Genomic DNA, 55,724 nt, shown 5'->3' with positions numbered 1-55,724 from the left:
CCTGCCCCTCGAACACGATCTTGATGCCGACGGGCGGACGGCCCCCGAAGGCGCGCAGCATGCCCAGGTGGGCGATGACGTTGGACTTGTCGTCGGCGATCCCGCGCGCCCGCAGGCCGCCCTCGACGGGGGTCGGTTCGAAGGGCGGCGACTTCCACAGGCCCTCGTCGCCGGGCGGCTGGACGTCGTAGTGCGAGTAGAGCAGGACGGTCGGGGCGTCAGGGGCCGGCGGCGGGATCTCCGCGAAGATCACCGGGGCGGTGTCCGGCAGGTCGATGCGTTCGATGTGCTCGACGCCGATGTCCCGCAGGAGCCCGACGAGCAGGTCATGGGCCTCCTGCACCGGTTCCGGCGGGAACCCCGGGAAGGCGACCGACGGAATCGCGGTGAGCCGTTCCAGGTCGGCGACCAGATCGTCCATCAGTCCGTCGACCCGGTCCCGCAGGTCGTCCCCGTCGTGCGTGTCCTTGGTGGCCATGGCGTGAAGCACCCCTCGCTGTCGCATCTCGCTGTTGCATCGCTGTTGCGGTAATTGGCCGGAATTATCCGGTGTGCGAGGGATGCGACGGCGAGGGCTCGCCGATGGCCGGGGCGGCGGGAGCGGCGGCAGAGGCTGGTTCCAGTCGGTCGGCGGGGGGCGGGTGTTGACGGAGTGGCAGCGGACATTCCAGGGACTCGCATACCCCCCACCCGTATGCTACGGTACGGGCCGCAGGTACCCCCCTAGGGTATGTGAATCGGAGAGGGGAAGGTCATGTCAACCGTCAATCCCAAGCGCTGGTGGGCACTCGCGGTGCTCGCCACGGCGCAGTTCATGGTGATCATGGACACGTCGATCATCGGGGTCGCGCTCCCCGAGATGCAGAAGGACCTGGGCTTCTCCCAGGGCGAGTTGCAGTGGGTGTTCAACGCCTATGTGATCGTGTTCGGCGGTCTGCTGCTGCTCGGCGGGCGGCTGTCGGACCTGATCGGCGCCCGGAAGATCTTCTCCACCGGCTGGGTGATCATGATCGCTGGCTCGGTGCTCGCGGCGGCGGCCTCCACCGCCTGGGTCGAGATCCTGGGCCGTGGCGTCCAGGGCGTCGGCGGAGCGCTGATCACACCGTCCGCCATGACGCTGCTGATGATGCTCTTCGGGCACAACCCCAAGGAACTCGGCAAGGCCATGGCCTTCTACGGTGCCGCCGCCCCGGCGGGCGGCACGGCCGGAGTGTTCCTCGGCGGGGTGTTCACCGAGTGGGTGAGCTGGCCCTGGGTCTTCATCATCTACATCCCCATCGGCCTCATCACCCTCGCCGCCACCAAGGTGCTGCCCGCGGTCGAGAGCCGTCGCGGCTCGGTGGACATCACGGGTGCCGTCGCCGTCACCGCCGGTCTCGCACTGGCCGTCTTCGCCGTCGTACGGGCCCCCGAGGCGGGCTGGGGTTCGACCGCGACCATCCTCCAACTCGTCGGCGCCGTCGCCCTGCTGGCCCTCTTCCTCGTCATCCAGAAGTCCGTGCGCGAGCCGCTGATGCCGTTCAGCGTGTGGCGGGTGCCGAGGCTCGGCTCGGCCAACCTGGCGATGATGCTGCTCGGTGCCGCGTGGATCCCGATGTGGTACTTCCTCAACCTGTACCTCCAGCAGGTGCTCGGCTACGGGGCGTTCGCGAGCGGCGCCGCCCTGCTGCCCATGACCGTGCTGCTGATGATCTTCATGACGATGATCACCGCACGGCTGATGATGAAGTTCGGCGCCAAGCCGCTGATCGCCGGCGGTCTGCTGGTGCTGGCCCTCGGACTGGTCTGGCTGTCCACGGTCGAGCCGACCGGCAGCTTCCTGATCGACGTTTTGCCCGCCTCGCTGGTCGCCGCGCTCGGCATGTCCCTGGCGTACATCCCCACGATGATGACCGCGATGGCCGGTGCCCCGCCGGAGCAGGCCGGTCTGGCCTCCGGCATCGTCAACACCACGTACCAGGTCGGCTCCGCGCTCGGCCTGGCCGCCCTGACCGCGCTCGCCACCTCGCAGGGTGCGGGCAAGCTGGGTGACCTCCCCGCCCTGACCGAAGGGTTCAGCTCCGCGTTCATCGGGGCGGCCGTGATCGCCGCCGCCGGTGGCCTGATCACCCTGCTCGTGATGCGCGGGGAGAAGAAGTCCGCCGCCGCGGCACCGGAGAAGCCCGCCACTGCCGCGCAGGGCGAGCAGGTGGGCGTCTAGTACGTGCGGTGCGTGGCCGCCTCAGTGGTCCGAATCGCTGCCCGTCCGGGGGTGCCCGATGTCTCTTCAGCAGACATCGGGCGCCCCCGTTTCCGTTCCCGGTGCCCGAATCCGCATCCGCATCCGACCGAGGAGAAGCAAGTGGACATCACGACCCGTGCCGTGCACGTGGTGAACGAGCCGACGGACGGCGGCAGCCGGCCCCTGAGCGTGCCCCTCGTACAGTCGTCGGCCTTCGCCTTCGACTCCTCGGAGGCGCTCGCGCGGGCGATGGCCGACCCGGACGGCGCCGCCGTCCACAAGGGCGTCGAAGTCCGGGGGAGCGCACCCTCGGCAAGGCTCATCAGCCGGTGACTGCTTCGTGCGGGAAGCAACAGCCGGGCGAAAGTCAGCCCTGCCGAACCGAGAAGGTGGCGGCGAGCACGCCCCACGGCACGGCCGCCAGCCCGGACTGCTGGTGCGGACGGCTCGTCCGCACCAGCAGTCCGGGCAGGGCCACCTGACGGTCCCCCGTCTCGCCGAGCGCGTCCCGCGTCAGCCGGGCGGTGTATGCCTCCCGCGTGCTCTGCGGCTCGTACACCCAGGCGCGGGAAACCTTTTCGCGGCGCAGCCAGCCCTTGCGGCAAAGGATCTCCGCGACCGTCATCGCCGTCGTGTACGCCACGGGTCCGGCCAGGTTGATTTCGTCCACCACTGCACGGACCGTGGCAGGCCGTTCCCAGCCCCGCGGGGGATTTTCGAACAACTCAGGCATACCCCCTCCCCCTATTTTGCGCAAGCAGTCGAAAGCTCTTGACTGGATACCCCCCAGGGGTATTGTGGAGCACATGGTCGCTGCTTCGCACGCAGCTCACATCTCCAGAGGAGCGTCATGAACACGGGACTGAAGATCACTGCTTTCGCCACGGCCGTCGCCGCGACGTTCGGCGCGGCGTACGGCGTGGGCAAGGGCGTCGGCCCCCTGGGCAACGACGAGAAGCCGGCCGCCCACGCGGAACACGACACGGCGGGCGGGCCGGGCGGGGCGAAGGAACCCGCAGGCTCGGGCTCGGGGGACAAGAGCGCGGCCGCGCCCGTGGCGGGCGGACTGCAGATCTCCGAGGGCGGTTACACCCTCGCCCTGGACACGCCCCGGGTGAACGCCGGGGGCGGCGCGAAGCTGAGCTTCTCCATCAAGGACGCGCAGGGCCGCAAGGTCACCGCCTTCGAGCCCCAGCACGAGAAGGAACTGCACTTCATCGTCGCCTCACGGGACCTGACCGTCTTCCGCCACCTGCACCCCACCCGGGCCGCCGACGGCACCTGGAGCACCACCACCGACCTGCCCGCCGCAGGCGGCTACCGCGCCTTCGCCGACTTCAAGCCCGCGAAGAAGGGCGCGGACGCGCTGACCCTCGGAGGGGACCTCGCGGTCGCGGGCAACTCCAACCCCGCCGCTCTCCCCTCCACCTCCCGTACCGCAGAGGTCGACGGATACCAGGTCACCCTCGACGGCGGGCTGAACCCCGGCAAGAGCGGCGAGCTCCTGCTCAAGGTCGCCAAGGGCGGAAAGCCGGTCACCGACCTCCAGCCCTACCTCGGCGCGTACGGACACCTGGTGGCCCTGCGCTCCGGCGACCTCGCCTACCTGCACGTGCACCCCAACGGCGAGCCCGGCGACGGAAGGACGAAGCCAGGCCCGGGGATCTCCTTCACCGCCACGGCACCGAGCGCGGGATCGTACCGCCTGTTCCTGGACTTCCAGCACAACGGCAAGGTCCGCACTGCGGCCTTCACGGTCGAGGCGGGCAAGGGTACGGGTACCGATGCCGGAACCACTGCCCCCGCCGGCCAGTCCGAGGAGGAAGCCCCCGGCCACAAGCACTGACCCGCTGTACCCAGGAGAAACGCCTGCGCGCCGGACCCGATGGGGTGCGGCGCGCAGGCGTTTCTGCTCCGTCCGGCCATTCCGGGAGGTGCCCGGAGCGTCGCGCGGTGACACTGGCGCCATGAGCGAGCAGGGCGCTGGCACCACCGCGCGGGACAAGGAGGCGGAGCGGACCGGCCGGAGCGAGCGGGCGCAGGACCGCAAGGGCGGGCCCGGGCACCTGGTGCTGCTGGCCGTCGTCTTCACCGTCCCGGTGCTCAAGCTGGCCTGGACACTGGGCGGCAGCGGCGGGGCGAAGGACGCCCTGGTCGCGATGGAGCCCGGCAACTGGCCCGACGTACTCATCGGCATGCTGCTCAGCGACCCCCTGCTCGCCGCGGTGCTCGCCGTCACGGCCTCCCGCACCTCCTACGCATACTTCGCGGCCCGAGGGGGCACGCCCTCGCGCACCGACGTCCCGCTCGGGCACGTGGCGGTGACGGCGACCGTCCTTCCGGTCACCTTTGGGCTGATCCTCGGGGCCTTCCACGGCTGGTGGTGGGGGACCGCGGTGGCCGTCGGCTCCTTCGCGCTGCGCCTCGGCGTGATCGCCGAGTACCGCACCGGCCGCCGCTCGCGCCGCGACGGGAGACGCACCCACACCACCGCCACCACCTGGCGCCAGCGCACCGCGGACGCCGCACGGTTCGTCTCGCTCGTCCTCGCCGGGCTCGTCCTGCCGGTGCTCGCGGTGGCCGACGCCCTGGACGGCAGGGCGTGGACCACCGTCGTCGAGTGCGACGTGAACACCGGCGGAGGCGCCGGCCGCGACCGGCTGGTGGAGCTGGGCCGCAAGGGGAACGGCGTGGTCGGCTGGGACATCGAGCGAGGTCAGGTCGTCAACGGGACGAACTGCGGCGTGCTGGAGGACAACGTCGTCCGCGCACCGTGGTGGAGATCCTGAGGCCGACCGCCCGCCCCCTGCCCCTCGGCGGCTAGGCGCTCGCCAGTGTCAGCTTCGCCGCGAATCCCAGGAACAGCACTCCCGCTCCCGTGGTGGCCCCCGCCGACAGCCGCTTCCTGCGGCGGAACGCGGCCGAGAGCCGGGTGCCGCTGAAGATCAGCGCGGTCAGGTAGAGGAAGCTCGCCAGCTGGGCCAGCGCGCCCAGCAGGACGAAGGAGAGCGCGGGGTACGCGTAGGCGGGATCGACGAACTGCACGAAGAAGGAGATGAAGAAGAGGATCGCCTTCGGGTTGAGCAGACTGATCACCAGCGCGCGACGGTACGGACGCTCCTGCGCGACCGGAGCGGCGGCGGACTCCGGGCCCTCCGCGGAGGCCTTCTCGTGCCGCGCCCGCCACATCGACCACGCGGCCCGCAGCATGCCGATCGCGAGCCAGGTCAGATAGCCCGCGCCCGCGTACTTCACGATGCCGAAGAGGAACGCGTTGGCCTGCAGCAGCGAGGCCACACCGGCCGCGGACAGCACCATCAGCACGGTGTCGCCGCACCAGACACCGGCAGCCGCCGTATACCCGGAGCGGACACCGCGGCGGGCCGCGACGGACAGTACGTACAACGAATTCGGTCCCGGCAGCAGCACTATCAGGACGAGACCCATCAGGTAGGTCGGCAGATCTGTGACACCCAGCATGGCCGGAGTGTCACACGTACGGGGGGTTTCGCGCTCCCCTGTTTCGGGATACGGAACGAGTCAGCCGCGCCGGGCCAGCAGATAGGTGCGGCGGGTCTCGGCCTCATGGGCGTAGTGGGTGCGCTCCATCCGCATCTCCAGACCGAATCCGGAGGCCTCCAGCAGCTTCGCGACATGCGCGGGGTCATGGAAGTGGAAGTCGACGTCCACCTCGTGCCCCCACCACTCGGTCAGGTGCCTGGTCTCCTCGCCGACATGGAAGGCGACGAGGAACAGCCCGCCGGGACGGAGCGTCCGCGCCACCTCGTCGAAGGCGCGGCCCAGCTCGTCCGCCGGGAGGTGGATGATCGAGTACAGGGCGACGGCGGAGCCGAACTCGCCGTCCCCGGCGGGCAGTTCGAGGAGGTCACCGCGCCGGAATTCGACCCCGGGGAAGTGGCTCCTGCCCGCCTCCACCATGCCCGCCGACAGATCGACGCCGACCGTGCGCGCCCCGCCCTCCGCCAGATGGGCGGCCACATGACCCGGGCCGCAGCCCAGATCCGCGATCACCGCGCCGGGCTCCGTCTGCTCCAGCAGGGCGGCGAGCAGGGCCCGGTCCAGCGGCTTCCCCGCGAGCTCGTCCCGCAGCCGCCGCAGGTACTCCCCGGCGACCGTGTCGTAACTGCGTCGTACGGAACGGTGCCGCGCGTTGTCCCCCATGGGGTCAGGATGCCACGACCCCTCCGGCGCCTGCCCGGGCACCCGTACGGTCCACCAGGACGCGCGCCCACCCGCCCCGCCGGGCTGCAATGGACGGGTGACCGCGCCCCCGGACGACTGCCTCGCGCGCAACGAGTGGATCTGCGGCGCCTACCTGTCCAGCCGCCGGGAGATCCTCTGGGACGCGGTGCTCCAGCACCTCCAGCTCACGGTCGTCTCCGTGCTGCTCGGACTGCTCATCGCGCTCCCGCTGGCCATCGCGGCCCGCCGCTGGCGCTGGGCGTCCGCACCCGTGCTCGGTCTGACGACGGTGCTCTACACGATCCCCTCGCTCGCGATGTTCTCGCTGCTGCTGCCGGTGTACGGGCTGTCCGCCTCGCTCGTGATCGCGGGCCTGGTCCTGTACTCGCTGACCCTGCTCGTACGGAACCTCCTCGCCGGGCTGCGCGCCGTGCCCGAGGAGACCAGGCGGGCCGCCCGGGGCATGGGCTACGGCCCCGTACGCCTGCTGCTCGGCGTCGAGCTGCCGCTCGCACTGCCCGCCGCCATGGCCGGACTCCGTATCGCCACCGTCTCGGCCGTCTCACTGGTCACCGTCGGCGCCATCGTCGGCCACGGCGGCCTCGGCAACCTCATCTACACGGGCATGAACACCTACTTCAAGGCGCAGGTCCTCACCGCCTCCGTGCTGTGCGTGATCATCGCCATCGCCGCCGACCTCCTGCTGCTGGGCGTACAGCGGCTGCTCACCCCCTGGACGCGCGTATGAACACCCTCTCCGCGGCCTGGGACTGGCTCACCGACGCCGCGCACTGGAACGGCGACGGAGGCATCTGGGACCGCCTCGGCGAACACCTCTTCCTCACCGTCGTCTGCCTGCTGCTGAGCTGTCTGGTCGCCCTGCCCGTTGCCCTCGTGCTCGGCCACCTCGGCAGGGGCGGGGCGCTCGCGGTCAACATCTCCAACGTCGGCCGGGCCGTCCCCACCTTCGCCGTCCTGGTCCTGCTGCTGCTCACCCCGCTGGGCACGAGGGGGGAGTGGCCGACGATCATCGCGCTGGTGCTCTTCGCGGTGCCACCGCTGCTGACCAACGCGTACGTCGGGATGCGCGGTGTCGACCAGGACACCGTCCGGGCCGCCAAGGGAATGGGCATGACGGGACAACAGGTGATGTTTCACGTGGAACTTCCGCTCGCCCTGCCGATGATCATGACCGGTGTGCGGATCGCCGCCGTACAGCTGGTGGCGACGGCGACGCTGGCCGCGCTGGCCGGCGGCGGCGGACTCGGCCGGATCATCACCGCGGGCTTCAACCTCGCCAGTACGCCGCAAGTGGTCGCGGGGGCCGTGCTCGTCGCCGTGTTCGCACTCCTGGTGGAGGGGCTGTTCGAAGCGGCCCAGAGATTCGCTCCCGAATGGGCGAGGGGGCGGGCCGGATGACGCGCAGGACGCCACGGAGGACGTCGCGGCGGACGATGCGACGGATGACGCGGCGCAGGTACGTGGCCGGGGTGCTGCTCCTCTTCGTCACGGGCTGCACCACCGGGCCCTCCCTGGAGAACCAGGGCGAGATCACCGCCGAGCCCGGCGACAGCCACGACCTGACCATCGGCTCGGCCGGATTCACCGAGAGCGACCTCCTCGCCCAGATGTACGCGCTGCTCCTGGAGAAGGCCGGATACCGCACGACCCTGCTGTCCGTCACCAACCGGGAGCTGTACGAACCGGCCCTGGAGAGCGGGCAGATCGATGTCGTCCCGGAGTACGCGGCCACCTTCGCGGACTGGCTGAACGCCAAGAAGAACGGCGCGGACGCCACCCCCGTCGGCTCGCCCGATCTCGACGCCACCATGAAGGCGCTGCGGAAACTGGCGGCCCCGCGCGGGCTCACCGTCCTCGACCCCGGCCGGGCCGTCGACCAGAACGCCTTCGCCGTGGCGGCTTCGTACGCCCGCGAGCACCGGCTCAAGACCCTCACCGACCTGGGCAGGTCCGGGCTGCCCGTGCGGCTGGCGGCGGGCGACGAGTGCGTCCAGCGCCCGTACTGCGAGCCCGGGCTGAAGAAGACGTACGGCATCGACATCACGGCCGTGGACCCCAAGGGCGTAGGCACCACCCCCGCCAAACAGGCCGTGCAGAGCGGCCAGGACCAGATGGTGCTCACCACGACCACCGACGCCACCCTCGACGCCTTCGGCCTGGTCCTCCTCGCCGACGACAAGAAGCTGCAGAACGCCGACTACATCGTCCCCGTGGTGAACCGGGCGCGGGCGGGCTCGCCCGGAGTGACCAAGGCGCTGGGCAAGCTCAACACCGTACTGACGACCGAGGACCTGGCTTCCCTGAACCAGCAGGTGGACAGCTGGCGGCGGCTGCCGCAGGACGTGGCGCGGGCCTACCTGGAGTCCAAGCGGCTCATCTGAATGAGCCGTTCCGCGTCGTCCAGGGCCAGCCGGGCGGCCAGGATGCGGTCGCGGACCCCGAAGGCGTCCAGCGGATCGGCGGCCTCCCGCGCGGGCGGCTCGACGGCCGGCGGCGGGCCGGACTCCTTCGCGGGCCCGTCCGAATCACGGGCCTGCTCCAGGGAGTTGATGACCACCCCGATCAGCAGGTTCACCAGCAGGAACGAGCTGAGGAGCACATACGAGCCGTAATAGGCAAGCGACCACGGCGAGATGAGCAGCCCGGCGTGCACCGCGTCCCCCAGCCCGTCCAGGGACATCAGGATGAACAGGGTGACCACCGCCCGCCCGAGCGACCCGTAGTGCTGCGGGTCGGCGGCGGCGAACGCGAGCCAGCCCACCATCGCGTACACGTACAGCAGCAGCGTGCCGACCATCACGAAGCTGACGGTGCCCGGCAGGCACTTGCCCAAGGCGGTCACGATGACCCGCAGCTGGGGCAGGAAGCGCGCGGTGCGCAGCACCCTGAAGAGCCGCAGCAGCCGCAGGAGGGTGGTGTTGTCCCCGGTGACGGGCAGGAAGGCGAGGAGGACCACAGCGGCGTCGAAGACGTTCCACGGACTGCGGAAGAAGTCCCGGGGCCGGTCGGCGTGCGCGGCCAGCCGCAGCAGGCTCTCGCAGGTGAACAGGGCCAGGAAGCACTTCTCCATGACGACCAGCTGCCCGTGCCAGCGCGCCGCGAGACCCGAGTACGTCTCCACGCCGAGCAGGACGGCGTTGCCGAGGATGGCGGCCATCACCAGGACCGAGAACCAGCGTGCTTCCACCAGCCGACCGGCCCACGCCGCGAGCGTCTTGCGCCGGTCCGTGCGTACGGCGGGGGAGAAGCGAATACTGCGATGCGTGTGGTTCATGAAGTCGAATTCACCCGGCGTGAGGTAGCGGAACGTGAGTTTCGGAAGGTGCCGTAACAGAACGTGAGGCGGCGGCAGTCGAATGCTGTCCGCACCTCTGTCCGTGCGCCCCACGCCTCACACCTGTCGCAGCAGTTCTCACCGCTGGGGCGGACAAGTCGCGCGCCTGTGCGGAAACCCGCCCCCCTTTGAGGCTCCCTACGCCTCCGCCACCGAGTCGAACTCGACCTCGTCGCGCTGGACGCCCTGCATGTCCGCGTCCACCGACCGCCGCAGTGCCTCGTGCAGCTTCGCCGGAGTCAGTACGCCGACCAGGCGCGCCCCGTCCAGCACCGCGACCCACCCGGCGTCCCACTGGAGCATCTCGCTGAACGCGTGCTTCAGCGGTGAGCCGACCGGGACCCAGGCATCCATCCGGCGCGCCAGATCGCCCACGCTGCCGGTCGGGCCCGCGAGGGCCAGGTCCTCGGTGGACACCCAGCCGTGCAGTTCGCCCCGCTCGTTGAGGACGACCGCCCAGCGGGCGCCCTCCGCGCGCAGCCGGGCCGCGGCCGAGGCCACCGGCTCGTCGAGGCGGGCGCGCGGCGGCTCCTCCAGGTCGTCCGGCTCGATCGTGGTGACCGACAGCCGCTTCAGTCCCCGGTCGGCGCCCACGAACTGCGCCACATAGGGGGTGGCCGGGGCGCCGAGGACGGCTGCCGGGGTGTCGAACTGCTCGATGCGGCCCTGCCCGTACACCGCGATCCGGTCACCGAGCCGTACCGCTTCCTCGATGTCGTGGGTGACGAGGAGCACCGTCTTGCGGACGGTGGCCTGAAGGCTCAGGAACTCGTCCTGGAGGCGTTCGCGGACCACCGGGTCGACGGCGCCGAAGGGTTCGTCCATGAGCAGGACGGGCGGGTCAGCGGCGAGGGCGCGGGCGACGCCGACGCGCTGGCGCTGGCCGCCGGAGAGCTGCTCGGGGTAGCGGGAGCCGTAGACCTTGGGGTCGAGGCCGACCAGGTCGAGGAGTTCGGCGGCACGCGCACGTGCCCGGTCCTTCTTCCAGCCGGTCAGGAAGGGCACCGTGGCCGTGTTGTCGAGGATCGTGCGGTGCGGGAAGAGGCCGACCTGCTGGATGACGTACCCGATGCGGCGGCGCAGCTTCACCGGGTCGATCCCGGAGATGTCCTCGCCCTCCATCAGGATCCGGCCCGAGGTCGGCTCGATCAGCCGGTTGACCATCATCATCGTGGTCGTCTTGCCGCAGCCGGACGGTCCCACCAGGGTGACCAGCTCACCCTCCGCGACCTCGAAGGACAGGCCGTCGACGGCCGTGGTGCCGTCCGGGTAGACCTTGCTGACCTGCTCGAACCGGATCATGTACTCACGCTAGGAGCGCCGGGGGTGCCGCGCACACGGGCCGGGACTGTCCGGGTGGGCACGGCGTGTGCTGAACTGGGCGACAACGATCGCAACAGGAGCAAGCAGGAGCAAGCGTGACCAGTTATCGCCAGCCCGGCACCGTTCTCACCGACCACCGCTTCACCGTGCCCCTCGACCACTCGAACCCCTCCGGCGAGCAGATCGAGCTGTACGCGCGCGAGGTGGTGGCCGCCGAACGGGCGGGCAGCGACCTGCCCTGGCTGCTCTACCTGGAGGGCGGCCCCGGCTTCGGCGCCCGCCGCTTCGTGGGACGCCAGGCCTGGCTGGAGCGGGCGCTGAGGGAGTTCCGGGTCCTGCTCCTCGACCAGCGCGGCACCGGCCTCTCCACCCCCGCCAACCGGCAGACCCTCCCGCTGCGCGGCGGGCCCGCCGAACAGGCCGACTACCTCGCCCACTTCCGCGCCGACTCCATCGTCCGCGACTGCGAGGCGATCCGCCCGCAGCTGACCGGCGGCGCCCCCTGGACCGTGCTCGGCCAGAGCTTCGGCGGATTCTGCGCGACCCACTACCTCTCCACCGCCCCCGAGGGACTGGAGACCGTCCTGATCACCGGCGGTCTGCCCTCGCTGCACGCGGACTCGGCGGAGGTCTACCGGGCCGCGTACCCCCGGGTCGAGCGCAAGGTGGCCGCCCACTACGCGCGCTACCCCGACGACGTCGAGCGGGCCCGCGACATCGCCGCCTTCCTGGCGGACCACAAGACCGTCACGCCGGGCGGCTACACCCTCACCCCCGAGGCCTTCCAGTCCCTCGGCATCGCCCTGGGCGGCAGCGAAGGCACCCACACGCTGCACTACCTCATGGAGAACGCCTTCGTCCCCACCCCGCAGGGCCCCGCCCTCTCGGACGCCTTCCTGGAAGCGGCGCAGTCCGCGCTCTCCTTCGCCGGCCACCCCCTCTACGCCCTGCTGCACGAGTCCCTCTACGGGCAGGGTGCCGAGCCCACCGCGTGGGGTGCCGAGCGGGTCCGCGCCGAGTTCCCCCGCTTCGACGCCCGCACCGCACTCGCCGGGAGCGGTCCGCTGCTGTTCACCGGGGAGACCATCCACCCCTGGCACTTCGACTGCGACCCCGCCCTGCGCCCGCTTCGCGAGACCGCCGAACTCCTCGCCGCCCGCACCGACTGGCCGCACCTCTACGACACCGCACGCCTGGCCGCCAACGAGGTCCCGGTGGCCGCCGCCGTCTACCACGACGACATGTACGTGGACACCGCCCACTCCCTGGAGACCGCACGTGCGATCCGGGGCCTGCGCACGTGGGTCACCGACGAATACGAGCACGACGGACTGCGGGCCGGCGGGCCCAGGGTCCTCGACCGGCTGCTCGCCCTGGCACGCGGCGAGCTCTGACGCGGATCCGGGTACGCTCCGGCTCCGCTCTGCGGACGCCTCTTGGCGGAGGGCCGAACTCCGGTCCGCCGCCAAGGGGTTGATGTCAGTGGTTGCACCTATCCTGCCCGTATGACCACAGCCATGCCCTTCCACCAACTGCAGCCCATGCCCGAAGACTGGCGGCGTGCCCTGGCCGTCGTCGCCCACCCCGACGACCTGGAGTACGGCTGCGCGGCGGCCGTCGCCGCCTGGACCGACCGGGGACACGAGGTGGCGTACGTCCTCGCCAGCCGGGGCGAAGCAGGCATCGACACCCTGGAGCCCGCCAAGTGCGGACCGCTGCGCGAGCAGGAGCAGCGGGCCAGTGCCGCCGTCGTCGGGGTCTCCTCGGTCGAGTTCCTCGACCACCGGGACGGGGTGATCGAGTACGGGCTCGATCTGCGCCGGGACATCGCCGCCGCCATCCGCAGGCACCGCCCCGAGCTGGTCATCACCCTCAACCACCGCGACACCTGGGGCACCCACGTCTGGAACACCCCCGACCACCTCGCCGTCGGCCGCGCCACCCTGGACGCGGCCTCCGACGCGGGCAACCGCTGGATCTTCCCCGAGCTGACCGAGCAGGGCCTCCAGCCCTGGGACGGGGTGCGCTGGGTCGCCGTCGCGGGCACCACCTCACCCACCCACGCCGTCGACGCCCGGCCGGGGCTGGAGCGCTCGGTGCGCTCCCTGCTCGAACACCGGGCGTACATCGAGGCGTTGACCGACGAGGACCCCGAGCAGTACTGCCGCAGCTTCCTGACCGCGAACGTCACGGCGGCGGCCGAGCGCTTCGGCGGCATCCCGGCGGTGCCCTTCGAGGTCTTCAACCGCTGAGCCCTGCGGAGGCGGAGGCGGAGTCGGGAGACGGGGGCGAGGTGGCTCAGGCGTCCAGGCGCAGCAGGGCGAGCGCCCGCGCCGAGACGTCGGTGTACTCCTCGTCCCCGCCCGACACCACCCAGTGCTCCAGCGCGACCGTCAACGTCTCGATCAGCACCGCCGCGAGCAGCACCGTCTCCAGCGAGTCCGCGTCCTTGCGGGTACGGGCGGCCAGCACGGGCAGCATCCGCTCCCGCAGCTCGTGCCCGGCCGCCCGCCACCGGGTCCGTAGGGCAGGCACCTCGCTCATCACCCGGATCAGCCGCCGCATCTGCTCCGCCCCGGCCCGCCGGGGACCCGCCGTCGCCGAGACGAACGCGGCCTGCACCGCGACCGCCAACGGCTCGTCGGCCGGGCGGTGCGCCAGGTGCTCCGCCAGCTCGCCCACCGCCGCCACCATGACGGGGGTGAGAGCGTCCTCCTTGGCCTGGCAGTAGCGGTAGAACGTGCGCAGCGAGATGCCCGCGGCCCCGGCGATGTCCTCGACCGTCGTTCCCGCGTACCCCCGGGCCGAGAAGAGGGCGGTCGCCGCCTCCGCGATCTCGTACCGGGTGGCCTCCTTGCGCCGCTCGGTCAGTGAGGGCCGCAGCGGCCGTGCCCCGGCTCCGGCCGCGACCCCCGCCACGTGCTCTGCCGTGCGTTCCGTCGCACCGTTCTCCGTCACGTACTCGCTCCCGGTGTTCCTCGTCACGGGGACCAATCTGTCACATCTGAGCACCTTGGCACGTCGTGCCACCTAGGCATAGGCTGGCATCATTCCATCGTCGGAGTTCCAGGGAGCCCCTCATGTCCCGTACCTACCTCGTCACCGGGTCGGCGTCCGGCATCGGCAAGGCCACCGCCGAGCGCCTCCGCAGCCAGGGCCACACCGTCATCGGCGCCGACCTCAAGGACGCGGACATCGAGGCCGACCTCTCCACCGCCGAAGGGCGCGCGGCCCTCGTCGCCCGTACGACCGAACTCTCCGGCGGGCGCCTCGACGCCGTCATCGCCTGCGCCGGCACGGCCGCCTTCGACCCGCTGACCATCAAGGTCAACCACTTCGGCGCGGTCGCCACGCTGGAGGGCCTGCGCCCGCTGCTCGCCGCCGCCGACGCCCCGCGTGCCGTCGTCGTCTCCTCGGTGGCCTCCGTGCACCCGGTCGACGACGCGATGGTCGAGGCCGCGCTGGCCGGGGACGAGGACGCGGCGGTGGCCGCCGCCCAGGCCGCCGTGGACCGGGGCGAGGGGTACGCGATCTACGGCTCCTCCAAGCAGTCCATAGCCCGCTGGCTGCGCCGTACCGCCGTCACCGAGGACTGGGCGGCGGCGGACATCACGCTCAACGCCATCGCCCCCGGCACCATCGTCACGCCGATGACCCAGCCGATGCTCGACGACCCCGGGACGCGCGCGCACGTCGACAACGTCGTCCCGATGCCGCTGAACGGCCACGCGGCCCCCGAGCAGGTCGCCCCGCTCCTGGACTGGCTCACCGGCGTCGAGAACACCCATGTCACCGGCCAGGTCGTCTTCATCGACGGCGGCGCGGACGCGGTCCTGCGCGGCGACAAGTCCTGGTGACGACCGAACCCGGGGACGACCGCACCCCATGACGAACGTCCGCATCACATCGAAGAAGCGAGGAGTACCCGCATGACCAAGCACCAACTGCGCCGCACCGCCACCGTCACCGCCGCCCCCGCCGAGGTCTGGGACCTCATCGGCGGTTTCGCGACCCTCGGCGCATGGCACCCGCACCTCCCGCCCTCCACCATCGAGGACGGCGCCGACCCCGAAACGCCGGGCGCGGTACGGGCGTTCGCCATCGACGGCAAGGTGGTCGCCCGCGAACGCCTGCTCGGCAAGGAAGCGACGGCGTACACCTACACCGTGCTCGACCCGATGCTGCCGATCACCGACTTCGTCGCCACCCTCGCCGTACGCCCGCACGCGGACGGCGCCGAGGTCGACTGGAAGGCCGACTACGCGGGGGCCGACGAGGTCGTCCCGCAGATCGAAACGCTCTTCGGCGACGGCGTCTACGGCACCGGACTGGCCAACCTCCAGGCGAAGTTCGGCACCGCCTGACCGCACCGCCTGACCGCATCGTCGACCGCACCGCCCGACCGCACAGGGCGCCCCCGCCCGCGCGGCAGCCCCGAAATCAGGACGGGCTGTCGCGCGTCGTCATGTCCGGGGTGGCCCGCGTACTCCGGTACGCCCGCCCCTTCCCGGGCAGGCAAGCGACCGCTTAGTATGCGCAGGCACGGTACTGCCGACGACAGCGCGTGGAGGCCCTTGATGCAGGCATGGCGAGTGCACGAGAACGGCGAGCCCGGCGAGGTGATGCGCCTCGAAGAGGTGGACCGGCCGACTCCCGGCGACGGGCAGGTGCTGCTCAAGGTGCGGGCCGCGAACATCAACTTCCCCGACGCGCTGCTCTGCCGGGGCGAGTACCAGATCCGCCCGCCGCTGCCCTTCACCCCGGGTGTCGAGATCTGCGGCGAGACCGAGGACGGGCGCCGCGTCATCGCCAACCCGGCACTGCCGTACGGAGGCTTCGCCGAGTACGTCGTCGCCGACGCGGCAGCCCTGCTGCCCGCCCCCGACGCGCTCGACGACGCGGAGGCCTCCGCCCTGCACATCGGCTACCAGACGGGGTGGTTCGGCCTGCACCGGCGCGCCCGCCTCCAGGCGGGGGAGACCCTCCTGGTGCACGCGGCGGCGGGCGGCGTCGGCAGCGCCGCCGTCCAGCTCGGCAAGGCCGCCGGAGCCAGGGTCGTCGGAGTCGTCGGCGGCCCCGAGAAGGCCGAAGTGGCGCGGCGGCTCGGCTGTGACGTGGTCGTCGACCGGCACAGCGAGAACGTCATCGGCGCGGTGAAGGAAGCCACCGGCGGACGTGGCGCCGACGTCGTCTACGACCCGGTCGGCGGCGAGGCGTACACCCAGTCCACCAAGTGCATCGCCTTCGAGGGCCGCATCGTCGTGGTCGGCTTCGCCGGCGGCACCATCCCGGCGCCCGCCCTCAACCACGCCCTGGTGAAGAACTACGCCATCCTCGGCCTGCACTGGGGCCTCTACAACACCAAGGACCCGGCCGCCGTCGCCGCCTGCCACACCGAGCTGACCCGGCTCGCCGCCGAGGGCGCCATCAGGCCGCTCGTCAGCGAACGCGTCCCGCTGAAGGACGCCGCCGACGCCGTCCAGCGGGTCGCCGACGGCCGCAGCACCGGCCGGATCGCCGTCGTACCACAAGGAGCCGCCCGATGACCGACGCCGCCGAACTCCGCACCCGTACAAGGGAACTGCTCGCCGCCCACCCCCCGGCCACCACGGACCGCACCGACTTCCTCAAGGCCCGCTTCGACGCGGGACTGGCCTGGGTGCACTACCCCGTCGGCCTCGGCGGACTCGGCGCGCCGCGCGACCTCCAGGCCGTCGTGGACGCCGAACTCGCGGCGGCCGACGCCCCCGACAACGACCCCCGCCGCATCGGCATCGGCCTGGGCATGGCCGCCCCGACGATCCTCAAGTACGGCACGGACGAGCAGAAGCAGCGCCTGCTGCGCCCGCTGTGGGTGGGCGAAGAGGTGTGGTGCCAGCTGTTCAGCGAGCCGGGTGCGGGCTCCGACCTCGCCGCCCTCGGCACCCGTGCCGTACGGGACGGCGACTCGTGGGTGGTCAACGGGCAGAAGGTCTGGACGTCCAGCGCCCACCTCGCCCGCTGGGCCATCCTCGTCACCCGCACCGACCCGGACCGGCCCAAGCACCGGGGCATGACGTACTTCCTGTGCGACATGACCGACCCGGGCGTCGAGGTCAGGCCGCTGCGGCAGATCACCGGCGAGGCCGAGTTCAACGAGGTCTTCCTCACGGACGTCCGCATCCCCGACAGCATGCGCCTCGGCGAGGTGGGGGAGGGCTGGCAGGTCGCGCAGACCACCCTGATGAACGAGCGCGTCTCCATCGGCGGCTCCCGCATCCCCCGCGAGGGCGGCATGATCGGCCCCGTCGCCACGACCTGGCGCGAACGCCCCGAACTGCGCACCCACGCCCTGCACCAACGGCTCCTGGACCTGTGGGTGCAGGCCGAGGTCGCCCGTCTCACCGGCGAACGCCTGCGCCAGCAGATGGTGGCGGGCCAGCCGGGCCCCGAGGGCTCCGGCATGAAGCTCACCTTCGCCCGCCTCAACCAGGAGATCAGCGGCCTGGAGGTCGAACTCCGGGGCGAGGAGGGCCTGTTGTACGACGACTGGACGATGCGCCGCCCCGAACTCGTCGACTTCACCGGGCGCGACGCGGGATACCGCTATCTGCGCTCCAAGGGCAACTCGATCGAGGGCGGCACCAGCGAGGTGCTGCTGAACATCGTCGCCGAGCGCGTCCTCGGACTGCCCTCCGAGCCCCGCACCGACAAGGACGTCGCTTGGAAGGACCTGGCCCGATGACCGACCTGCTGTACTCCGAGGACGAGGAAGACCTCCGGTCGGCCCTGCGCGGGCTGCTCGCCGACCGCAACGACCCCGCCCGGGTCGCCGTACGCGCGGAGGAAGGCACTCCGTACGACGCCGGACTGTGGAAGGCGCTCGCCGCCGACATGGGCGTCGCCGGACTCCTGGTGCCCGAGGAGCTGGGCGGGCAGGGTGCCTCGCACCGTGAAGTGGCCGTGGTGCTGGAGGAGTTGGGGCGGACGGTCGCGCCCGCGCCGTACCTCACCAGCTCCGTCGTGGCGACCCAGATCCTGCTGGCCTGCGACACCGGGACCGCAGAAGTGGCCGGGCTGCTCCGGGACCTGGCGTCCGGGCGGCGGACCGCCGCGCTGGTGGCCCGGTTCGCCGCCGGGCCCGACGGCCTCCGGCTGCCGCCGGGGCTCGACGGGACCGTGCCCGGGGTGGCGGACGCCGCGACCGCCGACGTGCTCCTCGTCCCCACCGCCGAGGGCCTGTACGCCGTCGAACGCGCCGGGGCCGGAGTGGTCGTCGAGGCGCAGATCCCGCTCGACCTCACCCGCCCCCTCGCCACCGTCACCCTCGACGGAGCGACCGGCACCCTGCTCGCCGGGCCCGGCGAAGGGGCGGCGGCCGTACGGCAGGGCCTGCTCGCCGGAGCCGGACTGCTCGCCTCCGAGCAGCTCGGCCTCGCCGAATGGTGCCTGGAGGAGACCGTGCGCTACACAAAGGAGCGCCACCAGTTCAACCGCCCCGTCGGCTCCTTCCAGGCACTCAAGCACCGCATGGCACAGCTGTGGCTCGAAGTCGTCTCGGCCCGTGCCGCCGCCCGCAACGCCGCCGACGCCCTGGCCACCGGCAGCGACGAGGCGCCCCTGGCCGTGGCCCTCGCCCAGGCGTACTGCGCCGGGGTCGCGGTGCGCGCCGCCGAGGAATGCGTACAGCTGCACGGCGGAATCGGAATGACCTGGGAGCACCCGGCGCACCTCTATCTGAAGCGCGCCAAGGCCGACTCGATCGCCCTCGGCACCGCCGGCGCCCACCGCGAGTCGGTCGGGCGGCTGGTGGATCTTCCGCTTCCGCTTCCCGTTTCCCTCCCCGAATGACCGTGTGACCTGCACCGCTCCACTGTGCGCTGTTCCGCCTCCGACGGGGGCGGGGCAGCGCACACCCCTTTACGTGCTGTTTAATTGCAAGCTGCTTGCAATAACGGTTGATCTTTAAGAGGGGTGTGGGGAGCCATGACGGCCCGATCCATACGCACGGCGACACGCACGGTGACCGCCGCCGCACTGGCCGGGGCCCTGGCCATCGGCGCCGCGGCCTGCTCCAAGCCGGGCGGTTCCGCCTCCGGCTCCGGTTCCGGCTCCGGCGCGAAGGACTCCGCCGTCGTCGGCATCGCGTACGAACCGGAGACCCTCAGCCCCCTCCTCGGCTACGGCAAGGACGGCAACTCCAAGATCTTCGACGGGCTGCTCTCCTTCGACGCCGACATGAAGCTCAGGCCCGCCCTCGCCGCCGAGCTGCCCCAGGTGAGCGCCGACGGCCTCACCTACACGTACAAGCTGCGCCAGGGCGTGAAGTTCAGCGACGGCAAGCCCTTCACCGCCAAGGACGTCGTCTTTACGTACGAGACGATCCTCGACAAGAAGACCAACAACGCCTCCAAGACGGAGCTCGACGCCGTCAAGAGCGTCAAGGCCGAGGGCGACAGCAAGGTCGTCTTCACCCTGAAGTACCCGTACGCGCCGTTCGCCGAGCGCACCGTCCTGCCGATCGCCCCCGAGCACATCGCGGGCAAGCAGGACGTGAACACGGGCGCCTTCACCACCCAGCCCATCGGCACCGGACCCTACGTCCTGACCAAGTGGTCCAAGGGCGAGAAGCTCAGCTTCAAGGCGAACCCGGGCTACTGGGGCGGCGCACCCGCCGTCAAGAAGTTCACGATGGCGATCGTGAAGGACGACGACGTACGCGCCACCCGGCTGCGCACCGGCGACCTCGACGGGGCGATCCTGCCGCCCAACCTCGCGAACTCCTTCAAGTCCGACGACGGCAAGAAGACGTACGCGGCCAAGTCCTTCGACTACCGCACCGTCACCCTGCCCACCCACAACAAGGTCGCCGGCGACACCGCCGTCCGCCGCGCCCTCGACGTCGCCGTCGACCGCCAGGCCATGGTCGACAAGATCCTCGAAGGCGCAGGCAAGCCCGCCTACGGCCCGGTCCCGACCGACAGCCCCTGGTTCGCCAAGGGCACCGAGCGCACCCACGACCTGGCCAAGGCCAAGAAGATCCTCGACGACGCCGGCTGGAAGGCGGGCGCCGACGGCATCCGCACCAAGGACGGGGTGCGCGCCGAGTTCCCGCTCTGGTACCTCTCCGGCGACAAGCTCCGCCAGGACCACGCCCTCGCCTACGCCTCCGACGCCAAGAAGGCCGGCATCGACATCAAGACCCAGGCGGGCACGTGGGAGGTCATCGAGCCGCGGATGAAGGCCGACGCGGTCCTCGCGGGCGGCGGCTCGCCCGGCGACCCCGACTTCGACCAGTACCTCCTGCTGAAGTCCTCGCTGGCGGGCGACGGCTTCAACAACATGGCCTGGTACGACAACAAGGCCGTCGACACCGCCCTGGAAGCGGGCCGCCGGAGCGGCAAGGACAGTGAGCGCAAGGCCGCGTACACCACCGTCCAGCAGGAACTGGTGAAGAACCCCGGCTACACCTTCCTCACCCACATCGACCACCTCTACGTGGTCAGCGACAAGTGGGACGGACTCTCCACCCAGACCGAGCCGCACGACCACGGCCTGGCCTCCGGCCCCTGGTGGAACGTCGAGGACTGGAAGCCGAAGAAGTGACCGAGGCAGCCACCGAGGCAGCCACCGGCCGTCAGGCAGCCACCGGCCGCCGCGGCCTCCCCTGGGGGCCGATGGCACGGATGGCGGGGCGGCGGCTCCTGTTCGCCGCCCCCGTCCTCCTCGTGGTGACCTTCGGCGTCTTCGCCGTCGCCGCCGCCTCGCCCTTCGACCCCGTCAAGGCCTACGCGGGCACCGCCGGCCTCTCCTCCTCGCAGGCCAACCTCGACCAGCTGCGCGCCAACCTCGGTGTCGACGACCCCCTCCTCACCCGCTGGTGGCACTGGCTCACCTCGGCCCTGACCGGGGACTTCGGCGACTCCAGCGTGATGCGCCAGCCCGTCGCCGACGTGATCACCGAACGCCTCGGCTGGTCGGTCCTGCTGGCCGCCACCGCCTTCCTCATCGCGATCGTGCTCGGCACCACCCTGGGCGTCCTGGCCGCCCGCCGCCCCGGCGGCTGGCTCGACCGGTGCACCAGCTCCGCCGCGTACACCCTGGAAGCCGCACCCGCCTTCTGGCTCGGCCTGCTCGCCATCTGGTTCTTCGCCCTGAAACTGGGCGTGCTGCCGGCCGGCGGACTCACCGACGCCGACAGCGACGTCGTCACCCTCGGCCAGGTCGCCTCCCACCTGGTGCTCCCCGCCGTCGTCCTCGGCGTGACCCAGCTGCCCTGGTTCTTCCTGTACGTACGACAGGGCGTCGCCGACGCACTGGAGGAGGACCCGGTACGCGGCGCACGCGCGCGTGGCACCGGCGAACGCACCGTCCTGTTCGGGCACGCCCTGCGCTCCGGGATGCTGCCGATGCTCACCCTCATCGGCTCGCGCGTCCCCGAACTCATCACCGGCGCCCTGCTCATCGAGACCGTCTTCAGCTGGCCCGGCATCGCCGCCGCCACCGTGCAGGCGGCCACCGCCGTCGACTTCCCGCTGCTCGCCGCGCTGACCGTGCTCGCCACCGCCGCCGTCCTCGCGGGCAACCTGCTCTCCGACCTCCTGTACGGACTCGCCGACCCGAGGGTGGGCTTCGATGGCTGACCTGACCGCAACCGACCTGACCGCGACCGAGCGCGCGGCCGCCGCCGAGTGGCGCACCCACGGCCGCACCCGCCGCTCCACCCGGACGGTCCGCGTCCGCACCTCCGCCGTGATCGTCACGGCGGTGGCACTCGCCGTCATCCTCGTACCGCCCCTGGCCAACCTCGACGAGCAGGCCGTCGACCTGGCGCTCAAACTCCAGCCACCGTCGCTTGCCCACCCCTTCGGCACCGACGACGTCGGCCGCGACCTGCTGCTGCGCTGCGTCTACGGGCTGCGGGTCTCGCTGCTCGTCGGACTGGTCGCCGCCCTCGTCGCGACCGTCATCGGTACGGCGGTGGGCGCGGCGGCAGCGGCCTTCGGCGGCTGGACCGACCGCGTGGTGATGCGCCTGGTCGACACCTTCTCCTCGGTGCCGCACCTGCTGCTCGGCATCTTCATCGTCGCCATGTTCCGCCCCGGGGTGTGGCCGGTGATCGTGTCGGTGGCGCTCACCCACTGGCTGTCCACGGCGCGCATCGTGCGCTCCGAGGTGCTGTCGCTGCGCTCGCGCCCGTACGTCGACGCGGCCGTCTCCGGAGGTGCCTCGCGGTGGCGGGTCGCCGTACGGCACCTGCTGCCCGGGGTGATGCCGCAGGCGGCGCTGGCCGCCGTGCTGATGGTGCCGCACGCCATGTGGCACGAGTCGGCGCTGTCGTTCCTCGGGCTCGGACTGCCCAGCCACCAGGCGAGCCTCGGCAACCTCATCCAGTCCGCGCGCAGCTCGCTGCTGGCGGGGGACTGGTGGCCGACGCTCTTCCCCGGCCTCTTCCTGATCATCCCCACGCTCGCCATCGCAGGCCTCGCCGGAGCCTGGCGCGAGCGCATCAACCCGCGCCGCCGATCGGAGCTGATGCTGTGAGTCTCCAGGACACCGGAACGGCGCGGGAGAAGGCGGATGCGCCGGGCGCCGATGCCGGGGCCGTGAACCCCGCGCTCCCCGCTCTCCCCGTGCTTTCCGTGCGCGATCTCTCGGTACGTTTCCGGATGCGCGGCGGACGGCACATCGCCGCCGTCACCGGCGCCTCCTTCGACCTGGCGGCGGGGGAGTGCCTGGCCCTCGTCGGCGAGAGCGGCTGCGGCAAGTCCGTACTGGCCTCCGCGCTGCTGGGCCTGCTCCCCGGCAACGCGCAGACCGCCGGACACGCGCTCCTCGGCGACACCGACCTGCTCACCGCCGACGAGAAGACCCTCGCCCGTACGGTGCGGGGGCGCCGCATCGGCCTCGTACCGCAGAGCCCCGCCGCGCACCTCACCCCCGTACGGACCGTCGGCTCGCAGCTCGCCGAGACCCTGCGCGCACTGACCGGGACGCGCAAGCAGGAAATGGCCGGGGCGGTGCGCGCGGCGGCGGAACGGGCCGCGTTCCCGGCCGGCCACCTGGACCGCTATCCGCACGAACTGTCCGGCGGGCTCGCCCAGCGCGCCGCGACCGCCCTAGCCCTCATCGGGGACGCCCCGCTGCTGCTGGCGGACGAGCCCACCACCGGACTCGACCGCGACCTGGTCAACCGTACGGTCGACGAACTGCGCCGCCACATCGAAGCCCCCGGTGACGGGGAAACCCCTGGCGACGGGAAGGCCCCGAGCGACGGGAATGCCTCCGGGCGTGCCCTGCTGATGATCACCCACGACCTGGCGGCGGCCGAGCGCATCTCGGACCGCATCGCCGTCATGTACGCGGGACGCATCGTCGAACTCGCCGACGCCAAGGCCTTCTTCGGCAAACCCGGACCGCGCCACCCGTACGCGCGCGGACTGCTCGACGCGCTGCCGGAGCGCGAGTTCACCCCGATCCCCGGCATGCCCCCGGAGCTGGGCGACCTTCCCGAGGGCTGCGCGTTCGCGCCCCGCTGTCCGTACGCGGCCGAAGCCTGCACCGTACAGCCGGAGTTCGCCGACCGGATCGCCTGCCACTACCCGCCGGACGAGGAGCCCGCCCGTGCTTGAACTCCAAGCGATCACCGCCGGATACCGGCGCGGCGAGCCCGTCCTCAGGGACGCGCACCTCACCGTCGCACCCGGTGAGTCCGTCGGACTGCTCGGCCCCAGCGGCTGCGGCAAGTCGACGCTCGCCAGGGTCGCCGCCCTGCTGCACCGCCCCGACGCGGGCACCGTCACCCTCGACGGCACCCGCGTCCAGGGCTGGCGGCACCGGGCACCGCGTGCCCAACGGACCGCGATCGGGGTCGTGTTCCAGCAGCCGAGACTCTCCGCCGACCCACGGCTGCGCCTGCGCGACCTCATCGCCGAACCACTGCGGGCGAACGGGCGGCGGGACGAAGCGGACGCGCGGGTGGGCGAGTTGAGCGACACCGTCGGCCTGGGCGACGACCTGCTGGGCCGCCGCCCGCACGAGGTGAGCGACGGCCAGCTGCAACGCGCGTGTCTGGCAAGGGCGTTGGTGCTCAGGCCGCGCTGGCTGGTCTGCGACGAGATGACAGCCATGCTGGACGCCTCGACCACGGCGGCGCTGGTCGCGGTCGTCGAGGACTACCGCGAGGCCGAGGGAGCGGGGCTGCTCGCCGTCGGCCACGACAGGGTGCTGCTGGAACGCTGGTGCGACCGTACGGTGCGCTGGGACGAGGTGGCGGGCGACAAGCCCGCCGGGTGACGTACGGGGCTGGCCTCAGGCCTCGTTGGGGTTGGTCGGGCGTCCGTGGGCGGCGTCCAGGCAGCCCCGTATCCAGTGATCGCGGGCGTCGTCCGCCTTCTTCCCGGCGGTGAGCGCCCACTTCTCGCAGCCTCCGGCGATGGCCTCGGCCATCTTCGACCCGTCGCGGTCGGTCTTGCGCAGCTGCGTGGCGTGGATGTACCCGGCGTCATAGCCGACGCTCTCCACCCAGACCGGCTCGTTGTTGAACCTCTCGGCCACGGCCCACGCGGCAGCACCGAGCAGGGCGAGGGCGATCAGGGCCGCGATCACCAGATTCTTCCGGCGCGGGCCACGGACATGAGTGGAGATATCGCCTGTGAGGACCATGTGAACACCCTGCCAGACGCCCCGGACGGGTGATCCACCGGGCCCCCGTTGGTGAAGGGCGGTGGAACCCGGGACGAACTCCTGTGCGGAGGCTGCCGGTTGAGGTCCTCCTCGGCGGATACTCGGCCCAGTCCCCGCACCGTACCGCCGACCCCGGAGGCACCCACATGTCCCACACCACACGACGCGCGGCCGCCGCCACCTTCGCGGGGGTGCTCGTCGGTGCGGCCGGCTGGGCGAGCACCCTCCCGGCCTCCGCCACCGGCCCGGTCCCCGCAGCCGGCGCGGCACACCGCGAGCGCCCGCTGCGACGCGCCCACGCACACAACGACTACGAGCACCCGCGCCCGCTGCTGGACGCCCTGTCGTACGGTTTCACCAGCGTCGAGGCCGACATCCACCTCGTCGACGGACAGCTCCTGGTCGCCCACGACCCGGTGGACCTGGACCCGGCCCGCACCCTGGAGGCCCTCTACCTCGAACCCCTCGCCGCCCTGGTGCGGGCGAACCACGGCAGCGTCCACCGGGGCCACCGCAGGCCCGTACAGCTGCTGGTCGACATCAAGACGCAGGGCGAGGCCACGTACCTCGAACTGCACCGCAGGCTGCGCCCGTTCCGGCGGATGCTCAGTACGTACAGCGAAGGCCGGGTCCGCCTCGGCGCGGTCACCCCGGTGATCTCCGGCGACCGCGCGGCCCGCATCCCGATGGAGGCCCAGCGCACCCGCCACGCCTTCTACGACGGCCGCCTGGAGGACCTCGCGGCCCCCGTCCCCGCACCCGCCTCCTTCATCCCCCTCATCAGCACCAACTGGACGACCGGCTTCAGCTGGCTGGGCACCGGTCCCTTCCCGAAGGCCGAGCGCGACCGTCTGCACCAACTGGTCCGCACCGCCCACGGGCGCGGCCAGCGGGTCCGCTTCTGGGGCACCCCGGACCTGCCGGGCGCCGCCCGCGACGCCCTGTGGCACGAACTCCTCGCCGCCGACGTCGACCACCTCAACACGGACGACCTGGCGGGCCTGGAGAAGTTCCTGAGGAGGTACGACCGCAAGGGGGCGTGAGCCGTGTCAGATCACGCGTGACCTGATCAGGAACCGCACCCCTTCCGGGGCCTCCAGGGAGAAGCCGCTGCCCCGGCCCTCGACCACGTCCACGATCAGCCGGGTGTGCCGCCACACCTCGTACTGGCTGGTCGACATCCAGAACGGCACGGACTGTTTCACCCCCTCCACGTCGAGCGAGGCGAGCAGTACGTCCGAGCCGCCCGTGCGGAATTCGCCGTCCGGGTAGCACATGGGGGCACTGCCGTCGCAGCAGCCGCCCGACTGATGGAACATCAGAGGGCCGTGTGCGTCGCTGAGTTGGCGCAGCAGACCGGCGGCGGCGGGGGTCAGTTCGACGAGCGGGCTCTCGGGGACGGAAGGCATGTGTGCGGCCCCTCTCGGGTGGGCTGTGGCCCTCGGTTGTAGCCCGGCGGGCCGTGGCTCCCAGTCTCCCTCCGGCGGGGCGCTACCGGTAGGTGTCGGCCAGGGCGCGGACCTCGTCGGTGATGCGCTGCCAGGCGGGCTCCGGGAGTTCGTGGCCCACCTGCGGCAGCAGGACCAGCCGGGCGCCGGGGATGCGGGACGCGACGGCCCGCGCCGCACTCGGCTTGATCAGCGGGTCGTCCGCCCCGTGCAGTACGAGGGTGGGGCGGCTGACGGACTCGATCGGCGCCCCGTGCCACTGGGCGCCGATCTGCCGGCTCTGCGCCTCCTGGTCGTGCAGTCCGCCGTCCATGTTGCGTACGGCCGCGGCGCGCGCGGCCCGCTCGTCGAACGGCCTGGCCGGTGAGGTGAGCAACCGGGCCACCGCGACCCCGGCCTCGATGTCCCCCTCGGGAGTGTCCGGGAACTTCAGCCCGGCGAACTTGGCCAGGGTCCGCAGCCGGACGTACCGCAGACTGCGCAGTCCCGCGCAGTCGCCGGGGACGGCGGCCATCGTCGTGAGCGTGCGTACCCGCTCGGGGTGGCGCAGGGCCACCCGCTGTACGACCGCCCCGCCCAGTGAGACGCCGAGCAGGTGCGCCGACTCCCAGCCCAGTGCGTCCAGTACGGCGACGGTGTCGTCGACCATGTCCTCCGCCGTGTACGCCTCGCCGCTCCTGCGGAACAGGGCGGAGATGGGGTTGCGGGTGGCGGTGGGCGGCAGATGGGTGGACTCGCCGCCGTCGCGCTGGTCGTAGCGGGCCACCGCGAAGCCCCGGGCGGCGAGCATCCGGCACCACTCGTCCGGGATCCACCGGCGGTTGGCGCCGAGGCCGGTGGCGAGGAGCAGTGGTTCGCCACCGGCCCCCTCCGTCAACTGGTCGTAGGCGATGCGGATTTGGCCGTTCGTGGCGTGGCGGAGCGGGCCCCACGGGCTCGGGTTCGGGCTGGGTGACTGTGTGGACATGCGGAACCTCCCTGAAACTGCGATCGGTGTTCGCAGTTTTAGGGTAGGGGGTGAGTCACGGAAATGGAAACGAGACAGGTGGAGCGATGCCCGAGGAAACGGTGACCGTCTGGACGCGGCCCGAGCGTGGGGCCCGGGGGCCCGCCGCCGTGCACAGCCGCGCCGAGCTGACCGCCGCCGCCGTCCGGCTCGCGGACGGGGGCGGCCTGTCGGCGGTGTCCATGCGGCAGGTGGCGGCGGCCCTGGGGACCGGTCAGGCGTCCCTCTACCGCTATCTGTCCGGCCGGGACGACCTGCTCGACCTGATGAGCGACGCGGTGGTGGGCGAAGTCGACCTCGGAGTTCCGCTCCGGGGCGAGCCCGTGGAGGACCTGCTCGCACTGGCGGTGCGCACCAAGGCCGTCCTGCTGCGGCACGCCTGGCTGGCCGACGTACCGCCGGAGCCGCTCAGGCTGGGACCGCGCGGGCTGGACTACCTGGAGTACGCGCTGCGGGCGATGGCGCCCGCCGGGCTGCCCGGCCGTACGCAGACGGAGATCGTCGCGCTGATGAACGCGCTCGTCGCCCAGTTCGCCAGGGCGGAGGCGCAGGGCGGGCGCGCCGAGACCGGGCGGTCGGCCGCACAGGCCGCGTATCTCCGTGCGGCGGCGGCCGAGGGGGAACACCCGTTGATCGCGGCGGCGTTGGCCGACGGGGGCGGGGCCGGTCCGGACGAGCGGGCGGAGGACGGGTTCGAGCGGATGATGCGGAAGGTGCTGGGCGGGCTGTTGGCCTGAGCGGGCTCCCGGAACGGGGTGGGCCCCGGCCGGTGCAAGTCCGGTCGGGGCCCACGTGGTTGCTCCGTGCGGTCAGGTCAGGTCGCGTCCGCCGCCAGTGCCGCCGAGACGACCGCCTTGGCCTCCTCCTGCACCCGGCCCAGGTGCTCGGCGCCCCGGAAGGACTCCGCGTAGATCTTGTAGACATCCTCGGTGCCCGACGGCCGGGCCGCGAACCAGGCGTTCTCGGTGGTCACCTTGATGCCGCCGAGCGACGCGCCGTTGCCGGGGGCCGACGTGAGCACGGCCGTGACCGGCTCGCCCGCCAGGGTGTCCGCCGTGACCTGGGCGGGGGAGAGCTTTCCGAGCACGGCCTTCTCCGCCGGGGTGGCCGCCGCGTCGATCCGCGCGTACGCGGGCTCGCCGAACCGGGCCGTCAGGTCCGCGTAACTCTGCGACGGCGTACGCCCGGTGACGGCCAGCATCTCCGAGGCGAGCAGCGCCAGGATGATGCCGTCCTTGTCGGTGGTCCAGACCGAGCCGTCGCGGCGCAGGAACGACGCGCCCGCCGACTCCTCGCCGCCGAAGCCGAGCGAGCCGTCCGCCAGACCGTCCACGAACCACTTGAAGCCCACCGGGACCTCGACCAGCGTCCGGCCCAGGTCGGTGGCCACGCGGTCGATCATCGACGAGGAGACGAGGGTCTTGCCGACACCGGCCGTCGCCGCCCACTGCTCGCGGTGCGCGAACAGGTACGAGATCGCGGCGGCCAGATAGTGGTTGGGGTTCATCAGACCGCCGTCGGGGGTGACGATGCCGTGCCGGTCGGCGTCGGCGTCGTTGCCCGTGGCGATCTGGTAACGGTCGCGCTGCTCGATCAGCGAGGCCATCGCGTACGGCGAGGAGCAGTCCATCCGGATCTTCGCGTCCCAGTCCAGCGTCATGAAGCGCCAGGTGGGGTCGGTCAGCGGATTGACGACGGTGAGGTCGATGCGGTGCTGCTCGGCGATCCGGCCCCAGTACGCGACCGAGGCCCCGCCCAGCGGGTCCGCGCCGATGCGGATCCCGGCGGTGCGGACGGCGTCCAGGTCGAGTACGGAGGGCAGGTCGCTGACGTACGTGCCCAGGAAGTCGTACCGCCCGGTGGTCTCCAGGGTCAGCGCGCGGGCGTACGGGACGCGGCGGACGCCCTTGAGGCCGCCGGCGATCAGCTCGTTGGCGCGGTCCTGGATCCAGCCCGTCGCGGTGGAGTCCGCGGGGCCGCCGTTCGGCGGGTTGTACTTGAAGCCGCCGTCCGCCGGGGGGTTGTGCGAGGGGGTGACGACCACGCCGTCCGCGAGGGCGGTGGTGCGGCCCTTGTTGTGCGTGAGGATGGCGTGCGAGACGGCGGGGGTGGGCGTGTAGCCGTCCTGCGCGTCGATCAGTACGCGTACGTCGTTGGCGGCGAACACCTCGGTCGCGGTGACCTTGGCGGGCTCCGAGAGGGCGTGCGTGTCCGCGCCGAGGAACAGGGGTCCGTCGATGCCCTGGAGGGTGCGGTACTCGCAGATCGCCTGGCTGGTCGCGGCGATGTGGTCCTCGTTGAACGCGGTGTTGAGGGACGAGCCGCGGTGGCCCGAGGTGCCGAAGGCCACGCGTTGGCGGGGGTCGGCGGGGTCGGGGTGCAGTGCGTAGTACGCGGTCACCAGCCGGGACACGTCGACGAGATCTTCCGGTCGGGTCTGCTGTCCCGCTCGTTGGTGCGGCATCCGCCCGTTACCTCCATGGTGTGTCGCAATGCGGTCGGCACATTCTCCCGGACCGGCGGGGCTGATTGCACGCACGCATGTTCCCGCTGGTGGGGCAGGTGTGAGATGTGATGCGGTGGGGTAGCAGGGCCGAAGTCGACGAGTGGAATACCACCGTAAATGGGTGGAAACTCGTCGAAGAGTCACAGAATCACAGCAACATCGAACGTGAGGAGAAGCGCCATGTCGTCCAAGCGCCGCCGCAAGAAGAAGGCACGTCGCAAGAACGGTGCCAACCACGGCAGCCGCCCCCAGTGCTGAAGCACGGCTGACGTGGTGCCGAAGTGGCGTCCGCCCCGGTCGATCCGGAACGGGCGCCACTTCGCTGTGTGCCGGCAGCATGCCGCCCCACCTGGTCGGAGCCCGGCCGCGACCGGACAGTAGAGTTTCGGCTGCGTCGTCCCCCGAGCACAGAGGTACTGTCCGTGACCCCCGCACCACCCGCACCCCCAGCCCCGCCTGCGGTGACCGTCATAGGCATCGGCGCCGACGGATGGCCGGGACTGCCCGACACGGCACGCTCAGCACTCCTCGGCGCACAGGTTGTGATCGGAGGCGGACGCCAGCTGGGGCTGCTGCCGCCGTCCTGCACGGGCGAGCGCGTCCCCTGGCCCTCGCCGCTGCGGCCCGCCGTGCCGGGACTGCTCGCCGCCCACCGGGGGCGCAGTATCGCCGTACTGGCCAGCGGCGACCCGATGTTCTACGGCATCGGCCGGGCCCTCGCGGAAATCCTCGGCCCCGAGGCCCTGCACGTTCTGCCGCACCCGTCGTCCGTGTCGTACGCCTGCGCCCGCATCGGCTGGCCGCTGGAGGACACCGAGGTCGTCACTGTCGTCGGCCGCCCCACGGCCCGTATCGCGGCGGCCCTGCACGAAGGACGCCGGGTACTGGTCCTGAGCGCGGGCGCGGACACGCCCGCCGATGTGGCGGCGCTGCTGCGGGACCGGGGCTTCGGCCCGAGCCGCCTGCGGGTACTCGCACAGCTCGGCAGCGAGGAGGAGACCTGCACCGAAGGCACCGCCGACACCTGGGCCCACCCGCCGGGCGACCCGCTCAACGTCGTCGCCGTCGACTGCGCCCGCGCCCCCGGAGCGCTCCGCCTGGGCGCCGTCCCCGGACTGCCCGACGAGGCGTACGAGAACGACGGACAGCTCACCAAGCGCCACATCCGCGCCGCCACCCTCGCCACCCTCGCGCCCGCCCCCGGCGAACTCCTCTGGGACATCGGCGGCGGCTCGGGCTCCATCGCGATCGAATGGCTGCGCACCCACCCCTCCTGCCGGGCGATCACCGTGGAACGCGACCCGGTGCGGGCGGAGCGCATCGCCCGCAACGCCGACCGGCTCGGCGTGCCCGCCCTGCGCGTGGTCACCGGCCGCGCCCCCGCCTCCCTGGCCGGACTGCCGGCCCCCGACGCCGTGTTCATCGGCGGCGGACTCACCGCCCCCGGCCTCCTCGACGCCTGCTGGGACGCGCTCCCGGCCGGCGGCAGGCTGGTCGCCAACACCGTCACCCTGGAGTCCGAGGCGCTCCTCGCCTCCTGGCACCGCCGCCACGGCGGCGGTCTCGTACGGCTCGCGGTCGCCCACGCGGTACCCGTCGGGGGCTTCACCGGGTGGCGGCAGGCGATGCCGGTGACCCAGTGGTCCGTGACCAAATCCCTCGCCACCCCTTCTGGAGATGCCTCATGACCGTGTACTTCATCGGCGCCGGCCCCGGCGCGGCCGACCTGATCACAGTGCGCGGTGCCCGCACGCTCGCCGCATGTGACGTCTGCCTGTACGCGGGCAGCCTGGTCCCCCGCGACCTGCTCGCGGAATGCCCGCCGGACGCGCGCCTGGTCGACACCGCCCAGCTGGACATCGAGCAGATCACCGCGGAACTGGTCGCCGCCCACCAGGCGGGCCACGACGTCGCTCGCCTGCACTCCGGAGACCCGTCCGTCTTCAGCGCGGTCAACGAGCAGATGCGCCGCCTGGACGAGGCGGGAGTCCCCTACGAGGTCATCCCGGGCGTCCCCGCCTTCGCCGCCGCCGCGGCCGCCCTCAAGCGGGAACTGACCGTCCCCACCGTCGGCCAGACCGTCATCCTCACCCGCATCGCACAGCGGGCCACCGCCATGCCGGAGGGCGAGGACCTGGCGACGCTGGGGCGCAGCGGGGCGCTGATCGTCCTGCACCTGGCCGCGCAGTACGTGGACCGGGTCGTCGCGGAACTGGTCCCGCACTACGGGACGGACTGCCCGGCCGCAGTCGTCGCCTACGCGTCCAGGCCGGACGAGATCGTGCTGCGGGGCACGCTGGAGGACATCGCTGCGCAGGTCAAGGACGCCGGTGTGCTGCGCACGGCAGTGATCATGGTGGGCCGCACGCTGGGCGCGGAGCAGTTCCGGGACAGCCACCTGTACTCCCCGGCGAGGGACCGTCACGTGTGCTGAGGGACGGGTGGCGCTCAGATGGCCATGGCCTCCTGGGTCCACCGGCTCACCCGGTACGGCACCCACCAGGCCAGTGGGCCCAGGTGCAGGACGAGACGCTCCTCGGTGAAGTCGTCGAGGGCGTCCCGGGGAACGGAGTCCCTGGGAGCCCCCTGGGCGAGCGCGTCGACGGCGGTGCGGTAGTGCGGTTCGTCGGCGGTGAAGCGTTGCAGGTTGCCCCAGCGGCGGTCGCGGATCTGGAAGAACCCGGGACCGTCGCGCCACAGGCACTTGCCCAGGTAGTGCCCGCTGCGCCAGGTCGCCAGCGCGGCTTCGGGGTCGGGGTGGCCGTGCAGCGTGCGGGGCGGCTGGAGGTGGCTGAGGACGAGGGTGTCGTCGGGGCGGGCCGCAGCCAGGCGCAGGTCCCAGTCGACGAGTACGGCGCGGGCGGTCAGGTCGCGGACCAGGCTGAGCGCGCGCACGGTGCGGCGGGCCGCCGTGAGGCCGTCGGTCGCGGTGAGGTCGACGGGCGCGGTGAGCCGGACCCGGCGGGCCCCGCCGTCCCAGAGCCGGTCGGCCTCGACGTCCACGGGGCCGGTCAGTTCGAGATCGCCGAGCAGCATTCCGGGCAGGGCGCAGGCGGCCTCGTCGTAGTCGCGCCAGGCGGTGACGGCGAGCGGGGAGGTCGTGTCGGAGGGGGCGAGGGCTGTGTCCATGGCGGCGGTCTCTCGTCTCGTGTCGGGGGAGCGGCGTGCCGGGGAGGGCCTGTGCGTGGGCCGGTTCAGGCCGGCACGGGGGTGAGGTCCGGGGCGGTGTCCTCGTCCGGTGCGGGTGCCGCGTGCAGGTGGCGCATGAAGTCCAGGCGCAGCAGGTCCTCGTTGACCGCTGCCGGGGCGAGGTGGACGTAACTCCCGGCATCGGTGAAGACCAGCCCGATGCGCACCCACTCGGTGAGCAGTTCCTCGACGTCGGCCTCGGTGCGGTCATGGTCCCGGACGCGTGCGGTCGCCTTGCGCAGGAGGGCGGCGGGCGCGTGCGGCTGGTCCAGGAGGCGGAAGAGGGCGACCTCGAACGGGTCGGTGAGCTCCTTCGTGCGCCAGTCGAAGGCTCGCCGCCTGCTGACCAGGACGATGCGGCCGCCCAGGTCGGTGTGGGTGAGGCGGGCGTCCGCGTGATGTTTCTTCCACAGCGCGAGGGCGTCGTTGAGAGCGGAGACGGTGGGCTCGGAGATGCCTCTCTCGGGGGCCTCGAAGACGTACGCGAGGTCGTAGAGCTCCTGCTCGGGCAGGTCGTAGGTGAAGCGGTAGTGCGCCTCGGGGCGCAGCCCGTCGAAGCCGAGTTCGGGTCGGTTGAAGTACGGGCTGAAGCGCTCGATGGCGATGCGGGCCGAGAGGTCGACGGGCGGATCGAGGTGTTCGAGGGCGGCTATCTGTCCGATGACGCCCTCGTAGTCCTCGGCGCTCTCGCCGGGGAAGCCGTGCAGGTAGTTCCAGGAGACGGAGAGGCCGGTCTCGGCGCCGTCGCGGAGCATGCGCACGTTCTGGCAGCCGCTGACGCCCTTGTCCATCAGATCCAGGACGCGGTTGTTGAGGGACTCGATGCCGGGCTGGACGTAGATGAGACCGGCGTCGGAGAGGGTGCGAAGCTGGTTGCGGCGCATGTTGGCCTTGATCTCGATGTGCAGGCGCAGGTCGTAGCCGCTCTCGATGATGCGGGGCAGCACGGTGTTCAGATAGCCCATGTCGAGGATGTTGTCGACGACGTACATGTCGAGGACCTTGTGCTTGCGTGCCAGGTCCATGATCTCGTCGTAGAAGACCTCGGGGCTCTTGCTGCGGAACTGCATGAAGGAGCCGTTGAGCCCGCAGAACGTGCAGTGGTGCTTCTCGCCCCACCAGCAGCCGCGCGCACCCTCGACGACGAGTTTCGGCTCGACCCAGTTGCGGGCGACGGAGGCGGCGAGGCGCTCGAAGTAGCCGCTGTAATCGGGCGGCAGGATCGTGGCGGGCGGCAGCGGGCTGGTCGCCATGGCGTTGGCGACGGACTCCCCGTCGTCGGTGCGCCGGCACAGGCCGGAGACCTTGCTCAGGTCGCCGTCCTCGTTGAGCGCGGTGAGCAGTTGCGGGAAGGCGGCCTCGCCCTCGCCCCGTACGACGAAGTCCACGAATTCGAAGTTGCGGTGCAGGGCGGCACCCTGTTCGGCGTCGCAGTTGGCGCCGCCGATGACCGTCCTGATGTGCGGGGCGAGCCGCTTGACGTGCTTGGCGGCGGCCAGCGCGGCGGTGTTCTGCTGGAACGTGGAGGTGAAGCCGACGACGTCGGGGTTCTCCGCGACGATACGCCGGGCGATCTCGTCGACGAACTCCGGTACTACGGCGTGCAGTTCGTGGGACATCTTCATGCGGGCCTTGTTCAGGCGGGTCCGCATGGTCTCGGTGAACTCCTTCTCGCGCCAGGCGGGGTCGTCGTACAGGGCGGAGGAGAACACCCAGTCGCCGCAGCCCATGAAGTACGAGGACAGAGCGTAGTACTCGTAGTCGTCGGCGGTGAACTCGGTGCGGTCGGTGACCCAGTCGGTGAATTCGAGGTTGGCGTGCAGAACGGTCGCCGACGCGCCGGGCACGCGCTCGTCGACGCTGCGCTTGAGTATCCCCAGGGCGAGCGACGGAAGGTCGATGGGCGACCAGGGCATGTTGACGAGCAGGACACGCACGGGGAGCACTCCTTGGGGGGTTGCGGGGAGGGGTGGAGCCGGTCCGGGGCGCGCACGTCCCGGACCGGTCCTTCGGAGCGGGCCTGACCGGCCCTCCGGAGCGGGAGCGGGGTTGCCCCTACTCCTCGTCCTGGCCTTCCTCGGTGTTGCGGAAGGGAACCGTGACGGTGATGCCGACGCTCGGCTTGCGGTTCTCCTCGTCACCCGCGAGCGGGTCGTTGTTGATGATGTCCTTCTGCATGGTGGGTCGTCCTCTCCGTGGGATGGTGCGGTGTGCTGCCTCCGGCCGGTGCGGCGGCGTGCTCCGCGGGACCGGACTCCCCACGCCGGGTGGCGGGGGATGCTGTGGGGGTGGTGCGTCGACGGCGGGCGGGGGACGTGCTGCCCCGCAGGGCGCGGTCGAGGAAGACGACGGACTCGCGCAGGGCGTGCACGTGGTCGGCGCCGTCGTAGCCGTCGTGGCCGGTGTCCAGCCACAGGACCTCGTGCTCCTTGTGATGCCTCGTCAAGTCGGCCGAGTACGCCAGTACTTGGCCCGGTGGACACTTGGCGTCGTGCCGGGCCGCGACGATCAGGAGGGGTGCGTCGAGGTGCCTGAGGTAGGTGTGGGGCGAACTGCGGGCGTAGAGCTCGGGCAGTTCCTCGGGGGTGCCGCCGAAGAGGCGTTCGTCGAGGGCGCGCAGTGCGGGGGTGGTGGTGGCGTGGGCCAGCGCGAGATGAGCGACGGGCTTCACGGCCACTCCCGCCTGCCAGAGGCCGGGATGCACGCCGAGCGCGAGCAGAGTGAGGTAGCCGCCCCACGACGTGCCCGACAGGGCGAGCGAGTCGGGGTCCGCCCAGCCCCGTGCGACGAGGTCGGCGCGGGCGGCGGCCAGGTCGGCGACCTGAGTGAGGCCGACGCCTTCGCTCATCGCGGTCCGCCAGGCGGGACCGTACCCGGTGGAGCCCCGGTAGTTGACGCGGGCGACGCCGAAACCGGAGGCCACCAGGGAGTGCACGGTGCCGTCGTAGGCGTCCCGGTCGTGGTCGGCCGGCCCGCCGTGCACGAGGAACACCGTGGGCACGGGGCCGCGCGCCCCCTCGGGAAGAGTGACCAGGGTGTGCAGGTCGCCGTCGGGGCCCGGGGTCCACAGATCGTGCGACACGCCGGGCAGGGGGGCGGGTAATCGCGGCAGGTTCGGCAGCGGGGTGCCGGTGCTGGAGAGGGTGCGGGGAGGTTCGGCGGTGCTGGTCCAGAGAGTGTGGAGGTCGCCGCCCGTGTGTTCGGCGGCGTCCAGGAGGGTGCCGGGGGCGGTGGGCAGGACGGTGAGTGTGCGGGCGGCGAGGTCGGCGCGGTGCAGGATGCTGCGCCCGTGCCGGTCCTGCCGGACCAGGACGCCGTCGCCCTCCGGCCGCCACCGCGCGGTGATCTCGGTGTCGAACGAGGCCCAGGTGTGGGTGACGGGTTCTCCGCCCGGCCGCCAGGTGGCGAGGAGATAGCGCCCGCCGTCCTCCCGTACGAGCAGCAGGTCCTGGGCGCCGGACCGGGGGGTGAAGCCGAGCGCCCACAACGCCCCTCCCTCGCCGTGGAGCCGGGTGACGGGTGAACCGTCATGGGCGCGGAACACGGTGACCGCCTGCGAGGAGCGGGCCTGGCCGGCGACGGCCAGCAGCTCCCCGTCGGAGCTGATGCCGGTCAGGGAAGCCTGGTACGGGAGCCGGACGACCGGGCGGGCGGCACCGCCGCGCCGTCCCAGGTGCACGGTGGTGCTGACCGCGTCGCCCAGCGCGAGAGCGACGACCCCGCCCGGGCCGACGGCGAGCCCGCGTGCCTGACCGGCGGGCACCCCGCGCAGGCCGTCGTGCGTCTGACCGCCGTCGAAGGCCCGGAACCGCCACCGGCCGCTCCCGTGCGCGTCCTCCTCGAACCACCAGACGTGGGCGTCGGCGTCGATCGAACAGTGGAAGGTGCCACCGCGCCGGCCGGTGACCTGGCGGGCGGTGGCGGTGGCCGTGTCCCAGGTGAAGACCTCACAGCGGCCGTCGGCGTCGGCGGTGAACACCATGCGGGCGGGATCGGAGGCGCACACCTCGGGCAGGGCCGCGCGGAAGACGCGGTAGCGCGGGGCAGGGGGCTGCGGGACGGGCGAGCCCGGTCCGGCTTCGGCGGTCGTCACGGGGCACCCCCGACGCCGTCGGCGGATCGCGCGCCCTGCCCGCCGTGGCGAGCGCCGAGCGTGTGGGGACGGGCCCGGGTGGTGTACGCCGCCAGGGCCAGCAGCGCCCCGGCGCAGCCGAGGGCCGGCCCCGCCGTGCCCGCCCCGGCGAGCAGGCCGGCCGCCGCGGGACCGAGTGCGGCCGCTCCTCCCGCCCCGGTGGCCAGGAGGGCCCCGGCACGGGCCTGGAGGTGCGCGGGGGTGGCGGCGATGGCCCGGGACTGCAGGACGACGGTGGCCACGGGCATGGCCAGGCAGATCCCCCCGAACAGCACGGCCTGCCACCAGGGGGAGCCGGTGACGGCCAGCGCCCCGGTGAGCGGTACGAGCAGCCAGGTCACCGCGAGGACGCCGCGAGCGGCGCCGATGCGGACGGCGAGTGAGGGGGCGGCCAGTGCGCCGGCGATTCCGGCGGCTCCGGCGACGGCCAGGACCGCACCGGTGGCGGTGCCGCCGTGGCCGTCGCGCTGGAGGGTGAACAGGACGCCGAAGTAGAGCGCCGCCAGCACCCCGTTGACGACGGAGGTCCACAGCAGCACCAGACGCAGGATCGCGGAACTCGCCACGAGGCGCAGCCCGGCCAAGAGTTCGCCGCGGAGCGGGGTACGGGCGCGTGAGGGGGCGGCGTCTGCCGGGGCGTCCGGCGTCCCCGTCGCCGGGACGGCCCCGGCGAGGGGCGGTTCGTCCGCGGCCACTGCGGGACGTGCGCCCCGAAGCCCCTCCGGGTGTTGCACCGGCGGTGTGCTCCGCCGCTCGGCCGGGCGTCCCTCCGACGGTCCGCCCTTTGCGACCGGGCCTTGTGTCGCCTGCGCCGGGGCGCGCAGGTCGGCGCGCATGAACCGCACGCAGAGGGCGGTCACCGCGTAGGAGAGGGCGTCGACGGCGAAGGGCAGGGCGCGGCCCACCTGGTACAGGGCGCCGCCGAGCACCGGCCCGAGGACGAGGGCCAGCCGTTCCCCGACCTCCAGCCGTGCCACCGTGCGGGCGTATCCCTCGGGCGGGGTGAGGAGGGCGACCGTGCCGCGCGCGGCGGCCTCGTACACGGCGGTGGCGAACCGTTCCACCAGCACTCCGGCCAGCACCAGCGCCAGGGGTGGGCGACCGGTGGCGACCGCGCCCGCCACGATCGCCATGGCCAGTGCGGCCACGCACGCGGACCCGACCATCACGGGCTTGCGGGCCCCCCGGTCGGCGGGGACGGCCGCCAACGGGCCGAGGACCAGACCGAGTACGGCGGACGCGGCCACGACCCCGCCGACCGCGGCGGGCGAGTGGCCGAGGGCCAGCAGCAGGAGCGGGAGGACCACGCCGGAGGTCTGGCTGCCGAGCGCGTCGGCGGTCTGGGAGCACCAGAAGAGGCGCGCGTCGCGAGGTGCGGTCCCGGCCGCCGCGGGGCCGGACGCGACCGCGTCGCGGTCCGTGTGCGGCGCCGGGTTCTTCGCCATCCCCGCTCCCTTCCGGTTGCCCCTGGACCTCGTCCCCGAGTGCGGTGCGGGCCGTGCACCTCGTGTCTGCGGGCACGGCAAAGCTGTTCACCATTGGTCCAAGAAATTGCAGAAAATGCGAAGGAACTGAAACGAGCCGGAGCCTAACCACCTGACTTCGGACGCCACAAGACCTCTGGTGACTGTGTGGCGGGCCGCTTCGCGGCTCAATTCCGCTTGCGGGCAAGGAGGTTGTACGGGGGTGCGACGTGCGTTCGACGCTTACCGGGAGAAGGGTTCCGGCGCCGTGCCGCGCACCCGAGGAAGGGAATCGGCGTCGAACGGAGAATTCGCGCGGGCACACATGGGCCCGGCGACCTGGTAGAGAACCGGACCAGTGACTTCCCGAAGGCGAACCGGGGAGACGTGCGTTCCACGCGCACTCCGGGGGACGTGGTGCCCGTGAAGGGCAATGCTTCGACAAAGCCCCACACCTGCGGGTTCCGTGCCGAATGCCCTTTCCCCCGCCATCATTGGCCGGAAGAGGTCCTGTGCCGCTGCGGGGCCACGGCCGACTTTCGCGCCGTTCGGCCGTGGCCCCGCACGTTCACCCGGCTCGCTCCGCCTCGGCGATCCAGCTCTCCAACTGCTCCACGGTCGTGGCCGGATCGGCGACCAGCGCGGCGAGGCGGTCGTCGACGGAGTTGAGCGTGGCGAGGGCAGGACAGCGGTGACAGGCGTCCACTCCTGTCTGGTGCCACCACTTGCAGCGCGGCCGCAGGTGGCACCGCGGCACGGCTCCACTGTCGCGCGGGGCGGGCAGGGTCTGGATGCGCCGGATCAGACCGCAGTCGTCACCCACCCGGTTCGCGCAGGCCGACGTGCAGTGCGAGGCGAACCGCAGCACCCTGCTGGGAGCGATGCCTTCGGGAACGCTCGACAGCACGGCTGCCGCGGGCACCGGTTCGTCGAGGTAGACGACCTGGCCGTGCTCGCCCGACCGCACGCCCAGTACGAGGGACTCCGGACGGTGGGCGTCTCCGCTGGGACACCATGCGGTGTGGTCTGTGCCGTGATCGTCCACAGTGCGCACCTCCGCGCTGTCAGGAGGACGTGGACGCGGCGGCGGCAGGGTTGACGACCATGCCCAGGATCGGCCCGCCGGTGGTCCCGCCCAGCTGCTGCTCGGCGGCGACGGCCTTCTGGAGGTGCGCGGAGAGGTTCTGCGCACCGGTTCTCTCGGCCGCGTGGGAGACGCCGCCGACGGCGAACAGCCCGGTGACGAGGGCCGCGGTGGCGGCAGCGGTACGGACAGTGGGGTTCATTCGCTCACTCCTTGACAGGGACGTGACGCTTGGCAAGGGCGACCGTATGCACCAACTCCGGTGTGGGGAAGGCGATGTGGAGCGTACTTCTGTTCGTCAAAGTGAGGAGGGCGACGTAGCTGCGCCTCGGCGTCCCGATGTGCGAACGGGGGCTCGGCACTCCCGTGCGGGAGGGGCGCCGCGCCCCGTACCCCGCCCCTCAGCGCACGCCGCTGCGCCCCACGACCGTCCCCGCCCGGTCGATGCAGATGACGTCCACCGCGACCGGCGCCCCGCGCAGCACGGACAGCGCCTCGTCGCGGGCCACCACCGCCACCAGGTCACCGAGCGGCACCCCGTGCTCCTGGCACAGCCGGAGTGCGGCGAGACCGGTGTTGGCGGCGGCGATCTCCGCCGCCAGGGCGTCGTCGGCGCCGCCGCGCCGGGCCAGTTCCGCCAGGAAGCCCTTGTCGACCTGGGAGCGGCCGGAGTGCAGGTCCATGTGACCGGCCGCCAGCTTCGACAGCTTGGCGAAGCCGCCGCAGATCGTCAGCCGGTCCACCGGATGACGGCGTACGTACTTCAGGACCGCGCCCGCGAAGTCCCCCATGTCGAGCAGGGCGATCTCCGGCAGCCCGTACTCGGCCACCACCGTCTTCTCCGACGTCGACCCGGTGCAGCCCGCCACGTGCGTGTGCCCGGCCGCCTTGGCCACGTCGACCCCCCGGCGGATCGAGTCGATCCACGCCGAGCAGGAGTACGGCACGACGACACCCGTGGTGCCGAGGATGGAGAGGCCGCCGAGGATGCCGAGGCGGCCGTTCCAGGTGGAGCGGGCGATCTCCTCGCCGTGGTCCACGGAGACGGTCACCTCGACGTCGCCGGTGGTGCCGTGCTCGGCCGCCACCCGGGCCACGTGCTCGCGGATCAGCTGCCGGGGCACCGGGTTGATGGCGGGCTCGCCCACGTCCAGGGGCAGCCCGGGGAGGGTGACCGTGCCGACGCCGGGGCCCGCCCGGAACACCACGCCCGAGCCCGGCGGCAGCCGCCGTACCGTCGCGCGCACCAGCGCCCCGTGCGTCACGTCCGGGTCGTCGCCCGCGTCCTTGACCACTCCGGCCGTCGCACGGTCGCCGTCCGGCTCCTCGATCAGCTCCTCGACCGCGAGGGCGAACGCGGGGGTCTGGCCGCGCGGCAGGGTGATCGTCACCGGGTCGGGGAAGTCCCCGCCCAGCAGGGCCGTGTACGCGGCGGTGGTGGCCGCCGTCGCACAGGCACCGGTCGTCCAGCCGGAGCGCAGACCGGTGTGCTTGAGTTGGGCGTCGCGACCGCCCTCGGCGGCGGGCCGCCCCTTGCCCGAATCACTCGTATCACTCGTGTCACTCATGGATGGATCCCGTGCACATACTCGTTCTCGGCGGTACGACGGAGGCGCGGCACCTCGCCGCACTCCTGGTGGACTTTCCGGGCATCAGGGTCACCAGTTCACTCGCCGGACGGGTCGCCAGCCCGAAGCTGCCGCCCGGCGAGGTACGGATCGGGGGGTTCGGCGGCGCCGACGGACTGGCCGCATGGCTGCGTACCCACCAGGTGGACGCGCTCATCGACGCCACCCATCCTTTCGCCGGAACGATCAGTTCGAACGCGGCCACCGCGGCCGCCGCTGCCCATGTTCCCCTGCTGGCGTTGCGCCGGCCCGGCTGGGCGGCCGGTGAGGGCGACCGCTGGCACCCGGTCGGCTCACTGGCCGAAGCCGCCGACGCGCTGCCCGCACTGGGCGGGCGGGTCTTCCTCACCACCGGGCGGATGGGCCTCGCCGCCTTCGCGGGGCTGGGGGAGCAGTGGTTCCTGATGCGGTCGGTGGACGCTCCCGACGGCCCCTGCCCGCCGCGCATGGAGGTGCTCCTCGACCGGGGCCCCTTCACCCTCGAAGGGGAACGCGAACTGATCGCCCGCCACCGCATCGACGTGCTCGTCACCAAGGACAGCGGCGGCGCGGCCACCGCACCCAAGCTGACCGCCGCCCGCGAGGCCGGGATCCCGGTGGTCGTGGTGCGCCGACCGCCGGCCCCCGAGGGCGTACCGGAGGCGGGGACCCCGGAAGCGGCCGTGGCCTGGTTGCGCGAGCACTGGTCCGCTCGCGCAACCACGTGAGCGTCAGTCCGCTCGCGCAACCACGTGAGCGCTGATCCGCCCGCGCAACCAGCAGGGCTCTCAGAGCTCCGGATACCGCCGGGGCGTCCAGACGATCCGCTCCCCGTCGTCGCCCCGCCGCTCCCACCGCGTCTGCGACGAGCCGACGATCAGCAGGGTCCGCATGTCGACCTCCGCCGGGTCGAGGTCCCCGAGCCGTACCGTCCGTACGTGCTCGGTGGGCCCGCCCACGTCCCGGCCGAGCACCACCGGGGTGTCCGGCGAACGGTGCTCAAGCAGCAGGTCCCTGGCCTTGCCGACCTGCCAGGTACGGCTGCGCGAACCGGGGTTGTACAGCGCCAGCACCAGGTCCGCCGAGGCCGCCGCGCGCAGCCGCTCCGCGATGACCTCCCACGGCTTCAGCCGGTCGGAGAGCGAGATCGTCGCGTAGTCGTGCCCCAGCGGCGCACCCGCCTTCGCGGCGGCGGCGTTCGCGGCCGTCACACCGGGCAGCACCCGTACCGGAACCTGCGCGTACTCCTTCTGCGTGGCGACCTCCAGGACCGCCGTCGCCATCGCGAAGACACCCGGGTCACCGCCCGACACCACGGCGACCCGCCGCCCGCGCCGCGCCAGATCCAGCGCGAACTCGGCGCGCTCCGACTCCACCTTGTTGTCCGAGCCGTGCCGCACCTGCCCCGGCCGCACCGGCACCCGGTCCAGGTACGTCGTGTACCCGACCAGGTCGTCGGCGGCGGCCAGCGCACCGCGCGTCTCGGGGGTCAGCCACAGCGGCCCGGCCGGACCCGTCCCGACCACGACCACCTCGCCGTCCCCCTCGGCACGCGGCACCGGAGCCTCGGTGTGCGCGGAACCGACCCGGCTGGGCAGCACCGCGACCGCGAAGTACGGCACCGAATCCGCGTCCACGTCCGCCAGTTGACCGGTGCGCTCACCGGCCATCGTCGCGCGCTCCACATAGCGGGCCTCGGCCAGCCGGCCCGACGCCTCGAAGGCGCCGCGCACCGCGGGGAACGTACGCCCCAGCTTCATCACCACGGCCGCGTCCGTCGCGGCGAGCCGGGCCGTCAGCTCCTCCTCGGGCAGCGTGCCCGGCAGGATCGTCAGCACCTCCTCGCCCTCGACGAGCGGCGTGCCCAGCCGGGCCGCCGCCGCGCTCACCGAGGTCACCCCGGGGATCACCTCGGTGGCGAACCGGTCCGCGAGCCGCTTGTGCATGTGCATGTACGAGCCGTAGAAGAGCGGATCGCCCTCGGCGAGCACCGCCACCGTGCGCCCCGCGTCGAGGTGCACCGCGAGACGGGCCGCCGCCTCCTCGTAGAACTCCTCCAGCGCCGCCCGGTAGCCGCCCGGGTGGTCGGTCGTCTCCGTCGTGACGGGGTAGACGAGGGGTTCCTCGATGTGGTCCTCGCGCAGGTGCCCCGCCGCGATGGAACGCGCTATGGACCGCCCGTGCCGGGCGCTGTGATACGCGATCACGTCAGCCCCCGCGATGACCTCCACCGCGCGCAACGTCATCAGCGACGGATCGCCGGGACCGAGACCGACTCCGTAAAGACGGCCCTTGACCTGCCCGTTGCTGCTCATTCTTCCTCGCTGGCGATCGCGTTGAGCGCGGCGGCGGCGATCGCGCTGCCCCCGCGCCGGCCGCGCACGATCAGGTGCTCAAGACCGGACTCGTGCACCGACAGTGCCTCCTTGGACTCCGCCGCACCCACGAACCCGACCGGTACACCGATCACGGCCGCCGGACGCGGCGCCCCCGCCTCGATCATTTCCAGGAGCCGGAAGAGCGAGGTCGGCGCGTTGCCGACCGCCACCACGGAGCCTTCGAGACGGTCGCGCCACAGCTCCATCGCCGCCGCGCTGCGGGTCGTCCCGAGCTCCTTGGCGAGATCCGGCACCGACGGGTCGGACAGCGTGCACACCACGTCGTTGTCGGCGGGCAGCCGCTTGCGGGTGACTCCGCTGGCCACCATCTGCACGTCGCACAGGATCGGGGCGCCGGAGCGCAGCGCCGCCCGAGCACTGGCGACCACGTTCGGGCTGAACGCCAGGTCGCGCACCAGGTCGACCATGCCGCAGGCGTGGATCATACGGACCGCGACCTGGCTGACGTCGGCGGGCAGACCCGCCAGATCCGCCTCGGCGCGGATCGTGGCGAAGGACTGGCGGTAGATCGCCGGTCCGTCCTTCTCGTACTGATGCACTGTGCTGTCGCTCTCTTCTGCGGGCGTGAGATGGGGAGTTGAGTGGTTGTCGTGGGTACGGGGAAGTCGTGGGCAGGGGGGATGCGGAGGAACGGGGCGAGCGTGTCAGGCGTGCTGCCCGCGTGCGGCGGCCACCGCGCCGGACAGTGCGGGCGAACCGTCGGGGACGGTCACCGGGGCGTCCGCGACCCCGCCGCGTACGACGGAGATCCGATGCCCCTCGGGGGTGGCGACCACATCGACCCAGTCGCCGTGCGGATGCCCGCACCTGCGCGAGCACCCCGACCAGTGCACGGGCAGCGCACCCACCGGACCGGCCACGGCCGCGGCCGTCGCCCGTACGTCGGACAGCGACTTCGCGCAGCCGGGCTGCCCGATGCAGGCCCCGACCCCGCTCCAGGGCGACCGGTCACGGGTGATCAGACCGGCCGCGTCCAGCGCGTCCAGCAGCCCGTCCGCCTCCTGCCGTGCCACGCCGGGGACGACGACCCCGCGCCACGGCGTCAGCCGCAGGGTGCCGTCACCGTGCCGCCCGGCGGTGTCCGCGAGCAGCCGCCACTGCGCTGCGGTGATACGTCCCAGGGGTACGCCGACGGACAGCGCGGCACCGGGCCCGGCCGCGCCCGTGACGACACCGAAGCGCGGGGCGGCGGCCTCGGCGGGCCGGGGCGGGCCCGCGACACGCGTGGCCTCGACACCGGCCGCACCCAGCTCCCGTACGACCGCGTCCAGGAGCGGATCGGCACCGTCCGCGAGGTCGGCCACCCGCCACACCCCCGCGTCCCGCGCCCGCTCCAGGAAGGTCTCGGCCGCGACGAGCGCCGCCCGCGCCGCTTGCGCGTCCGGCACCCGTACGGCATCGGCCGCCGTACCGATCCGCAGCACGGCCCGGCCGCCGGAGTGCGCGAGCAGCGTCACGTCGGCGCCCAGCGCGTCCACATCGCCCCGGCCGTCGTCGAGCGCGAACAGGAACCGGCCCGAGAGCCGCGTCGCCCGCTCGCTGCCGCACAGCAGCGCGTCCAGCTCGGCCAGCCACCGGCCGACGTCCCCCGCGCCCAGGCCGTCGAGCCCGGACAGCGGCGACGCCACGATGTTGCGTACCCGCTCATGGCGTTCGGACGGCAGCAGCCCCGACTCACCGAGCAGCCCGGCCAGTTCGCCCCCGCAGTCGGAGGGCAGACCGCGGAGCTGGGCATTTCCGCGAGAAGTGAGGTGAATCTCACCATCGCCCAGCCGGTCCGCCAACTCCCCGAGCACCTCGGCCTGTCCCCGGGCGAGCACTCCGCCGGGCAGCCGTACCCGCGCCAGCGCCCCGTCGTCGGCACCGTGCAGCCGCAGGGACCCCGGGCAGGCATCGCCACCGGTCCGCCCGGACCCCGTACCGGAGGCTCCGGGCGGGGTCGGCGAAGTGGCTGGTGGGGGCGGGAACTGGGACATGGCGGCGAGCATACCGACCGACGGGGGACTGCTGTTCGACACTGTGTGCGGTCCCCTTGACCAGGGGCCCTAATATGCCTGGTGGCGGGCGTTCGTGCTCGTCGTCGCCACCGAAGGCGACAGGGGAGGAAGCCCGGTGGAACTCCGGCGCGGTCCCGCCACTGTGAGCCCGGCCACCGCCGGGCGAGTCAGGAACTCCCCTGCCCGAGCCCCGGTTCCCCCGGAGCTCACCACCGACACCGCCCGGGGCGTGGACACCCCGAGGAAGGCACGACGCCGCATGCTCCTGCTCCTGTCGACGTCCGACACCGACCTGCTCAGCGCCCGCTCCTCGAACGGCCCGGTCGGTTACCGCTTCGCCAACCCTTCCCGGCTCGCCCTCACCGACCTGCCCGGGCTCCTCGACGGTGTCGACCTCGTCGTCGTACGCCTGCTGGGCGGGGTCCGCGCCTGGCAGGACGGCCTCGACCAGGTGCTCGCCACGGGCCGGCCCGTCGTCGTCCTCACCGGTGAACAGGCCCCCGACGCCCAGCTGATGGCCGCCTCCACCGTCCCCGTCGGCATCGCGGCCGAGGCGCACGCCTACCTGGCGCACGGTGGCCCCGCCAACCTGGAACAGCTGGCCCGCTTCCTCTCCGACACCGTGCTCCTCACCGGCCACGGCTTCGAGTCGCCCGCCCCCGCCCCCTCCTGGGGCCCGCTGGAGCGCACCGCCCGCGAGGACATCGAGGGCCCGACCGTCGCGGTGCTCTACTACCGCGCCCACCACATGAGCGGCAACACCGCCTTCATCGACGCCCTCTGCGGCGAGATCGAGTCCGCCGGAGCGCGCCCGCTGCCGCTGTACGTGGCCTCCCTGCGCACCCCCGAGCCCGAGCTCATCGAGGAACTGCGCGCCGCCGACGCCATCGTCACCACCGTCCTCGCCGCGGGCGGCACCCGCCCCGCCGAGGCATCGGCAGGCGGCGACGACGAGTCCTGGGACGCGGGCGCCCTCTCCGGCCTCGACGTACCGATCCTCCAGGCGCTCTGCCTGACCTCCTCGCGCGGCGACTGGGAGGACAACGACGAGGGCGTCTCCCCGCTCGACGCCGCCAGCCAGATCGCCGTCCCGGAGTTCGACGGCCGCCTGATCACCGTCCCGTTCTCCTTCAAGGAGATCGACGAGGACGGCCTGCCCGCGTACGTCGCCGACACCGAGCGCGCCGCCCGCGTCGCCGGAATCGCCGTACGCCACGCACGGCTGCGGCACATCCCCAACGCCGAGAAGCGCGTCGCACTCGTGCTCTCCGCGTACCCCACCAAGCACTCCCGCATCGGCAACGCCGTCGGCCTCGACACCCCCGCAAGTGCCGTCGCCCTGCTGCGCCGCCTCCAGGCCGAGGGCTACGACTTCGGTACGGAGGAGGTGCCGGGACTCGTCTCCGGCGAGGGCGACGAGCTGATCTACGCGCTCATCGAGGCGGGCGGCCACGACCAGGAGTGGCTGACCGAGGAGCAGTTGGCCCGCAACCCGGTCCGCATCCCGGCCGCCGACTACCGCCGCTGGTACGCCACCCTGCCCGCCGAACTGCGCGAAGCGGTCGAGCAGCACTGGGGCCCGGCGCCCGGCGAGATGTTCGTGGACCGGTCCGCCAACCCCGAGGGCGACATCGTGCTCGCCGCCCTGCGGCACGGCAACCTGCTCATCCTCATCCAGCCGCCGCGCGGCTTCGGCGAGAACCCGATTGCGATCTACCACGACCCCGACCTGCCGCCCTCGCACCACTACCTCGCCGCCTACCGCTGGATCGCCGCCTTCGCCGACGACAACGGCTTCGGCGCCGACGCGATGATCCACCTCGGCAAGCACGGCAACCTGGAGTGGCTGCCCGGCAAGAACGCCGGACTCTCCGCCGCCTGCGGCCCCGACGCCGCCCTCGGCGACCTCCCCCTCATCTACCCGTTCCTGGTCAACGACCCGGGCGAGGGCACCCAGGCCAAGCGCCGGGTGCACGCCACCCTGGTCGACCACCTGGTGCCGCCGATGGCCCGCGCCGACAGCTACGGCGACATCGCCCGTCTGGAACAACTCCTCGACGAGCACGCCCAGATCGCCTCCATGGACCCGGCGAAGCTGCCCGCGATCCGCGCCCAGATCTGGACGCTCATCCAGGCCGCGAAGCTCGACCACGACCTCGGGCTCGAAGACCGCCCGGAGGACGAGGGCTTCGACGAGTTCATCATGCATCTCGACGGCTGGCTCTGTGAGATCAAGGACGTCCAGATCCGCGACGGACTGCACGTCCTGGGCGGGGCCCCCACGGGCGAGGCCCGCGTCAACCTGGTCCTCGCCATCCTGCGCGCCCGCCAGATCTGGGGCGGCACCGCCTCCCTGCCCGGCCTGCGCGAGGCCCTCGGCCTCGACGAATCGGCCGCCCAGCGCACCGCCACCGACGAGATCGAGGAGCAGGCCCGCGTCCTCGTCCAGGCGATGGAGGACCACGGCTGGGACGCGTCCGCCGTCGCCCGGGTGGCCGAAGGACACCCCGCCGCCGTCGCCGACATCCTCGGCTTCGCCGCCCGCGAGGTCGTCCCGCGCCTCGGCGCCACCACCGACGAACTCAGCCACACCGTGCACGCGCTGAACGGCGGCTTCGTCCCGGCAGGACCCTCCGGATCCCCCTTGCGCGGCCTGGTCAACGTCCTGCCGACCGGCCGCAACTTCTACTCCGTCGACCCCAAGGCCGTCCCCTCCAAGCTGGCCTGGGAGACCGGACAGGCCCTCGCCGAGTCCCTCCTGACCCGCTACCGCACCGACAACGGCGAGTGGCCCACCTCCGTCGGCCTGTCCCTCTGGGGCACCAGCGCGATGCGCACGGCGGGCGACGACATCGCCGAGGCCTTCGCGCTGCTCGGCGTCCGCCCGGTCTGGGACGACGCCTCGCGCCGGGTCACCGGCCTGGAGCCGATCCCCGCCGAAGAGCTCGGCCGCCCGCGCATCGACGTCACCCTGCGCATCTCCGGCTTCTTCCGCGACGCCTTCCCGCACACCATCGGCCTCCTCGACGACGCGGTGCGCCTCGCCGCGTCCCTCGACGAGCCGGCCGACGTCAATTACGTGCGCGCCCACACCCAGGCCGACCTCGCCGAGCACGGCGACGAACGCCGCGCGACGACCCGCATCTTCGGCTCGCGCCCGGGCACGTACGGTGCCGGACTCCTCCAGCTCATCGACTCCCGCGACTGGCGCACCGACGCCGACCTCGCCGAGGTCTACTCGGTCTGGGGCGGCTACGCGTACGGCCGCGAGCTCGACGGCCGCCCGGCCCGCGAGGAGATGGAGACGGCGTACAAGCGCATCGAGGTGGCGGCCAAGAACACCGACACCCGCGAGCACGACATCGCCGACTCCGACGACTACTTCCAGTACCACGGCGGCATGGTCGCCACCGTCCGCGCACTGAAGGGCAAGGCCCCCGAGGCGTACATCGGCGACTCCACCCGCCCCGAGACGGTCAAGACCCGCACCCTCGTCGAGGAGACCTCGCGCGTCTTCCGTGCCCGCGTGGTCAACCCGAAGTGGATCGAGGCGATGCGCCGCCACGGCTACAAGGGCGCCTTCGAGCTGGCCGCCACCGTCGACTACCTCTTCGGGTACGACGCGACGACCGGCGTGGTCGCCGACTGGATGTACGACAAGCTCACCGAGACGTACGTCCTGGACCCGGTCAACCGCGAGTTCCTCAAGGAAGCCAACCCCTGGGCCCTGCACGGCATCGCCGAACGCCTCCTGGAGGCCGAGTCGCGCGGCATGTGGGCCAAGCCCGACCCGGCGATCCTGGACGCGCTGCGCAAGGCGTACCTGGAGACCGAGGGCGACCTGGAGGGCGAGGACTGAGAGGTACGGGGTGGGGGCAGGCTTGGCGGCCCCCACCCCGTGACCGTCAGCCGGGCCGCTGCCCCGGCCCCGCCGCCCGTACGATGGCCGACTCCACGGCCGCCAGCCGGTCCGCGAGCAGCCCGAGAGCGGCCACCGCCCGGCCGAGCCCGTCCCCTTCGGCGCCGCCGAGCGCCCGGTCGCGTACGTACCCGGCGGTGACGGCGAGTACCGTCGCCCGGACCGTCAGCAGGTGCCGCAGCACGGCCAGGATCCGGTCCAGCTCGGTGGGCCCGTAGGGGTGGACGAGCCGGTCGGCCCGGGCGGCCGGGTCGCCGTCCGCCAGCCGCACCAGCAGATCCAGATCGGCGCGCTCGCGTCCGGCCAGCGGGGCCAGCACCGGGTGCGAGGTGAGCGCGTTCTCCACGAAACTCGCGGCGAACGCCTCCTCCTTGCCGGTGAGCGGAAGAGCCGGGTCAGGACCAGCAACAGGCCTACGGCCACGAGCAGTACGACGGCGCCGAGCACGACGGCGCCGAGCACGACGGCGCCCACGGTGATGGCATCCATGGGAGAGCTTCCTTACCCGCTATCGCGTCAGGCGCCCGGCAGGAGCTCAGGTCCGTACGGGGCGGCCCAGAAGAACTCGCCGTCCTCGTCGTACGCGTAGAGCAGCGCGGTACTGCCCAGCGGCAGCGGGTCGGCCCCGAACTGGCGCACCTGCACCACGGCCGTCGAGCCGTCCGTGGCGGAGACCTCCGCCTGGCCGAAGCGCGCATCCACCCGCCCCGTGCGGATGGTGCAGGTCCGACCGACGAAGTCCTGCCGGGACGGCCCGGGTTCGTCGGGGAAGAGCCTGGCCAGCAGGCGGGTGAGCAAGCGGGTCAGCAGCCAGGCGACGACCAGGGAGACCAGCAGCAGCGCCATGTTGAGCAGGTGCCGCCCGAGACCGAGGACTCCGGCCCGGCCGATCAGGGAAGCCCCGCTCAGGCTCACGAACCAGCCCAGCGAGATCAGCAGCGAGGCGGCCACCGACACGGGCACACCACCGAGCCCGAGCGCCCCGCCGCCGCCGAGCTCGCCGTCGAAGCTGTCGTGGCTCACGGCCCCCCACAGCACCAGCAGCCAGAATCCGATGCCCCCGCCCGTCGCCTCGGCCCATCCTGGACCGGGCGCACACCCGTTCGCATTGCCGTGGACCGGCAATCTTTATGATTCCTTGATGCCGGGTGCTGCCGGCGGCCGAATACGAACGACGAAGGAGAGAGCGTGACGGACCAGGGAATCCCGGCGGAACACCTCGACGGGTACGCCCGGATCCTGCGCGACGCCTGCGCCACCGGCAGAAGGCTCACCCGGGGCGAACGTGAGGCGCTGCGGGGCCGGGGCGAACGGGCCTCCGAAGCCGGCATAGGCCTGCGCGCCCTGGTCCGCGCCCACCTCAACGCGGCGAAGGGCGCCAGCGAAGGCATGTCGCAGCGGGAGACGGCACATCTGCTCGCCGCCGTCGAGGAGGCGGTGGACGCCTTCGCCGAGGGGCACGAGCGGGCCCAGTACCTGGCGGTACGGCAGGAGGAAGCGGCCCGGCGGGAGTTCATCGACGACCTGCTGTACGGCCGCAGCGACCTCGGCCGCCTCGCCGAACGCGCGGAACGCTTCGGTCTCCTCCTCTCCCACGCCCACGCGGTCGCGGTGGCCCAGGGGGCCGACCCGTACGAGGACGGCCATCCGGTCACCCGGCACGTCTGGGAGGCGCTGGTCGCCCGGTTCGGCGACCGCCGCATCCTCCTCACCACCAAGGACGGCCGGCTGATCTGCATCGCCCCGGCCGACCAGGCCGACGTCCTGAGCTACTTCGCCAAGCAGGCGCACGCGGCCACCGACGGCGGTCTGGTCGCCATCGGCCGTGCCCATCCCGGTGCGGGCGGCGTCGTCCACTCCTACGAGGAGGCCCTCAATGCCCTCGACCTGGCCGCCCGCATACACCTCGAAGGCCCGGTGCTGCACGCCGCCGACCTGCTGGTCTACCCCGTACTCACCCGGGACCGGCAGGCGATGGCCGACCTCGTGGGCAGTGTGCTGGGCCCCTTGGAGCAGGCCCGTGGCGGAGCTCAGCCGCTGATCGACACGCTGACCGCGTACTTCGACACGGGCTGCGTCGCCGCCGAGGCCGCGCGCCGCCTCTCGCTGAGCGTGCGCGCCATGACGTACCGACTGGACCGCATCCACAAGCTGACCGGCGCCGACCCGGGCGACCCCGTCCACCGCTACACCCTCCAGACGGCGGTGGTCGGCGCACGGCTGCTCGGCTGGCCGGAGCAGGAGCTCTGACGGAGCGGCGGGTCCGGTTCCGGTGAACCCCGACCCCCTGATCGGACGCACTCGCGCCGCCCGTCGGCAATTCGGAGAAACGCAAGGCCAGCGGGCCCGCAGGGTGCCTCCGACGGCACAGATCCATCGCTCGCGGTAATCGAAATATTGCGCTGAGTCACCCTGGTTCGGACGGTGGAAGAGAGCACCACCCACTCTCCTTCCGAAAGGACCTTCTTCATGCGCATGTCCCGGACCACCGGTCTTCTCGTCTCGACCGCAGTGTGCGGCGCCCTCGCCCTGGGCTCCGCGGGCCCGGCTTTCGCCGCCGTCAGCGCGCCCTCCGCCGCCGCCGACGCCTCCGTACCCGTACCTCCGATCCCCGGCGCGGACGCGCTCACCGCGCAGGCGAAGGTGCTCGGTGACCTCACCGTCGTTCTCAAGCCGGTCGCCGACCTGGTCAACGCCGTACTGAAGGCGCCGGGCGGCAAGCTGCCCGCCGCCGACGCCGCGAGCCTGGGCAAGGCCGTCGAGGAAGCCATCGCCAAGGCGAGCAAGGCCGCCCCCAAGGCCGGTGCGCCGGTCGACCTCAAGGCGAAGGCGCTGGCCGACCTCCAGGCCGACGTCACCGCGCTGCTGAAGGTCGCGGTGACGGGCGACCCGGCGAAGATCGCCGCCGCCGTCCAGGCCACCCTCACCGCGAGCGTCAACGTCCTGGTGAGCATCGTGCTCGGCGGCGGCCTGCCCGCCGCCGACCTGCCCGGCCTCCCCAAGCTGCCGAGCGTGCCGGGTGTCCCCGAGGTCCCGAAGGTGCCGAGCGTTCCCGGTGTGCCGAAGGCGCCGGCTGTGCCGAGCGTCCCGGGCGTGCCGAGTGTCCCGGCTGCGCCGAGCGTGCCGAACGTCCCGGCTGCGCCGAGCGTGCCGAGTGTCCCGGCAGCGCCGAGTGTCCCGAGTGTGCCGAACGTCCCGGCTGCGCCGAGCCTGCCCGGAGTGGGTGGCTGACCGTACGTCAGTGAGTGAGCCGCAGTCCTCGCGACCGCGGCGCCGAGGGCCCGTCGGCCGACCGACGGGCCCTCGGCGATTTGGCTCGTCCCCCTGTCAGCAGGGCGGCCGGAACCCGCCGTGCCGCACCGCGTGCGGCCCGCCCGCCGTCACGATGGCCGCCACCGACGGCGGCAGTGCCGTGCCGTCCTGCCGTACCGGAACAGGCGGGTCCGTGACCTTGCCCGCCCCGGCGCCGCCCGCTCCGGCACTCCGCGCCGTCGCGTTCTTCGCCGTGACCCGGTCCAGCGCGGACGGCGTCAGCACCCGCTGCCCGCGCACGAAGGCGATGAAGCTCTCGAAGTCCCGCTGGTGCCGGTAGGGCTCGCGGTACGTGGTCAGCGCCGGGTAACCGTCCATCCCCAGCAGCGTGTACGAGGCGGTGGCCAGCCGGTAGTCCCGGTCGAGCCGCAGCGGCGCCCCGTCGATCCGCACGTCCGCCGGATCGACCCGGTCACCCACCGCACCCGCCGCGTCGAACGAGTAGCGGACGTTGCCGGACACCGCGAGCGGCGCGAACCGCAGCGCCCCGTCCGCCCCGGTGGACCACTGCTGCTCCAGCGCGTCGTGGAGCTGCTGCCCCGTCACCTTGACGCACACCGTCGGGCAGCCGTAACCGATCGCCCGCCACGCCTTCCCGAACGCCACCGCGTCGTCGCCCGAGGCCGGCACCAGATCGCCCCGGACGAAGGACTGCCCGACCGTCGGCGCGAGCGGTACGAGCGCGAGCTGCGCGGGCGCGAAGGGGTGGACGTTGGAGTCGTCGTACGACGGCGCCGGTCTGCGCGCCGCCCACAGCGCCCAGTCGGCGGCCAGATCACCCATGGTGCTCTGCCCGACGGCGTTCCTGGTACGGGTGAAAGGCCCGCGCTGCCGCCCGATCCGGCTGCGCTCCCGCTCGGCCGCCTGCCCCGCCCAGTAGTCGGCGATCTCCTTCAGCTCCCGGTGCGGGGCGATGTCACGGGAGTTGGGATGGCTGGTCGACACCGTCAGCTCGCGGACGACCTTCCCCGTCCGGGGATCGAGCCGCAGATTGATCTCGTTGATCACCTGCCCGTGGAAGCCCGCCTCCACGAACGGCCGGGGCACCCCGTTGGGGTCGGGCACCATCATGTTGAACCGGCAGTGCCAGTGCCCGGTGACGATGGCGTCGATGTCGGGGGAGACCTTCAGCGCCAGGTCGTAGGCGGGCCCCGAGGGGTCGCTGCCGCTGTTGAAGTCGGCGCCCGCGACCGCGCCGTCGTGCATGCTGAGCACGATCGCGTTCACCCCGCGCGCCTTGAGCAGCTTCGCGTACCGGTCGGCGGTGGCGATCTCGTCGAGCGTCCTGAGCCCCGGATGGAACGAGTTGGGGAACAACTCGGTCCCGATCGCGGTGAGATGGATGAACCCGATCGGGATCCGCCGCCCGCCGGGCCCCCGCACCCACTCCACGTGGTACGGCGGCAGCACGGTCCGCCCGCCCTTCGCCCGTACGACATTGGCGCTGTAGTAGGGGAAGTTGGCACCCCGGAACCTGCGCCCGGTCGAATCACGGAACCCGGTGTCCTGGCCCACGACCGGATACACCCGCCCGTCCAGCATGTGATCCACCAGGTTCGCGGGCGACTTGTCGAACTCGTGGTTCCCGGCCGTGGCGAAGTCCAGGCCCATCCGGTTGAGCGCCTCGACGGTCGGCTCGTCGGAGAACGCGGCGGCGTCGAACTCCCACCCGGAGAACAGGTCCCCCGGCGCGAAGAACAGCGAATTGCGCCGCCCGTCCCGCAGCCGCTCCAGATGGGCCCCCATCGCGGCGACCCCGCCCACGGTGTACTTCTTCCCCCCGTTGCCGACGATGACGGAGTCACTGCCGGTCGGCCCCTGCAAGTACCCGTGCAGATCAGTGATGTTGAGCAACTGCACGTCCACGTACTCGTGGGCGGTGGCGGCATCGCGCGCCGCATCGGACGCGTAGGCGGGAACCCCGAGAGCGACGGTGGTGGCGAGGCCGCCCATCGTGGTCAGGAAGGCCCGGCGGCCCGGGTCGCTGTTACGTGAACTCGGCTGCTGGACACGGCTGTTGCGCGCTGTGGCGCTACGAGTTGTCGTCACGCGTCGATGGTGCTTACACCAAGGTGAAGCCCACGGCAATCAGGGGCGTCACCGGCATGGCAGCGCCACGGCGGCCCCATGAACCACGCGACTGCACCGCAGGAAACCCCCTGACTTCAGCGCACGCGCCCCACGTGGCTTGACCGCGCGCGCCCCACGTGGTTTCACCGCGCGCAGGCCGGTGGTTCAGCGCACGCCGGAGCGCTGGAGTTCCTTCTCGAAGCCGTCGGCGGACAGCATCGCCTCGTTGTCGGTGACCTTCTCGCCGTCGATGCGGACACTCGGCACGCTGGTGTCGCCGTTCGCCGTGAAGGCCGCCTGCGCCTTCGCCGTCCAGTCCTTGTACGTGAGGTCCTTGACCGCGCGGTCGAACTCGGGGCCGCGCAGGCCCTTCACCTGGTCGGCGATCTTCAGCAGGTGCTCGGTGCCGAAGGCCGTGCCGTGCTCCTCCGACTGGCTGGCGAAGACCGCCGCGTGGAACTCGGCGAACGCGCCCGAATCCACCGACGCCCGCATCGCGTTGGCCGCCCTGGTGGAGGAGCCGGCGGTGCCCCGGTCGAGGAAGCTGGCCACGGTGTACTCGGCCTTCACCCGGCCGTCCGCCACCGCCTTCGCGAGGGCCTTTCCGCCGCCCGCCTCGAACTTGGCGCACCAGCCGCACTGCGGGTCGACCGCCACCGTGACGGTGTGCGGGGCGTCCGGCTTGCCCACGACGATCGTCACGCCGTCGGCCGCCATCTTCGACGGAAGCCCCGACAGCACCTCGGCGTCGGCCGGAGCGTTGACTTCCTGGGCAGTGGTGGACAGCTCCACCTTGCCGTCACCGGGATCGGTGCCCGAGGAACA

53 protein-coding genes, 1 pseudogene and 1 riboswitch (2 of these 55 only partly in view) are annotated in these 55,724 nt (G+C 72.4%); of the genes and pseudogenes, 28 read left to right on the top strand and 26 right to left on the bottom strand.

Annotated elements, in window-relative coordinates:
* Positions 1-478 carry the 5' portion of a M20/M25/M40 family metallo-hydrolase gene (locus ACZ5PB_RS13780; protein WP_468690745.1) on the bottom strand. Its footprint begins 902 nt before the window's first position, so only the first 478 of its 1,380 coding nucleotides appear in the window; its start codon is at positions 476-478; the stop codon falls past the left edge of the window.
* 276 nt (positions 479-754) lie between these two features.
* On the opposite strand from ACZ5PB_RS13780, the gene ACZ5PB_RS13775 reads away from it, so the two are divergent.
* On the top strand, positions 755-2,200 hold the full coding sequence (locus tag ACZ5PB_RS13775; RefSeq protein ID WP_468690744.1) for an MFS transporter: 1,446 nt from the start codon (positions 755-757) through the stop codon (positions 2,198-2,200).
* A 141-nt stretch (positions 2,201-2,341) separates the two neighbouring features.
* Complete coding sequence (locus tag ACZ5PB_RS13770) at positions 2,342-2,554, top strand: hypothetical protein (RefSeq protein WP_468690741.1); 213 nt, start codon at positions 2,342-2,344, stop codon at positions 2,552-2,554.
* Positions 2,555-2,588: 34 nt separating this feature from the next.
* Here ACZ5PB_RS13770 and ACZ5PB_RS13765 read toward each other — a convergent pair whose 3' ends face one another.
* Complete coding sequence (locus tag ACZ5PB_RS13765) at positions 2,589-2,954, bottom strand: BlaI/MecI/CopY family transcriptional regulator (protein WP_468690739.1); 366 nt, start codon at positions 2,952-2,954, stop codon at positions 2,589-2,591.
* 117 nt (positions 2,955-3,071) lie between these two features.
* Here ACZ5PB_RS13765 and ACZ5PB_RS13760 point away from each other — a divergent pair, with 117 nt between their 5' ends.
* Together ACZ5PB_RS13760 and ACZ5PB_RS13755 are read left to right on the top strand one after the other, a co-directional pair.
* Complete coding sequence (locus ACZ5PB_RS13760; RefSeq protein WP_468690737.1) at positions 3,072-4,067, top strand: hypothetical protein; 996 nt, start codon at positions 3,072-3,074, stop codon at positions 4,065-4,067.
* Positions 4,068-4,188: 121 nt separating this feature from the next.
* Positions 4,189-5,010: a hypothetical protein gene (locus ACZ5PB_RS13755; protein ID WP_468690735.1), complete on the top strand. Its 822-nt coding sequence runs from the start codon at positions 4,189-4,191 to the stop codon at positions 5,008-5,010.
* A gap of 31 nt (positions 5,011-5,041) precedes the next feature.
* Here the strand turns inward: ACZ5PB_RS13755 and leuE are convergent, their stop codons facing one another.
* Together leuE and ACZ5PB_RS13745 are read right to left on the bottom strand one after the other, a co-directional pair.
* On the bottom strand, positions 5,042-5,701 hold the full coding sequence (gene leuE, locus ACZ5PB_RS13750; RefSeq protein ID WP_468690732.1) for a leucine efflux protein LeuE: 660 nt from the start codon (positions 5,699-5,701) through the stop codon (positions 5,042-5,044).
* A 60-nt stretch (positions 5,702-5,761) separates the two neighbouring features.
* Positions 5,762-6,403: a class I SAM-dependent methyltransferase gene (locus ACZ5PB_RS13745; protein WP_468690730.1), complete on the bottom strand. Its 642-nt coding sequence runs from the start codon at positions 6,401-6,403 to the stop codon at positions 5,762-5,764.
* A 97-nt stretch (positions 6,404-6,500) separates the two neighbouring features.
* On the opposite strand from ACZ5PB_RS13745, the gene ACZ5PB_RS13740 reads away from it, so the two are divergent.
* Genes ACZ5PB_RS13740 through ACZ5PB_RS13730 form a run of 3 tightly spaced genes read left to right on the top strand, consistent with a single transcriptional unit; the run spans position 6,501 to position 8,826 of the window.
* A complete protein-coding gene (locus tag ACZ5PB_RS13740; RefSeq protein WP_468690728.1) occupies positions 6,501-7,172 on the top strand; it encodes an ABC transporter permease in 672 nt (223 codons plus the stop codon).
* The gene (locus ACZ5PB_RS13735; RefSeq protein ID WP_468690726.1) at positions 7,169-7,843 is read left to right on the top strand and encodes an ABC transporter permease; all 675 of its coding nucleotides are present in this window, start codon (positions 7,169-7,171) and stop codon (positions 7,841-7,843) included. Before ACZ5PB_RS13740 ends, ACZ5PB_RS13735 begins: the two co-directional genes overlap by 4 nt.
* A 44-nt stretch (positions 7,844-7,887) precedes the next feature.
* Positions 7,888-8,826, top strand: coding sequence for an ABC transporter substrate-binding protein (locus ACZ5PB_RS13730; protein ID WP_468690724.1), 939 nt, complete (start codon positions 7,888-7,890; stop codon positions 8,824-8,826).
* Here ACZ5PB_RS13730 and ACZ5PB_RS13725 read toward each other — a convergent pair.
* Together ACZ5PB_RS13725 and ACZ5PB_RS13720 are read right to left on the bottom strand one after the other, a co-directional pair.
* Positions 8,799-9,719 carry an ion transporter gene (locus ACZ5PB_RS13725; RefSeq protein ID WP_468690723.1) on the bottom strand — a complete coding sequence of 307 codons (921 nt, stop codon included), beginning with the start codon at positions 9,717-9,719 and terminating at the stop codon, positions 8,799-8,801. The genes ACZ5PB_RS13730 and ACZ5PB_RS13725 overlap by 28 nt on opposite strands.
* A gap of 198 nt (positions 9,720-9,917) precedes the next feature.
* On the bottom strand, positions 9,918-11,081 hold the full coding sequence (locus tag ACZ5PB_RS13720) for an ABC transporter ATP-binding protein (protein ID WP_468690722.1): 1,164 nt from the start codon (positions 11,079-11,081) through the stop codon (positions 9,918-9,920).
* Positions 11,082-11,197: 116 nt separating this feature from the next.
* Here ACZ5PB_RS13720 and ACZ5PB_RS13715 point away from each other — a divergent pair, with 116 nt between their 5' ends.
* On the top strand, positions 11,198-12,496 hold the full coding sequence (locus tag ACZ5PB_RS13715) for an alpha/beta fold hydrolase (protein ID WP_468690720.1): 1,299 nt from the start codon (positions 11,198-11,200) through the stop codon (positions 12,494-12,496).
* A 111-nt stretch (positions 12,497-12,607) separates the two neighbouring features.
* Positions 12,608-13,354, top strand: coding sequence for a PIG-L deacetylase family protein (locus ACZ5PB_RS13710; protein ID WP_468690718.1), 747 nt, complete (start codon positions 12,608-12,610; stop codon positions 13,352-13,354).
* A 46-nt stretch (positions 13,355-13,400) separates the two neighbouring features.
* On the opposite strand, the gene ACZ5PB_RS13705 is transcribed toward ACZ5PB_RS13710, so the two are convergent.
* On the bottom strand, positions 13,401-14,087 hold the full coding sequence (locus ACZ5PB_RS13705) for a TetR/AcrR family transcriptional regulator (RefSeq protein WP_468690716.1): 687 nt from the start codon (positions 14,085-14,087) through the stop codon (positions 13,401-13,403).
* Between the two features lie 95 nt (positions 14,088-14,182).
* Here ACZ5PB_RS13705 and ACZ5PB_RS13700 point away from each other — a divergent pair, with 95 nt between their 5' ends.
* From ACZ5PB_RS13700 to ACZ5PB_RS13655, 10 genes are all read left to right on the top strand, one after another.
* Positions 14,183-14,959: an SDR family oxidoreductase gene (locus ACZ5PB_RS13700; protein ID WP_468690714.1), complete on the top strand. Its 777-nt coding sequence runs from the start codon at positions 14,183-14,185 to the stop codon at positions 14,957-14,959.
* 72 nt (positions 14,960-15,031) lie between these two features.
* Positions 15,032-15,466, top strand: coding sequence for an SRPBCC family protein (locus ACZ5PB_RS13695; RefSeq protein WP_468690712.1), 435 nt, complete (start codon positions 15,032-15,034; stop codon positions 15,464-15,466).
* 213 nt (positions 15,467-15,679) lie between these two features.
* The gene (locus ACZ5PB_RS13690; RefSeq protein WP_468690710.1) at positions 15,680-16,648 is read left to right on the top strand and encodes an NADPH:quinone oxidoreductase family protein; all 969 of its coding nucleotides are present in this window, start codon (positions 15,680-15,682) and stop codon (positions 16,646-16,648) included.
* Positions 16,645-17,826, top strand: a complete 1,182-nt coding sequence (locus ACZ5PB_RS13685; protein ID WP_468690708.1) for an acyl-CoA dehydrogenase family protein — start codon at positions 16,645-16,647, stop codon at positions 17,824-17,826. Before ACZ5PB_RS13690 ends, ACZ5PB_RS13685 begins: the two co-directional genes overlap by 4 nt.
* Complete coding sequence (locus ACZ5PB_RS13680; RefSeq protein ID WP_468690707.1) at positions 17,823-18,932, top strand: acyl-CoA dehydrogenase family protein; 1,110 nt, start codon at positions 17,823-17,825, stop codon at positions 18,930-18,932. Before ACZ5PB_RS13685 ends, ACZ5PB_RS13680 begins: the two co-directional genes overlap by 4 nt.
* Positions 18,933-19,067: 135 nt before the next feature.
* Positions 19,068-20,687, top strand: coding sequence for an ABC transporter substrate-binding protein (locus ACZ5PB_RS13675; protein WP_468690705.1), 1,620 nt, complete (start codon positions 19,068-19,070; stop codon positions 20,685-20,687).
* A gap of 71 nt (positions 20,688-20,758) precedes the next feature.
* Positions 20,759-21,724 (top strand): ABC transporter permease, encoded by a 966-nt coding sequence (locus ACZ5PB_RS13670; protein ID WP_468690899.1) that lies wholly within the window; start codon positions 20,759-20,761, stop codon positions 21,722-21,724.
* A complete protein-coding gene (locus ACZ5PB_RS13665) occupies positions 21,717-22,625 on the top strand; it encodes an ABC transporter permease (RefSeq protein WP_468690703.1) in 909 nt (302 codons plus the stop codon). Before ACZ5PB_RS13670 ends, ACZ5PB_RS13665 begins: the two co-directional genes overlap by 8 nt.
* A gap of 125 nt (positions 22,626-22,750) precedes the next feature.
* Positions 22,751-23,713, top strand: coding sequence for an ABC transporter ATP-binding protein (locus tag ACZ5PB_RS13660; RefSeq protein WP_468690897.1), 963 nt, complete (start codon positions 22,751-22,753; stop codon positions 23,711-23,713).
* Positions 23,706-24,377 (top strand): ABC transporter ATP-binding protein, encoded by a 672-nt coding sequence (locus ACZ5PB_RS13655; protein ID WP_468690702.1) that lies wholly within the window; start codon positions 23,706-23,708, stop codon positions 24,375-24,377. The genes ACZ5PB_RS13660 and ACZ5PB_RS13655 overlap by 8 nt, the downstream gene beginning before the upstream one ends.
* 15 nt (positions 24,378-24,392) lie before the next feature.
* Here ACZ5PB_RS13655 and ACZ5PB_RS13650 read toward each other — a convergent pair whose 3' ends face one another.
* Positions 24,393-24,746, bottom strand: coding sequence for a hypothetical protein (locus ACZ5PB_RS13650; protein ID WP_468690700.1), 354 nt, complete (start codon positions 24,744-24,746; stop codon positions 24,393-24,395).
* Positions 24,747-24,913: 167 nt separating this feature from the next.
* On the opposite strand from ACZ5PB_RS13650, the gene ACZ5PB_RS13645 reads away from it, so the two are divergent.
* Complete coding sequence (locus ACZ5PB_RS13645; RefSeq protein ID WP_468690698.1) at positions 24,914-25,810, top strand: phosphatidylinositol-specific phospholipase C/glycerophosphodiester phosphodiesterase family protein; 897 nt, start codon at positions 24,914-24,916, stop codon at positions 25,808-25,810.
* A gap of 6 nt (positions 25,811-25,816) precedes the next feature.
* On the opposite strand, the gene ACZ5PB_RS13640 is transcribed toward ACZ5PB_RS13645, so the two are convergent.
* Together ACZ5PB_RS13640 and ACZ5PB_RS13635 are read right to left on the bottom strand one after the other, a co-directional pair.
* Entirely contained in the window at positions 25,817-26,176 is a 360-nt protein-coding gene (locus tag ACZ5PB_RS13640) for a DUF779 domain-containing protein (protein ID WP_468690696.1), read from the bottom strand.
* Between the two features lie 82 nt (positions 26,177-26,258).
* Positions 26,259-27,182, bottom strand: coding sequence for an alpha/beta fold hydrolase (locus ACZ5PB_RS13635; RefSeq protein WP_468690694.1), 924 nt, complete (start codon positions 27,180-27,182; stop codon positions 26,259-26,261).
* An 86-nt stretch (positions 27,183-27,268) separates the two neighbouring features.
* Here ACZ5PB_RS13635 and ACZ5PB_RS13630 point away from each other — a divergent pair, with 86 nt between their 5' ends.
* Entirely contained in the window at positions 27,269-27,958 is a 690-nt protein-coding gene (locus tag ACZ5PB_RS13630) for a TetR/AcrR family transcriptional regulator (RefSeq protein WP_468690692.1), read from the top strand.
* 77 nt (positions 27,959-28,035) lie between these two features.
* On the opposite strand, the gene pgm is transcribed toward ACZ5PB_RS13630, so the two are convergent.
* Positions 28,036-29,685: a phosphoglucomutase (alpha-D-glucose-1,6-bisphosphate-dependent) gene (gene pgm, locus ACZ5PB_RS13625; RefSeq protein ID WP_468690691.1), complete on the bottom strand. Its 1,650-nt coding sequence runs from the start codon at positions 29,683-29,685 to the stop codon at positions 28,036-28,038.
* 222 nt (positions 29,686-29,907) lie between these two features.
* Here pgm and ACZ5PB_RS13620 point away from each other — a divergent pair, with 222 nt between their 5' ends.
* The 3 genes from ACZ5PB_RS13620 (at position 29,908) to cobM (ending at position 32,161) form a co-directional block, all read left to right on the top strand.
* Complete coding sequence (locus ACZ5PB_RS13620) at positions 29,908-29,985, top strand: 50S ribosomal protein L37 (protein ID WP_389253020.1); 78 nt, start codon at positions 29,908-29,910, stop codon at positions 29,983-29,985.
* A gap of 164 nt (positions 29,986-30,149) precedes the next feature.
* Positions 30,150-31,415 carry a precorrin-6y C5,15-methyltransferase (decarboxylating) subunit CbiE gene (cbiE, locus tag ACZ5PB_RS13615; RefSeq protein ID WP_468690689.1) on the top strand — a complete coding sequence of 422 codons (1,266 nt, stop codon included), beginning with the start codon at positions 30,150-30,152 and terminating at the stop codon, positions 31,413-31,415.
* Positions 31,412-32,161, top strand: a complete 750-nt coding sequence (cobM, locus tag ACZ5PB_RS13610; RefSeq protein WP_468690688.1) for a precorrin-4 C(11)-methyltransferase — start codon at positions 31,412-31,414, stop codon at positions 32,159-32,161. Before cbiE ends, cobM begins: the two co-directional genes overlap by 4 nt.
* 14 nt (positions 32,162-32,175) lie before the next feature.
* On the opposite strand, the gene ACZ5PB_RS13605 is transcribed toward cobM, so the two are convergent.
* The 8 genes from ACZ5PB_RS13605 to ACZ5PB_RS13570 all read right to left on the bottom strand — a co-directional run bounded on the left by ACZ5PB_RS13605 (position 32,176) and on the right by ACZ5PB_RS13570 (position 41,163).
* Positions 32,176-32,856, bottom strand: coding sequence for a DUF5825 family protein (locus tag ACZ5PB_RS13605; protein ID WP_468690686.1), 681 nt, complete (start codon positions 32,854-32,856; stop codon positions 32,176-32,178).
* A gap of 65 nt (positions 32,857-32,921) precedes the next feature.
* A complete protein-coding gene (locus ACZ5PB_RS13600) occupies positions 32,922-34,853 on the bottom strand; it encodes a RiPP maturation radical SAM C-methyltransferase (protein ID WP_468690684.1) in 1,932 nt (643 codons plus the stop codon).
* A 118-nt stretch (positions 34,854-34,971) separates the two neighbouring features.
* Positions 34,972-35,094 (bottom strand): hypothetical protein, encoded by a 123-nt coding sequence (locus ACZ5PB_RS13595; protein WP_266661285.1) that lies wholly within the window; start codon positions 35,092-35,094, stop codon positions 34,972-34,974.
* Positions 35,054-37,009: a S9 family peptidase gene (locus tag ACZ5PB_RS13590; protein ID WP_468690682.1), complete on the bottom strand. Its 1,956-nt coding sequence runs from the start codon at positions 37,007-37,009 to the stop codon at positions 35,054-35,056. The genes ACZ5PB_RS13595 and ACZ5PB_RS13590 overlap by 41 nt, the downstream gene beginning before the upstream one ends.
* The gene (locus ACZ5PB_RS13585; protein WP_468690680.1) at positions 37,006-38,493 is read right to left on the bottom strand and encodes an MFS transporter; all 1,488 of its coding nucleotides are present in this window, start codon (positions 38,491-38,493) and stop codon (positions 37,006-37,008) included. Before ACZ5PB_RS13585 ends, ACZ5PB_RS13590 begins: the two co-directional genes overlap by 4 nt.
* Positions 38,494-39,079: 586 nt before the next feature.
* Positions 39,080-39,556 (bottom strand): hypothetical protein, encoded by a 477-nt coding sequence (locus tag ACZ5PB_RS13580; protein ID WP_468690678.1) that lies wholly within the window; start codon positions 39,554-39,556, stop codon positions 39,080-39,082.
* 19 nt (positions 39,557-39,575) lie between these two features.
* Positions 39,576-39,797: a hypothetical protein gene (locus tag ACZ5PB_RS13575; RefSeq protein ID WP_468690677.1), complete on the bottom strand. Its 222-nt coding sequence runs from the start codon at positions 39,795-39,797 to the stop codon at positions 39,576-39,578.
* A 199-nt stretch (positions 39,798-39,996) separates the two neighbouring features.
* The gene (locus tag ACZ5PB_RS13570; RefSeq protein ID WP_468690675.1) at positions 39,997-41,163 is read right to left on the bottom strand and encodes a cobalt-precorrin-5B (C(1))-methyltransferase; all 1,167 of its coding nucleotides are present in this window, start codon (positions 41,161-41,163) and stop codon (positions 39,997-39,999) included.
* A gap of 11 nt (positions 41,164-41,174) precedes the next feature.
* Here ACZ5PB_RS13570 and ACZ5PB_RS13565 point away from each other — a divergent pair, with 11 nt between their 5' ends.
* Complete coding sequence (locus tag ACZ5PB_RS13565) at positions 41,175-41,930, top strand: cobalt-precorrin-6A reductase (protein WP_468690673.1); 756 nt, start codon at positions 41,175-41,177, stop codon at positions 41,928-41,930.
* A gap of 60 nt (positions 41,931-41,990) precedes the next feature.
* Here ACZ5PB_RS13565 and ACZ5PB_RS13560 read toward each other — a convergent pair whose 3' ends face one another.
* The 3 genes from ACZ5PB_RS13560 to cobG form a co-directional block, all read right to left on the bottom strand.
* Complete coding sequence (locus ACZ5PB_RS13560) at positions 41,991-43,517, bottom strand: precorrin-2 C(20)-methyltransferase (RefSeq protein ID WP_468690671.1); 1,527 nt, start codon at positions 43,515-43,517, stop codon at positions 41,991-41,993.
* The gene (locus tag ACZ5PB_RS13555; protein WP_468690669.1) at positions 43,514-44,140 is read right to left on the bottom strand and encodes a precorrin-8X methylmutase; all 627 of its coding nucleotides are present in this window, start codon (positions 44,138-44,140) and stop codon (positions 43,514-43,516) included. The genes ACZ5PB_RS13560 and ACZ5PB_RS13555 overlap by 4 nt, the downstream gene beginning before the upstream one ends.
* A 105-nt stretch (positions 44,141-44,245) precedes the next feature.
* A complete protein-coding gene (gene cobG, locus ACZ5PB_RS13550) occupies positions 44,246-45,589 on the bottom strand; it encodes a precorrin-3B synthase (protein WP_468690895.1) in 1,344 nt (447 codons plus the stop codon).
* A gap of 56 nt (positions 45,590-45,645) precedes the next feature.
* A riboswitch (cobalamin riboswitch) is annotated at positions 45,646-45,795 on the top strand.
* 62 nt (positions 45,796-45,857) lie between these two features.
* On the opposite strand from cobG, the gene cobN reads away from it, so the two are divergent.
* Positions 45,858-49,457, top strand: a complete 3,600-nt coding sequence (gene cobN / locus ACZ5PB_RS13545; RefSeq protein WP_468690893.1) for a cobaltochelatase subunit CobN — start codon at positions 45,858-45,860, stop codon at positions 49,455-49,457.
* Positions 49,458-49,503: 46 nt separating this feature from the next.
* Here cobN and ACZ5PB_RS13540 read toward each other — a convergent pair.
* Both ACZ5PB_RS13540 and ACZ5PB_RS13535 read right to left on the bottom strand, forming a co-directional pair.
* Positions 49,504-49,899, bottom strand: a pseudogene (locus tag ACZ5PB_RS13540) (hypothetical protein); the annotation flags it as partial.
* Between the two features lie 134 nt (positions 49,900-50,033).
* Complete coding sequence (locus ACZ5PB_RS13535; RefSeq protein ID WP_468690668.1) at positions 50,034-50,642, bottom strand: hypothetical protein; 609 nt, start codon at positions 50,640-50,642, stop codon at positions 50,034-50,036.
* Positions 50,643-50,705: 63 nt separating this feature from the next.
* Here ACZ5PB_RS13535 and ACZ5PB_RS13530 point away from each other — a divergent pair, with 63 nt between their 5' ends.
* Both ACZ5PB_RS13530 and ACZ5PB_RS13525 read left to right on the top strand, forming a co-directional pair.
* Positions 50,706-51,767, top strand: a complete 1,062-nt coding sequence (locus ACZ5PB_RS13530) for a PucR family transcriptional regulator (RefSeq protein ID WP_468690666.1) — start codon at positions 50,706-50,708, stop codon at positions 51,765-51,767.
* Between the two features lie 219 nt (positions 51,768-51,986).
* Positions 51,987-52,748, top strand: a complete 762-nt coding sequence (locus ACZ5PB_RS13525) for a hypothetical protein (protein ID WP_468690664.1) — start codon at positions 51,987-51,989, stop codon at positions 52,746-52,748.
* A gap of 96 nt (positions 52,749-52,844) precedes the next feature.
* On the opposite strand, the gene ACZ5PB_RS13520 is transcribed toward ACZ5PB_RS13525, so the two are convergent.
* Positions 52,845-54,782 carry a bifunctional metallophosphatase/5'-nucleotidase gene (locus ACZ5PB_RS13520; RefSeq protein ID WP_468690892.1) on the bottom strand — a complete coding sequence of 646 codons (1,938 nt, stop codon included), beginning with the start codon at positions 54,780-54,782 and terminating at the stop codon, positions 52,845-52,847.
* 282 nt (positions 54,783-55,064) lie between these two features.
* On the bottom strand, positions 55,065-55,724 hold the 3' portion of the coding sequence (locus ACZ5PB_RS13515; RefSeq protein WP_468690662.1) for a DsbA family protein. The gene runs 84 nt beyond the window's last position; the window shows 660 of its 744 coding nt (coding positions 85-744); its start codon lies beyond the right edge, outside the window; it ends in the stop codon at positions 55,065-55,067.

Source organism: Streptomyces sp. NPDC032721 (assembly GCF_055579625.1).
Note: the sequence above shows the minus strand (reverse complement) of the source record. Positions and strands in the feature narration are given on the sequence as shown.

Bases quoted from the DNA above. Each gene is read 5' to 3' on its own strand.
- ACZ5PB_RS13595 (WP_266661285.1), bottom strand. From the start codon at position 35,094: ATGCAGAAGGACATCATCAACAACGACCCGCTCGCGGGTGACGAGGAG.
- ACZ5PB_RS13775 (WP_468690744.1), top strand. From the start codon at position 755: ATGTCAACCGTCAATCCCAAGCGCTGGTGGGCACTCGCGGTGCTCGCC.
- ACZ5PB_RS13520 (WP_468690892.1), bottom strand. From the start codon at position 54,782: ATGGGCGGCCTCGCCACCACCGTCGCTCTCGGGGTTCCCGCCTACGCG.
- ACZ5PB_RS13670 (WP_468690899.1), top strand. From the start codon at position 20,759: ATGGCACGGATGGCGGGGCGGCGGCTCCTGTTCGCCGCCCCCGTCCTC.
- ACZ5PB_RS13635 (WP_468690694.1), bottom strand. From the start codon at position 27,182: ATGTCCACACAGTCACCCAGCCCGAACCCGAGCCCGTGGGGCCCGCTC.
- ACZ5PB_RS13575 (WP_468690677.1), bottom strand. From the start codon at position 39,797: ATGAACCCCACTGTCCGTACCGCTGCCGCCACCGCGGCCCTCGTCACC.
- ACZ5PB_RS13695 (WP_468690712.1), top strand. From the start codon at position 15,032: ATGACCAAGCACCAACTGCGCCGCACCGCCACCGTCACCGCCGCCCCC.
- ACZ5PB_RS13700 (WP_468690714.1), top strand. From the start codon at position 14,183: ATGTCCCGTACCTACCTCGTCACCGGGTCGGCGTCCGGCATCGGCAAG.
- cobN (WP_468690893.1), top strand. From the start codon at position 45,858: ATGCTCCTGCTCCTGTCGACGTCCGACACCGACCTGCTCAGCGCCCGC.
- ACZ5PB_RS13735 (WP_468690726.1), top strand. From the start codon at position 7,169: ATGAACACCCTCTCCGCGGCCTGGGACTGGCTCACCGACGCCGCGCAC.
- ACZ5PB_RS13605 (WP_468690686.1), bottom strand. From the start codon at position 32,856: ATGGACACAGCCCTCGCCCCCTCCGACACGACCTCCCCGCTCGCCGTC.
- ACZ5PB_RS13680 (WP_468690707.1), top strand. From the start codon at position 17,823: ATGACCGACCTGCTGTACTCCGAGGACGAGGAAGACCTCCGGTCGGCC.
- ACZ5PB_RS13760 (WP_468690737.1), top strand. From the start codon at position 3,072: ATGAACACGGGACTGAAGATCACTGCTTTCGCCACGGCCGTCGCCGCG.
- ACZ5PB_RS13585 (WP_468690680.1), bottom strand. From the start codon at position 38,493: ATGGCGAAGAACCCGGCGCCGCACACGGACCGCGACGCGGTCGCGTCC.
- ACZ5PB_RS13675 (WP_468690705.1), top strand. From the start codon at position 19,068: ATGACGGCCCGATCCATACGCACGGCGACACGCACGGTGACCGCCGCC.
- leuE (WP_468690732.1), bottom strand. From the start codon at position 5,701: ATGCTGGGTGTCACAGATCTGCCGACCTACCTGATGGGTCTCGTCCTG.
- ACZ5PB_RS13645 (WP_468690698.1), top strand. From the start codon at position 24,914: ATGTCCCACACCACACGACGCGCGGCCGCCGCCACCTTCGCGGGGGTG.
- cobM (WP_468690688.1), top strand. From the start codon at position 31,412: ATGACCGTGTACTTCATCGGCGCCGGCCCCGGCGCGGCCGACCTGATC.
- ACZ5PB_RS13685 (WP_468690708.1), top strand. From the start codon at position 16,645: ATGACCGACGCCGCCGAACTCCGCACCCGTACAAGGGAACTGCTCGCC.
- ACZ5PB_RS13690 (WP_468690710.1), top strand. From the start codon at position 15,680: ATGCAGGCATGGCGAGTGCACGAGAACGGCGAGCCCGGCGAGGTGATG.
- ACZ5PB_RS13630 (WP_468690692.1), top strand. From the start codon at position 27,269: ATGCCCGAGGAAACGGTGACCGTCTGGACGCGGCCCGAGCGTGGGGCC.
- ACZ5PB_RS13560 (WP_468690671.1), bottom strand. From the start codon at position 43,517: ATGAGCAGCAACGGGCAGGTCAAGGGCCGTCTTTACGGAGTCGGTCTC.
- cobG (WP_468690895.1), bottom strand. From the start codon at position 45,589: ATGCTCGCCGCCATGTCCCAGTTCCCGCCCCCACCAGCCACTTCGCCG.
- pgm (WP_468690691.1), bottom strand. From the start codon at position 29,685: ATGCCGCACCAACGAGCGGGACAGCAGACCCGACCGGAAGATCTCGTC.
- ACZ5PB_RS13570 (WP_468690675.1), bottom strand. From the start codon at position 41,163: ATGAGTGACACGAGTGATACGAGTGATTCGGGCAAGGGGCGGCCCGCC.
- ACZ5PB_RS13755 (WP_468690735.1), top strand. From the start codon at position 4,189: ATGAGCGAGCAGGGCGCTGGCACCACCGCGCGGGACAAGGAGGCGGAG.
- ACZ5PB_RS13720 (WP_468690722.1), bottom strand. From the start codon at position 11,081: ATGATCCGGTTCGAGCAGGTCAGCAAGGTCTACCCGGACGGCACCACG.
- ACZ5PB_RS13650 (WP_468690700.1), bottom strand. From the start codon at position 24,746: ATGGTCCTCACAGGCGATATCTCCACTCATGTCCGTGGCCCGCGCCGG.
- ACZ5PB_RS13725 (WP_468690723.1), bottom strand. From the start codon at position 9,719: ATGAACCACACGCATCGCAGTATTCGCTTCTCCCCCGCCGTACGCACG.
- ACZ5PB_RS13765 (WP_468690739.1), bottom strand. From the start codon at position 2,954: ATGCCTGAGTTGTTCGAAAATCCCCCGCGGGGCTGGGAACGGCCTGCC.
- ACZ5PB_RS13745 (WP_468690730.1), bottom strand. From the start codon at position 6,403: ATGGGGGACAACGCGCGGCACCGTTCCGTACGACGCAGTTACGACACG.
- ACZ5PB_RS13710 (WP_468690718.1), top strand. From the start codon at position 12,608: ATGACCACAGCCATGCCCTTCCACCAACTGCAGCCCATGCCCGAAGAC.
- ACZ5PB_RS13665 (WP_468690703.1), top strand. From the start codon at position 21,717: ATGGCTGACCTGACCGCAACCGACCTGACCGCGACCGAGCGCGCGGCC.
- ACZ5PB_RS13620 (WP_389253020.1), top strand. From the start codon at position 29,908: ATGTCGTCCAAGCGCCGCCGCAAGAAGAAGGCACGTCGCAAGAACGGT.
- ACZ5PB_RS13640 (WP_468690696.1), bottom strand. From the start codon at position 26,176: ATGCCTTCCGTCCCCGAGAGCCCGCTCGTCGAACTGACCCCCGCCGCC.
- ACZ5PB_RS13660 (WP_468690897.1), top strand. From the start codon at position 22,751: ATGCGCGGCGGACGGCACATCGCCGCCGTCACCGGCGCCTCCTTCGAC.
- ACZ5PB_RS13525 (WP_468690664.1), top strand. From the start codon at position 51,987: ATGCGCATGTCCCGGACCACCGGTCTTCTCGTCTCGACCGCAGTGTGC.
- ACZ5PB_RS13730 (WP_468690724.1), top strand. From the start codon at position 7,888: ATGACGCGGCGCAGGTACGTGGCCGGGGTGCTGCTCCTCTTCGTCACG.